Here is a 54,900-nt window from a genome sequence, read left to right as displayed (position 1 = left end):
CGCATGGCCGACTATCAGGCGATGGTGGCCGAACTGCGCAATGCCGGCATCCGCGCCGAGGTTTACTTGGGCAACCCCAAGAATTTCGGCAATCAGTTGAAATACGCGGACAAGCGGAACTCGCCCGTCGCGGTGATCGAGGGCGGGGACGAGAAGGACCGTGGCGTGGTTCAGATCAAGGACCTGATCCTGGGCGCCAAGATCGCCGAGAGCGCCACGCTCGAGGAATGGAAGGAACGCCCCAGCCAGTTCGAGGTGCCGCGCGGTGATCTGGTCGCCAAGGTGCGCGAGATTCTGGACAGTCAGGACTGAGCCATGCCCAATCGATCCCAGATCCAGGCCCGGGCCGCGATGATGCGCGTGCGCTTCGAAGCCGCCGGGGCACAGGTCGTCGACACGCCGCTGCTGCAATCGGCCGAAACGCTGCTGGACCTTTATGGCGAGGACATCCGCGCGCGCGCCTATGTCACCTCGGACGCGCTGCGCGGCGAACAGATGCTGCGCCCGGATTTCACCCTGCCGGTGGTGCAGATGCACATGCGCGACGGGGCCGAACCGGCGCGCTATACCTATTCGGGCGAGGTGTTCCGCCGTCAGGAACATGACCCCGACCGCGCCAATGAATACATCCAGGTGGGCTACGAGGTCTTTGACCGCGACGACCCGGCAGGGGCCGATGCCGAGGTGTTCTCGCTGTTTGCCCTGCAATTGCGGGGCCTGCCGCTGCGCGCGGCGACCGGCGACATCGGCATTCTGACCGCGGCCGTACAAGGCCTGCGCACCTCCGACCAACGCAAGGCCGCGCTGATGCGCCATCTGTGGCGTCCGCGCCGGTTCCGGTCTCTGCTGGACCGGTTCGCGGGCCGCAAGCCCGAGCCGGACCACCGCGCCGCTTTGCCCGGGGCGGCAGACCCGATGGCCTGCGACGCGCCGATGATCGGCAAGCGCCGACCGGCCGAGATCGTCGCTCGCATCGACGCCCTGCGCGCCGACCGCGACACGCCGCCGATTTCCGACACGGAAATGGCCGGGCTGGATTCGTTGCTGGACGTGCGCGAGACCATGCCCTATGCGCTGGAGCATCTGCGCGACATCGCCGTCGATCTGCCCCAGATCACCCCCGCCCTGGACCGGCTCGAGGCGCGGATCGCCGCCCTGCAGGCGCGTGGCGTTGATGTCGGCAAGCTGGATTTCGAGGCCTCGTATGGGCGCACCTCGATGGAATATTACGACGGGTTCGTTTTCGGTTTCTACGCCGAGCGCCGCCCCGACCTGCCGCCCATCGCCACCGGCGGGCGCTATGACGCGCTGACGCGGCGGCTGGGCAACGGGGCCGAGATCCCGGCGGTGGGTGGCGTGCTGCGCCCCGACCTGATGCTGGAAATCGAGGAGGCGGGCCAATGACCCTGAAGCTGGGCGTGCCGTCCAAGGGGCGACTGATGGAGAAAACCTTTGCCTGGTTCGCCCGCCACGGGATCGAGCTGTCGCGCGCCGGGTCCGACCGGGAATATGCCGGCAAGGTTGATGGGATCGAGGATGTCTCGCTGATCCTGCTGTCGGCTGGAGAGATCCCGCGCGAGCTGGCTGCCGGGCGGATTCACCTGGGCGTGACCGGCACTGACTTGGTGCACGAGAAACTTCCGCGCTGGGAACAGCAGGTCGAAGAAATCGCGCCGCTGGGCTTTGGCCAGGCCGATCTGGTGATCGCGGTTCCGGCCTGCTGGGTCGAGGTCGAGACGCTGGATGATCTGGACGCCGCCGCCGCCGCCTTCCGCGCCGCGCACGGACACCGCCTGCGGATCGCCACCAAGTACCACCGTCTGGTGCGCGAGTTCCTGACCGATTCCGGGGTTGCCGACTATACGCTGGTCGACAGCCAGGGGGCGACCGAGGGCACGGTGATGAACGAAACCGCCGAGGCGATTGCCGACATCACCTCGACCGGTGAGACCCTGCGTGCCAACCACCTCAAGATCCTCTCGGATGGATTGATTCTGCAATCGCAGGCCACTTTGTGGCGCAGCCGGGTTGCGGAGTACGGGGCCACTGAAAAGGCCCCTCTGGCAGAAGTGATGCGCCGTCTGGGCTGAGGTCAGAGCACGCCGATCTCGGCCAGCGCGCGGTTCAGATCCTCGGGCAGGGCGTCGTCCTGCGCGCGGCTTTCGGGCAGGTCTGCGGGGCTGTCCTCGGGTTTCAGATAGCGCCAGCCCTGAAACGGCCGTTTCTGCGCGCCCTGGGTGCGGTGGACCTGCGGGTCCAATACGATGGCGCAGCGGCGGATGCCATCCTCACCCGTCACCTCGTCCAAACGCAAGATGCGCTGGCGGCACTGGATGACACCCTTGATGACCCAGAAGATCGATCCGCCGTTCAGAATCTCGGGCTCGCGCTTGGGCCACATGCGGGTGATGTGGCGGGGCAGGCCGTCCGCGAACCGCCGGCGATAGCTGTCCTGCCAGGCGATCAGGCTGTCAACGCTCTCGGACCCGACCGAGAGTTTCACGAGGTTGATGTACTTATCCACAGCTTTCCCACAGAGTCGTCCCACGGACCATCTTTATATTGTAGCTTACCGTTGCGCGCTATCAAGCTGTTGTGGTTCGGCGCTGGTTTGGTCTAATCTGGATGCCTCTTTCAAGACAGGGAATCACCAATGAGCCGCTTTGCCGCCCCCATCGCCGAGCAGATCTGGGACATGAAATACCGCTTCAAGAAGGCGGATGGCACGCCGATCGACAAGTCGGTCGAGGATACGTGGCGGCGGATTGCGCGCGATCTGGCACGGGTGGAAAAGGACCCCGCGCACTGGGAACAGAAGTTCTACGAGGCGCTTGAGGACTTCAAATACCTGCCCGCCGGGAGGATCACGGCCGGAGCAGGCACCGCGCGGCAAGTGACCCTGTTCAACTGTTTCGTCATGGGCACGATCCCCGACAGCATGGGCGGTATCTTCGACATGCTGAAAGAGGCCGCGCTGACCATGCAGCAGGGCGGGGGGATCGGCTATGATTTCTCGACCATCCGGCCGCGCGGCGCGGACGTACATGGGGTGGCCGCCGATGCTTCGGGGCCGCTGTCGTTCATGGATGTGTGGGACGCCATGTGCCGCACGATCATGTCGGCGGGCTCGCGCCGGGGCGCGATGATGGCGACGATGCGTTGCGACCATCCGGATATCGAACAGTTCATCACCGCCAAATCCGACCCGGCCCGCCTGCGCATGTTCAACATGTCGGTGCTGGTGACCGATGCCTTCATGGAGGCGGTCAAGGCCGATGCTTCGTGGGATCTGGTCTTTGACGGCAAGGTCTATCACACGGTGCAGGCCCGCGATCTGTGGAACAAGATCATGCAGGCCACCTATGACTATGCCGAGCCGGGCGTGATCTTCATCGACCGGATCAACCAGGCCAACAACCTGAGCTATGCCGAGACCATTGCCGCCACCAACCCGTGCGGGGAGCAGCCCCTGCCGCCCTACGGCGCCTGCCTGCTGGGCTCGATCAACCTTGCGCGATTGGTAGCTGAACCTTTTGAGGATGCGGCACACCTGGATGAGGCCGCGTTGCAGGAGCTTGTCGCCACGGCCGTGCGCATGATGGACAATGTGGTGGATGCCTCGAAATTCCCGCTGCCGCAGCAGGCCGCCGAGGCGCAGGCCAAGCGTCGTATCGGTCTGGGCGTGACCGGGCTGGCGGATGCGCTGTTGATGCTGGGCCTGCGCTATGGCTCGGACGAGGCGGCGCGTCAGACCGAGCGCTGGCTGCACGCGATCGCCTGCGCCGCGTATCTGGCGTCGGTGGACTTGGCCAAGGAAAAAGGGGCGTTTCCCCTGTTTGATGCCGAGAAATACCTGGCCAGCGGCACCATGCAGCAGATGGATGACGATGTGCGCGAGGCCATCCGCGAGCATGGGATCCGCAATGCTCTGCTGACCTCGATCGCACCCACCGGGACGATCTCGCTGTATGCGGGTAACGTGTCGTCGGGGATCGAGCCGGTCTTTGCCTATGCCTACACCCGCAAGGTGCTGCAGAAAGACGGATCGCGCACCGAGGAAGAGGTGGTGGACTATGCCGTTCAGATGTGGCGCGACAAGTTCGGCGACGTCGAACTGCCCGACTTTTTCGTGAACGCTCAGACCCTGACCCCGGCCGAGCATGTCAAGATGCAGGCGGCCGCCCAGAAATGGATCGACAGTTCGATCTCGAAGACGATCAACTGCCCCGAGGACATCTCGTTCGATGCCTTCAAGGACGTGTACATGCAGGCCTGGGATCAGGGCTGCAAGGGCTGCACCACCTATCGCCCGAACGACGTGACCGGTTCGGTCCTGACCGTTTCGGAGAGCGACGACAAAGTGCCGGGCGAGAGCGCCGATGCCCCGCACGAGGTGGATGGCGGTGACGTGATCTACATGTCCGAACCGCTGGATCGTCCGCAATCGCTTGAAGGGTCGACCTACAAGTTGAAATGGCCCGACAGCGAGCACGCGATCTATCTGACGATCAACGACATCGTCATTGGTGGTCGGCGGCGTCCGTTCGAAGTGTTCATCAACTCGAAGAACATGGAGCATTACGCCTGGACGCTGGCCCTGACCCGGATGATCTCGGCCGTGTTCCGGCGCGGTGGTGACGTGTCCTTTGTTGTCGAAGAGCTGAAGGCCGTATTCGACCCGCGCGGCGGGGCCTGGGTGCAGGGCAAGTACATCCCCTCGATCCTGGCGGCGATCGGTGGCGTGATCGAGCAGCACATGATCGCGATCGGGTTTCTCGAAGGCGAAGGCATGGGGCTGAAGTCTGACCCGCAGGCGCAGGTGGTCAACATGGACGCACCACGCGGCAAGGCCTGCCCGTCTTGCGGCCAGTATGACATGGTGATGATCGAGGGCTGCATGACCTGCCGCAGCTGCGGACACTCGAAATGCGGTTGACGAATGCCACATAACTGTCGTTAAAGTTGTATTGTGTTTCGCCGGAGTCTCAATTTGATTTGACTCTCCGGCAACATTCTCGTGAAAGCTGCAATTCCGTCTCTTTTCCGCCGGATTCATCGTTGATACACCGCTAGTGTACGGGGTGATGAGTTTGAAAGGTCGGGCGGGCAGATGACAGCCGGGTATAACGGTCGCGTAGCAGTATTTTGGTCCCAGACGGAAATTGACGGGCTTGAAGCAGCGCCTGTGGCAGATTTGGCCATTGGAGCGTCTTGGTCGTGGCATGGGTGCATGACACGCTTGCCGGATTGTGACGCGGAATATTCCGTACAGACTGGACATGATCAGGCGTTGATGGCGTTGGCCGGGCATGGCCCCGAAGCCGCAACGCTGAAGCCGATCGCCACGCTTGCAGTTATCTCATTGACGAATGGGGCGCAGACCTACGAGGCCGAGTTGACGTTGGTCGAAGGTCAGAAGGACGCGGTTCTTCTGTTCGAAAATGGCTGCCCCGCGCGGGGTCAGGACTTCTGGGTGTGCGCCGTCGAAGAATATGCCGACGCAAGCCAATCGGGTGCGGGCAACGTTGTTTCCTTCCCCAAGCATCGCAGGTCAACGGAGCAAACGCTGGTTCTTGCGCCGCACATGACTGCCACCGCCGCTGAATAAACGGCCCATTCCTTAGGAACTATTTCTTCGTCCACGCATCGCAGCGTGTTGACTCTGGTCTGTCCGCAGATATAAGCGCGGCTTCATTGGTGTTGGTGGCCCTCGCAAGGGGATGCCTGTCATGGGGGAAACCTCAAGAGGACAACGCCCTTCATAGTGGCCTGTCAGGGCCTCGACCTTAAGAAGGAGATCAGCCGTGACCAAACGCACGTCTGCCAAGCACAAAATCGACCGCCGGATGGGCGAAAACATCTGGGGTCGCCCGAAATCCCCGGTCAACCGTCGTGAATACGGCCCCGGCCAGCATGGTCAGCGCCGCAAAGGCAAACTTTCGGACTTCGGTCTGCAGCTTCGCGCCAAGCAGAAGCTGAAAGGCTACTACGGCGACCTGACCGAGAAGCAGTTCCGCCGCATCTATGCCGAAGCCGTACGTGTGAACGGCGATACTGGTGAAAACCTGATCGGTCTGCTGGAGCGCCGTCTGGACGCTGTTGTTTACCGCGCCAAATTCGTGCCGACAGTGTTCGCCGCACGTCAGTTCGTGAACCACGGCCACGTCAAAGTGAACGGCAAGCGGGTGAACATCCCCAGCTACCGCGTCAAGGAAGGCGACGTGATCGAGGTCCGCGACAAGTCTAAGCAACTGGCCGTCGTTCTGGAAGCCGTTGGTCTGGCCGAGCGTGATGTTCCGGATTACCTGGAAGTTGACCACTCGAAGATGACCGCGACCTTCGTGCGCACCCCGTCGCTGGGCGACGTGCCGTACCCGGTCATGATGGAACCGAACCTGGTCGTCGAATTCTACGCGAAGAACTGATCTCCGCGGACAGTTTCAGAAAACGGGCCGTACCTGCGAAGGTGCGGCCCTTTTTCATGGCACACACTTAGATCGGCAAAGGGCGGTCTTCTGCGATCGCCTCCATCGCGAAATACGATGTCACGCTGTCCAGTTCGACCTTCTCGATCAGGCGCTGATAGACTTTGTCATAGGTCGCCATATCCTGCGTCACGACCCGTAGCTGATAGTCGTAGTCGCCGCCGATCCGGTGGAAATCCACGACTTCCGGAATGGTCAGGACATGGCTGCGAAAGGCCTGCAGCCACTCGGCCGAGTGGTGCCGGGTCCGCAGCATCACGAAAACCACCAGGTTCAGCCCCAGTTTTTCGCGTGCGATCCGGGCTGTCGACCCTGTCAGGACGCCTGCGTCGTTCAGCGCCTTCAACCGCCGCCAGCAGGCGTTTTGCGACAGGCCGACTCGCTCGGCAAGTTCGCGCTGGGAAAGGGTTGCGTCCTTTTGCAGTTCGCGCAGGAGGCGCTTGTAAATTTGATCTATCTTTTCATTCATTCTAGATCATATGATCCAAAATATTAACAAATCAAGCAAAGATAGGTGAATATTACTCGGCTCAAGTAGATCATATTGGAAATGCAATATGGAGCCAATGACATGACCCTGTCCCATTTTCGTGCAGAAATCCAAGCCGCCACTCACAATTCGACCCTGCGCGACGGGCTGATCGGAGAGAACGTTCTGATCCCGGGTCTTCATGGGGACGTGCCGCTTGTGTACGCGGACTACGTTGCGTCGGGCCGCGCATTGCGGCAGGTCGAGGATTTTGTGGCCCAGCATGTTTTGCCTTTCTATGCGAACAGCCACACCGAGGCCTCCTATTGCGGTTCCTACATGACGCGACTGCGCCGCGAGGCGCGCGCGGAAATAGCCCGCATCGTTGGCGCGAGGGGAGATGACGCGGTGATTTTCACCGGGTCTGGTGCCACTGCGGGACTCAACCGGCTGGTCAGTTTGATGGGAGTGCAAGAGGCTGACCGGCCGGTTGTCTTGATTGGCCCGTACGAGCACCATTCGAACATCCTGCCCTGGCGCGAGAGCAAGGCGCAGGTCATCGAGATCCCCGAAGGCCCCGAGGGCGGGCCGGACATGGCGGTGCTGGAGAAGGCGCTGATCGACCATTCGGCCTCGGATCTGGTGATTGGGTCATTTTCGGCGGCGTCGAACGTTACGGGCGTGGTCACCGACCCCGATCCGGTGACGCGGCTGCTGAAACGGCACGGGGCGCGCGCGGTCTGGGATTACGCCGGGGGTGGGCCCTACCTGCCGATGGATATGGGGCCGGACGATGCGCGCAAGGATGCCATCGTCGTGTCTCCGCACAAGTTTCCGGGAGGGCCGGGGGCTTCGGGTGTTCTGATCGTGACCCAGAGCGCCGTGCGCCGCACCTGTCCCAGCTGGCCGGGCGGGGGCACGGTCAGCTTCGTTTCGCCCTGGCGCCACGACTACAGCTCCGATCTGGCCACCCGCGAGGAGGCGGGAACCCCGAACGTGATCGGCGATATCCGCGCGGCCCTGGCCTTCATCGTCAAGGATGCCGTGGGCACCGACGAGATCGCCCGGCGCGAGGCGCTGTACAACCGCATGGCGCTGGACGGGTGGCGTGACAACCCGAACCTGACCCTGCTTGGTGTGGATCACCCGCACCGCCTGCCGATCTTTTCTTTCCTGGTGCGTGACAATACCGGGCAGCCGGTGCACCAACAGCTGTTCACCCGGATGCTCAGCGACATCTACGGCATTCAGGCGCGCGGCGGGTGTGCCTGCGCCGGCCCCTATGCGCATCGGCTGCTGGGCATCGACAAGGCGGCCTCGGAGGCGCTGCACGCGGCGCTGTCGGCCGGGGAAGAGATGAAGAAACCGGGTTGGGTACGGCTGAACTTCTCGTACATGATGACCGAGGACACGGTTCAGTTCATCATCGACAGCGTCAATGACCTGTCGCGCCGTACGCAGGAATACGCCCCGTTCTACGCCGCCGATCCGGCAACCGCCCGCTTCAAGGCGGCGTGACGGAATTGCCGCTTTTCCCAAGGCCTTGAGACCTGTATGAGGGGCGCAACCAACGGAGCCCCTCATGAACAAGATCACCCCGCAACCCGGCATCATGGATATCGCGCTGTATCAGGGCGGTCAGTCGCATGTCGAGGGCGTGGAAAACGTCATCAAGCTGAGTTCCAACGAAAACCCCTTTGGCCCCAGCCCCAAGGCGATCGAAGCCGTGCGCGACAGCGCCACGATGCTGCATCGCTATCCGGTGACCGATCACAACAACCTGCGCGCCGCGATTGGCGAGCGGCACGGGCTGGACCCCGACCGGATCATCTGTGGGGTGGGCAGCGACGAAGTGCTGCAATTCGTGGCCCAGGCCTATGCCGGGCCGAGGGACGAGGTGATCCATACCGAGCATGGATTCTCGATGTATCCGATCATCGCCCGCATGGCCGGCGCGACCCCGGTCGAGGTGCCCGAGCGTGACCGCAAGGTCGATGTCGATGCGATCCTGGCCGCGGTGACCGACCGCACCCGGATCGTGTTCGTGACCAACCCGGGCAATCCGACCTCGACCATGATCTCGGACGCCGAACTGACGCGCCTGGCTGAGGGCCTGCCGCAGACCTGCCTGATGGTTCTGGACGGCGCCTATGCGGAATTCGTGCCGGGATTTGACGGCGGCGCCGGTCTGGTGGACCGGTTCGACAACGTGATCATGACCCGGACCTTCTCGAAGATTTACGGGCTGGGCGGGATGCGGGTCGGCTGGGGCTATGCGCATCGCAAAATCATCGACGTGCTGAACCGCGTGCGCCAGCCCTTCAACCTGTCGCTGACGGCCATCGCAGCGGCCGAGGCCGCCGTGGCCGATGTGGAATATGTCGAGTTCTGCCGGGCCGAAAACGCCCGCCTGCGCGAAAGGCTGTCGGCCGAGCTGGCCAAGATCGGCGTTCCGTCCGATCCGTCCTGCACCAATTTCATCCTTGCGCGTTTCGCGGATCAGGCCGAGGCCGAGGCCTGCGACGCCTATCTGCAATCGAAAGGTTTGATCGTGCGCCGGGTTGCGGGCTACAAGCTGCCCAACGCTCTGCGGATCACCGTGGGCGACGAAAAGGCCTGTCGCCGCGTGGTTGCGGCCATCACCGCGTTCAAAGGGGGCGCCGCATGAGCCAGATCTATGACCGCGTGGCGCTGATCGGGTTGGGTCTGATCGCCTCGTCGATGTACTGGGCGATCAAGCGCGCCGGGTTGGCGGGCGAGGTGACTGGCTATGCCAGGTCCGAGGCCACCCGCGACACTGCGCGGCGCATCGGGCTGTGCGACCGGGTCTGCGACACCGCGCAAGAGGCGGTCGAGGGTGCCGATCTGGTCGTGCTCTGCGTGCCGGTGGGCGCAATGGGCTCCGTCGCCAAGGACATCGCGCCGGTGCTCAAGCCCGGCGCGACCGTTTCGGATGTAGGCTCGGTCAAACGTCACGTCATTGAAGAGGTTGGCCCGCATATTCCTGAAGGCGTGCATTTCGTGCCCGCCCACCCGCTGGCCGGGACCGAGCATTCCGGCCCCGAATCCGGCTTTGCTGAGCTGTTCGACAACCGCTGGTGCCTGCTGGTTCCGGTCGAAGGGTCTGACCCCGAGGCCATCGCCCGCCTGCGCGCCCTGTGGGAAGGGATGGGGTCGAATGTCGACGAGATGGATGCCGATCACCACGATCTGGTTCTGGCCGTCACCAGCCACGCGCCGCACCTGATCGCCTATACGATGGTGGGCGTCGCCGACGACCTGCGGCGCGTCACCGACTCCGAGGTCATCAAGTACTCGGCCGCCGGTTTCCGTGATTTCACCCGGATCGCGGCCTCGGACCCGACCATGTGGCGCGACGTGTTCCTGACCAACAAGGACGCGACGCTGGAAATCCTCGGCCGTTTCACCGAAGAGCTGTTTGCCCTGCAGCGCGCGATCCGCACGGGCGACGGTCAGCACTTGTTCGACTATTTTACCCACACCCGCGCAATCCGGCGCGGCATCATCGACGCGGGTCAGGACACCGACGCTCCTGATTTCGGGCGCGTAAAGGCCAAGTCATGAAACTGATCAAAGGCAAAGCTCTGACGGTTATAGCGATGGTATGGGCCGGCGCAGCCACTGCATCGGCCCCCGACACATCACCGGTTCCGGTTGCGCGGCCATCCCCGGTGTCAGAGCTGGTGCAGGCCGCTTATGTCCCGGCAAGTCCGGCGACGCCGATCGCTGTACCAGCGAAGATGCGACCCGTGGTGCGGCCCGTATCCCCTCAGGTGCTGGCCGTGGCAGCGCGCCCGGCCGACCTTCCGCTGCTTGGACCGGATACCTCGCTCAAACCCTATCTGCGGCCCGAGGCGTTGGAACAGCAAGTCCTGTTCAAAAAGCGAAAACTGCGCAAAGGATCGGTGTGCGGTGACATCGCCATTCAGGGCAAGGCCGTGGGCTCGGTTCCCGGCAAGATCAAAGCCTGCGGGATCAAGGATGCCGTCCAGATCACATCGGTGTCAGGCGTGGTTCTCAGCCGCCCATCGACGATGGATTGCGGCACGGCGATCGCATTGAACAAATGGGTCGACAAGACCGTCAAACCGACGTTCAAACGGCGCGGTCCAGTTGTCGAATTGCAGGTTGCTGCGCACTACGCTTGCCGTACCCGGAACAACCGGAAAGGTGCCAGGATCTCGGAGCATGGCAAGGGTCGGGCCATTGATATCTCGGGGTTCAAAATGGCCGATGGCGAGGTGGTGACGGTTCTGGACGGTTGGCGCAAGAACCCCTCGAAGAAACAACTGACCAAGATCTGGCGCGGAGCGTGCGGGCCCTTCGGCACGGTTCTTGGCCCGAATTCAGACCGCTATCATCAGAACCATTTTCACCTTGATACCGCCCGTTACCGCAGCGGACCCTACTGCCGCTAACGCAGGATCAGACGCGGGGCCGGGCCCAACGGCAACGGTCCCAAAGCCACGAACCCGTCGCGGAAATTCAGCTGCAGGTCCAGCGCGTTGGGGTTGCCCCCCAGACCGGCCAGCAGATTCAACGCCCGCGTGACCGGATCAACGGCCTGATCGGGCAGGGCACCCGCAGCATTGGCCATGGCAATCATGTCGCGCCAGTTCTCGGCTTTTACCGCAATCTCGCCAACCGGAATGCCCTGTTCATCGACCTCCAGTTCGCCGGTTGCAAACAGACGCAATTCGCCCCATTGCACCTCGGCCAGATGCAGGTCGATCAACCGAGGTTGAGGGCGACGTTCTTCCAGCGCGGATCGGTCCCAGGTTTTGTCGAAGGTGACATTCATATCCAGTTCGAGTGTCTCGAAGGCTTGGGGCAGCGAAGCAGCCGTTCGCATCAGCGCGCGCAGGTCTTCACCGGGCGTGAAGGCATCCGAACTGACCCCGATCGCATAGCTCTCGGGCTGGGTGCCTTGTTCCATGACCAGGGCAAGTGACTGACCGGCAGCCATGTCGGTTCCGTCCTGAGTCACCGACCAGTTGCCCGATGTCAGGGCCATCTTCTCCAACTCCAGCGCGACGCCCGGACGCAGATTCAGTTCCGCCTGAAGGCTGTCGGCCAGGATGATTGCGGTCTGGTCGAAATAGGACAGCCGCTGCGGCGTATCCGCAAAGCGCAAGATCTGTCGTCCGGGCCAGATGGCGGGGCTTTCGAATTCGATCCAATCCGCGCTCCAGGCTGTGCCATTCACCGGATCGGCCAGCGCGACACTGTTCAAGCGGGTCACGTGGTGCAGCGGAAATCCGGCGATTTCCACGTCGGAATAGTCGGCCTGCCATCCAAGATCCTGCTGATGCGCGAACCAACCGGTGATGGCGCTGCGCAGCCCATACCCGGCTATGGCCCAATACCCGCCCCAGAGGATGGCCAGAAATATGAACACTCGTACCAATCGGCGCATCGCAAATGGCCCTTTTTCCTGCCTTGGAATTGATGTTTATAGGCCTAAACGGGCAAGGACCAGAACTATGACGATGTGGGTATTCGGATACGGGTCGCTGTTGTGGAATCCGGGCTTTCCGGTGGCCGGGCGAGAGCAGGCTACCCTTCACGGCTATGCGCGGTCATTTTGCATGCGGTCGATCCATCACCGCGGAACCGAAGAGAACCCCGGCCTTGTCCTGGCCTTGGACGAACACCCGGATGCCCATTGCAAGGGCTTGGCGCTGGCTGTCGAACCGGGCCATGAGGAACGCACCCTTGAGGAACTGCGCGAGCGCGAATTGATCTCGTCAGCCTATGTGGAGAAGATGCTGGATGTGCATCTGGACAGCGGCCAGACGGTGACGGCAGTGACATATGTGATCGATCCCGACCACGTGCAGTATTGCGGGGGCCTGCCGCTGGAGGAGCAGGCGCAAATCATCGCGCGGGCCGTGGGCGGCCGCGGCCCCAACCCCGAGTATCTTTACAATACCGCTGAACACCTGTTCGAGATCGGGTTGCGCGACCCGGATCTTGAGTGGTTGGCGCAACGGGTGCGCAGCCTGACCGCATAAACCCTTGGCCTTGCCACCAGATTTTCGATAGATTCGCCTCAGAGCAGGCAAAACCGGGAAAGACGCGCATGGCGCATGTACAGCAGGGCGCGAGACCGCATTTCTCGCAACCGATCCGTCAAATCGTGATGATGCTGATCGCCATCGGGCTGTCGGGTCTGGGCGTGTTCATGGCTCTGCCCTACGTCCTGCCGGTTTTTTATGCCAACCCCTATCTGAACGGATTCATCCTACTGGTCTTCGTTATCGGCGTGGTGGCCTGTTTCTATCAGGTGACCCAGTTGATCGGTTCGGTTCGCTGGATCGAAGCGTTCGTGGGCGGCGTCGTGCGCGAAGACGCTCGAACACCGCAGCTGTTGGCCCCTTTGGCGTCGCTGCTTCGCGCACGCGGCGCGAAATCGCAGATCAGCTCGACATCGACCCGGTCGATCCTGGATTCTGTCGCGGAACGGGTCGAGGAAGAGCGGGAATTCACCCGCTACATCACCAACGTACTGATCTATCTGGGTCTTCTGGGTACGTTCTTCGGCTTGGCAACAACGGTTCCTGCAATTGTCGACACTATTCGCAGCCTGAACCCACAAGAGGGCGAAGAAGGTCTGGCCGTATTCAATCGCCTGATGAGTGGCCTCGAATCCCAACTACAAGGCATGGGCGTGGCGTTCGGGTCCTCTCTGTTGGGGCTTGCCGGATCGCTGATCGTGGGTTTGCTCGAATTGTTCGCCGGCCACGGGCAGAACCGGTTCTACCGTGAGCTTGAGGAATGGCTGTCGTCGATCACGCGCGTCGGATTTGCCGCCGGAGATGAAGGCGGTGCGGAACTTGCGGTGCTGACCCCGGTCCTTGATTCCATGTCCGAGCAGATGGACGCGCTGCAGGACCTTTTCGCGGCCCAGGAGGCGGATCGCGCCGAGGTATCGGCCAAGCTGGGTGCATTGGTCGATGTCATCGCGGACATGAACCAACGACAGGCGGAAACCGAAGGGGTCACCGCCGCGCTCGAGCGGATCGCGTTGGGGCAGGACGCGCTGCTGGATCACATGCGTGAACATGGTGCGGGCGAGGGGATCGACGCCGAAAGCCGAATGCGGCTGCGGTCGATGGACGTGCAGCTTCTGCGCATTCTCGAAGAAATCTCGGCCGGTCGCCAGGACAGCATGAACGAACTGCGCAAGGATTTCGAGCTGCTGGTCAAGGCGCTGACGCTTCCGCGCGGGGCGGCGCGCCACACACCGGGCGGAGAATAACACATGGCCCTGTCTCGTCGAACCGGTCAGCGTTTCCAAGGCTCGGTTTGGCCCGGCTTCGTTGATGCAATCACGGGGCTGCTGATGGTCATGACCTTTGTGCTGACCATTTTCATGGTCGTGCAGTTCGTGCTGCGCGAAACCATCTCCGGACAGGAAGACGAGCTGACGGCCCTGTCGGACGAAGTGGCCGCCCTTGCGGATGCCTTGGGCCTGGAAGAGCGCGAGAACAGCCGTCTGCAGGCCCGGTTGGGGGCGCTGAACACGACGCTGTCGCAGGCCGAAGAGGATCTGAGCCAGGCGCAGGCCTTGATCTCGTCACTCACCTCGGAGCGAGACCAGCGCGCTACCGAGTTGGAAGAGGCGCAGACTCGTATCACGGGGTTCGAAGCGCAAGTTGCCGCGCTTTTGGCTGATCAGGCGCGCGCGCAGGGCGATATTGCCGAATTGGAATCCCAGCGCGAGCAACTGCTTTCCGAGCAGGAGGCATTGAACCTTGCCTTGGCACAAAGCCGTGCGGAGGTGGATGCCCAGGCCGAGGCCGCACGGCTGGCGGCTGCACGCCGCGAAGCGCTGGAGGCCTTGGTAGCCGACCTTGAGCAAGCGGACAGTGCGCGCGCGGCCCAGATCGCGGAATTGCAAAGCCAACTGACTGAAGAGGAAGCCGCCCGCGTCGCCGAGGCTGCTGCCGCTGAGGCACTGCGCAACAGATTGCAGAATGCGGATGCCGAATTGACGGCCATGACCCTGGCACTGGAAGAGCAGCGTAAACAGGCCGAGGAAACACTGACACTGTTGGCCGCCGCTCAGACGGCCAAAGCCGAGCTTGAGCGGCAATTCGGTGAGTTGAATGACGAAGAGCTCAAGGCTCAGCTTGAAGCAGCCCTTGCGGCGCGAACCGAAGCTGAGGCCGAGGCCGAAAGTCAGCGGACGCTGGCCGAGCAGCGTGACGCCTTGCTTGCCGTTGCCCGGGAAACGATCGCCACCGAAAAGGCTCTTTCCGCCAAGGCGCAACGCCAGACGGCCTTGTTGAACCAGCAGATCGCCGCATTGCGCGGCCAATTGGGGTCGTTGCAGGCGCTGCTGGATGACTACAAGGACAGGAATGCCGAGGCCGAGGTGCAAATTCAGACCCTTGGTCAGGACCTGAACGCGGCCCTTGCCCGGGCCGCTTCCGAAGAACGGCGCCGCCGCTTGTTGGAAGAGGCCGAACGCGTCCGCCTGGAGGCCGAGGCCGAGAAACTGGCCGGCCAGAATCAGGAACTTACGGCACAGGCCGAAGACCTGCAGCGGTACCGCTCCGAGTTCTTTGGTCGCCTGCGCGACGTACTGGGCAACCAGGAAGGCGTTCGGATCGAGGGCGACCGCTTCGTATTCTCGTCCGAGGTGCTGTTCCCACCCGGTTCGGCGGTTCTGTCCGAGGAAGGCCGGCGCGAGGTCGCGAAAGTGGCGGGCATTCTGAGTGGGATTGCGGCGGACATTCCGCCCGAATTGAACTGGGTCATCCGGGTCGACGGTCACACGGACAATATCCCGCTGAACGGAACAGGACGGTATCGAGACAATTGGGAGCTCAGCCAAGGGCGGGCGCTGTCGGTCGTGCGCTACATGGTCGAACAGTTGGGTATACCGCCGGAGCGCCTGTCAGCAAACGGATTTGGCGAGTTTCAACCTGTCGATACGGCGGACACTCCGGAAGCGCGGGCAAAGAACCGTCGCATCGAATTGAAGCTGACCGAACGCTAAGCCAGTGTCAGCGCGGCCCGAAGCGGAAGCTGGGATCGGGTGTGCCCGCAAAACAGCGTGGAACAACCGGGTAGTCATCGGTCAGAAAATACGCGTAGGTGCCCGAAGGAAACTCGGTCGAAACGGTCATGGCGCCATTGCATTCATCGAGCGTTCCAAGCCCCGCCACGAACTCGTAGTCTTCGTTGAACGTTCCATCATGTCGTCCGTCAGGAGCGGCGCCGCCCGGGCGCTGTCCGGCCTTCAGCCGGTAGGAAGAGGTCATTTGCGTGACCTTGCCGCCCACCAAACCGGTTCGGGCGTAAATCGGAAACCCGTCCGCTGCATATCCGATCAACGGAGAGTGTTTTTTCGGTGACCAGCCCTGCATTTCGATCAGGCCGGTCGGAACCCCGTGGTAGTGATATTTTCCGTTTGGTTGGACATGCGCGAAATTGGCATCGAGTCCAAGGGCGATCGCGCCGCCCAAGGCATTGTAGGACCAGCCCGACCGGGGATCGCCGTGCCAGAATTCAGCGGCCAGTGGGTCAAAGACGACCCCAGTCAGGGACACGCCAAAATTCCACCCCATGCGCAGAGGCGTCGGGGTTGCATTCGCCCTCGGAACGGCCGGCAGGTTCAACTTGACCGACTGCTCGGCGATTTGATGCGGGTTGCCTTTGTTCGGAAAGCGACCGACCAGATGATTGGGGATGCCATTGCCGGTAATCGACAAGGCGCGGCCTTGTTCGGTGACCTCTGACCTGTTGACGCCTGGGTTGACGGTCGCCGGTTCCAGGTTCAACGGTTCCGCACGGGTTTCGTCATGAAAGCGATACCGATGCTGTGCAGAGGCGATTACGCCGACGACCGAGGCCGCGAAGGCGATGCTCCAAATGACGGCGATTTTTCTGGACACTGCGCTGCTCCACTCCAAAGGCTTTGGTCTGAAACGTGGCGCGCAGCGGTTTCCGTCGCTGGGAACCGTCTTTTTGGCGAATACTGGCGGGAGAGGGGGCGGCCTCTAAAGAAATCGCCCGGCAGAACTGACTGCCGGGCGACGAGACTTGTTTGAATGGACCGAGGTCTAGTCCGCGGTCAGCAGCGGCGGCTTGTCGCCAGAGATCCGCGGATTGTCGGGCCCGATAATCTCGAGATCCAGATCGCCTTTCTTGACCGAGACCCGCACGACACCGCCCTTGGCCAGCTTTCCGAACAGCAGTTCTTCGGCCAACGGTTTCTTGATGTGCTCCTGGATGACCCGGCCCAGAGGCCGCGCGCCCATCTTGTCGTCATACCCCTTGTCGGCCAGCCACTCGGCGGCTTTCGGGGTCAGGTCGATGGTGACGCCACGATCCAGAAGTTGCGCCTCAAGCTGCAGGACGAATTTTTCGACCACCTGCAGGATGACCTCTTTGGGCAGCGGCGCGAACGAGATTACCGCGTCCAGACGGTTGCGGAATTCAGGGGTGAACATCCGTTCGATTGCGGCGGTATCTTCACCCTCGCGCCGGTCGCGGGCAAAGCCGATTGCGGCCTTGGCCTGTTCCTGCGCGCCCGCGTTAGAGGTCATGATCAACACCACGTTGCGGAAGTTCACCGTCCGGCCGTTGTGATCGGTCAGCTCGCCGTGGTCCATCACCTGCAGCAGGATGTTGAACACGTCCGGGTGGGCCTTCTCGATCTCGTCCAGCAGCAGCACGCAATGCGGGTGCTGGTCGACGCCATCGGTCAGCAAACCGCCCTGATCGAAGCCGACATAGCCCGGAGGCGCACCGATCAGACGGCTGACCGCGTGTTTCTCCATGTATTCCGACATGTCGAAGCGCAGCAGTTCCACGCCGAGTGTATCGGCCAGTTGCTTGGCGACCTCGGTTTTGCCTACACCGGTCGGGCCGGCGAACAGGTAGTTGCCGATCGGTTTTTCCGGCTCGCGCAGACCGGCCCGTGCCAGCTTGATTGCGCTGGACAGAGCCTCGATTGCCTGGTCCTGCCCGAACACCACCCGTTTCAACGAGTTCTCAAGGTCCTTCAGAACCTCGGCATCGTCCTTGGTGACATTCTTCGGCGGAATGCGCGCGATCTTGGCCACCACGGCCTCGATCTCCTTGACGCCGATGGTCTTGCGCCGCTTGCTTTCAGCCACAAGATGCTGGGCCGCACCGGCCTCGTCGATCACGTCGATCGCCTTATCAGGCAGTTTGCGGTCGTTGATGTAACGCGCAGACAGCTCGACCGCGGTCTTGATCGCGTCGGCGGTGTATTTGATGTCGTGATGCTCTTCGAAATAGGGCTTGAGACCGCGCAGGATCTTCACGCTGTCCTCGACCGAAGGCTCGTTCACGTCGATCTTCTGGAACCGACGCGACAGCGCGCGGTCCTTCTCGAAGTGCTGGCGGAACTCCTTGTAGGTGGTCGAACCCATGGTGCGCAGCTTGCCGCCCTGCAACGCAGGCTTCAGCAGGTTCGAGGCATCCATGGCGCCGCCCGAAGTTGCACCCGCACCGATCACGGTGTGAATCTCATCAATGAACAGCACGGCGTCTGGGTGATCCTCAAGCTCGGTCACCACGGCCTTGAGCCGCTCTTCGAAGTCGCCGCGATAGCGCGTGCCGGCCAGCAATGCGCCCATGTCCAGCGAATAGATGGTGGTGTTGGCCAGAACGTCTGGCGCGTCGCCTTGGACGATCTTATAGGCCAAACCTTCGGCAATCGCCGTCTTGCCCACGCCCGGATCACCCACCAGCAGCGGGTTGTTCTTACGGCGGCGGCACAGAACCTGGATGCAGCGCTCGACCTCGTCGGCGCGACCGATCAGCGGATCGACGTCGCCGGCGCGGGATTTGGCGTTCAGGTCCACGCAATACTTGCCCAACGCGCTTTCCTTCTGGTCGGCGTCACCGGAGGCGTTCTGCGCTTCCTCTTCACCCTGATCAGCGCCGGTTACCGGACGATTTTCACCAAATGCCGGGTCTTTGGCGACGCCGTGGGCGATGAAATTCACCGCGTCATAACGCGTCATGTCCTGCTCTTGCAGGAAGTATGCCGCGTTGCTTTCCCGTTCGGCAAAGATGGCCACCAGAACATTCGCCCCGGTCACCTCGGTCCGGCCCGAGCTTTGCACATGGATCGCGGCGCGCTGGATAACACGTTGGAACGCAGCTGTCGGTACGGCTTCGGACCCGTCGATGTCTGTCACCAGATTGGACAGATCCTCGTCGATGAACTCGACCAGAGAGCTGCGCAATTCGTCCAGATCCACGCTGCACGCCTTCATGACGCGCACCGCATCGGGTTCTTCCAGCAGCGCCAGCAACAGATGCTCCAGCGTTGCGAATTCATGACGCCGTTCGTTTGCAGCCGCCAGGGCCGCGTGAATGGCTTGTTCCAGTGTGCTCGAGAATGAAGGCACGCGGGTGCTCCTCTGTATTGGGCCGGAAGGGGTTCGAGTATTGGCCGGATCCCCATCCCAACCATGACCTCATACTATTAGAGTTTGGTTGATCATGGCGCGGCTTCAAGGGTTTTCTTTCACTTGACAGTCACATTTAACGTGACCGTGGCCGTGAAGAAGACCAATTAGGCATCAGAAGCGGTCTTTTCTACCCCGGATCTCGGCAAAAACGGCGACCGGGTCAGCCCCCACCATTCCAAGCTGTGCCTGAATCTTGGGATCAGTGGCGCGCAGGAACGGATTGGTCGCCTTTTCCACGCCCAGATTTGACGGCACGGTCGCGCGGCCCTCTGCCCGAGCCTGATCGATCTCATGCACCCGTTGCTGCAACGCTGTGTTGTCAGGATCAACGGTTACCGCAAATCGTGCGTTTGACTGGGTGTATTCGTGACCCGAGCAGACCGACGTCTCGTCGGGCAAAGCCGCGAGTTTCGAAAGCGAGGTCCACATTTGCGCTGCGTCTCCTTCGAACAAGCGCCCGCATCCCAGCGCCATCAGGCTGTCGGCCGTGAACACCACCGCGCTTTTGGGCATGTAATATGCCACATGTCCCACCGTATGCCCCGAGACATCCAGAACCTCGACGGGTTCGCCCCCAATCTCGAACCGGTCACCGTCAGCCACCTGTTTGTCGAGGGGAGGAAGCCGGTGAGCGTCGGCCGCCGCACCAATCACCTGTGCTGGGTGCTGCTCGAGGATGCCCGGCAAGCCGTCGACGTGATCCCAGTGGTGATGGGTCAGAAGGACATGGCTCAGGCGCCAGCCGCGTGCGGTCAATTCGGCCAGAATGGGTCCGGCCTCCGGGGCGTCGACCAGGGCTGTCTGTCCGCTTGCATGGTCATGTGCCAGAAAAGCATAGTTGTCGCTGAGACAGGGGATGGTGACGATCTCAAGAGGCATGGCCTTTTGCCCTTTCGTTGCTAGACTGCGCTCAGCTAAGCCGATCGACCGGGTATCTGCAATGCATCTTGATGTGCAGGATCTTAGGAACTTCTATTACCGCAGCACGCTGGGGCGTGCGGCGCAGGCTGCCATTCGTGGCCGGCTGATCGAGCTGTGGCCCGAGGCCAAGGGCCAGACGGTGGCCGGATTCGGATTTGCGGTGCCTCTGTTACGCCCTTATCTTGCGGACGCGCGGCGTGTCATCGGCCTGATGCCCGGACCGCAAGGGGTGATGCCCTGGCCCGCTGGTATGCAGAACGTATCGGTGCTGACCGAGGAAACCCGGTGGCCGATCGAAACCGGTCATGTAGACAAGCTGGTGGTCATGCACGGGCTCGAGACCTCGGAACGACCCAGTCAACTGCTTGAAGAGTGCTGGCGTGTTCTGGGGCCGGGTGGCCGGGCGGTGTTTGTCGTTCCCAATCGGGCCGGGCTTTGGTCCCGAACCGACCGTACGCCCTTCGGCTACGGACATCCGTATTCGGCAACCCAGTTGGAGAACCAGCTGCGCGCACATCATTTCGTGCCCGAGATGCACTGCTCCGCCCTTTACCTGCCGCCCTCGTTCCGGCGGTTCTGGCTGCGCTCGGGTGGGCTGATCGAAAAGACAGGGCAACGGATCCCGACCATCATGGCCGGTGGTGTTCTGATGGTCGAAGCCAGCAAGCTTGTGCGGCCACCAAGCGGCAGCGTGACCAAGGATGCCGAAAAACGCCCCATCAAAGCGCTGGACGGATTGCTGAAGCCGGCGTGAACCGGCGCGCATCCACAAGCGCGGGATTCCCGGAAACATGAGGGAAAAAGGCCACAGGAATCGCAAAAACAGGCAACTTGGTAACATTTTTCACGCCGGCGAATGGGTTCAAACCGTCGCAGTTTCCGTAACCGATTGAAAAGAAAGATTTTGTGGATAAAGCTGAGCCCGGCATAACATATTGCTAGGTGGCTTAGGCTCTGCTACATCCCCGGTGATTTTGATCCCCGCCCTTTCAGGACGGGGTTTCCTCACGCCCCCGGTTCAGCTGCCGCACGCGAAATCGGGGCCCAAAATATCGGAAGGGTGGACGTGTCCGAACCAGCTTCGATTTCGACGGGCATAGCCAAACGCTATGCAACGGCGATCTTCGAGATCGCAAAAGAGAACAAGGACCTTGCAGGTCTGGAAACCGGCATCAATGACCTTTCGGCTGCATTGAGTGAAAGCGCGGACCTGCGCGAGGTGATCTCTTCGCCGCTGATCTCCCGGGCCGACCAGCAGGCGGCCATCACCGCCGTGGCCGACAAGATGGGCCTGCACCCGATCATGCGCAACACGCTGGCTCTGATGGCGCAGAAGCGCCGTCTGTTCGTGCTGCCGCAGCTGATCAAGGTTCTGCGCGAAATGCTGGCCGACGAGCGCGGCGAAGTGACTGCCGAAGTTGCCTCGGCCAAGGCGCTGACCAAGACCCAGCTGGAAAAACTGTCCAAGACACTGTCCGAGCGCGTGGGCAAGGACGTGACCATCAATGCGACCGTCGATGAAAGCCTCATCGGTGGTCTTGTCGTCAAAGTGGGCTCGCAGATGATCGACAGTTCGATCCGCTCCAAGCTCAACTCCCTACAGAATGCAATGAAAGAGGTCGGATAAATGGGTATCCAAGCCGCAGAGATTTCTGCAATCCTGAAAGACCAGATCAAGAATTTTGGTCAAGAAGCAGAGGTGGCCGAAATCGGCCGCGTGCTGAGCGTCGGTGACGGTATTGCCCGTGTTTACGGCCTGGACAATGTGCAGGCGGGTGAGATGGTCGAGTTCCCCGGCGGCATCATGGGCATGGCGCTGAACCTCGAAGCCGACAACGTCGGTGTCGTGATCTTCGGCTCGGACCGTGACATCAAGGAAGGTGACACCGTCAAGCGCACCAACTCGATCGTGGACGTTCCGGTTGGTGACGAACTGTTGGGCCGCGTTGTTGACGGTCTGGGCAACCCGCTGGACGGCAAAGGCCCGATCAATGCCAAGCAGCGCGGCGTCGCAGACGTCAAGGCGCCGGGCATCATCCCGCGTAAGTCGGTGCATGAGCCGATGGCGACCGGCCTGAAGTCGGTTGACGCGATGATCCCGATCGGCCGTGGCCAGCGTGAGCTGATCATCGGCGACCGTCAGACCGGCAAGACCGCCGTGGCTCTGGACACCATCCTGAACCAGAAGGTCTACAACGAAGCCGCTGGCGACGATGAATCGAAGAAGCTGTACTGCGTCTACGTGGCCATCGGCCAGAAGCGTTCGACCGTTGCTCAGCTGGTGAAGAAACTGGAAGAATCCGGCGCCATCGAATACTCGATCGTCGTGGCCGCAACCGCGTCCGACCCGGCGCCGATGCAGTTCCTGGCGCCCTATGCCGCAACCGCGATGGCCGAGTACTTCCGCGACAACGGCCGCCACGCTTTGATCATCTATGATGACCTGTCCAAGCAGGCCGTCGCCTATCGTCAGATGTCGCTGCTGCTGCGCCGTCCGCCGGGCCGCGAAGCCTATCCGGGTGACGTTTTCTACCTGCACTCGCGCCTGCTGGAGCGTTCGGCCAAGCTGAACGAAGACTTCGGTGCCGGTTCGCTGACCGCTCTGCCGGTCATCGAAACCCAGGGTGGCGACGTGTCGGCCTTTATTCCGACCAACGTGATCTCGATCACCGACGGCCAGATCTTCCTGGAAACCGAGCTGTTCTACCAGGGCATCCGCCCCGCCGTGAACACCGGTCTGTCGGTTTCGCGCGTGGGTTCGTCGGCTCAGACCAACGCGATGAAGTCGGTCGCCGGTCCGGTGAAACTGGAACTGGCCCAGTACCGCGAAATGGCTGCATTTGCGCAATTCGGTTCCGACCTGGACGCCGCAACCCAGCAGCTGCTGAACCGCGGTGCGCGTCTGACCGAGCTGATGAAGCAGCCGCAGTACTCGCCGCTGACCAACGCGGAAATCGTCTGCGTGATCTTCGCCGGCACCAACGGCTATCTCGACAAGATCGACGTTTCGGACGTTGGCCGCTACGAAGCGGGTCTGCTGGCGCATCTGCGCGGCAAGCATGCCGATCTGCTGCAGTGGATCACCGACGAAGATCCCAAGATCAAGGGCGAGGCTGCCGACAAGATCAAGGCTGCGCTGGACGAATACGCCGCAACCTTCGCTTAAGGAGACGCGGCGATGCCAAGTCTAAAGGACCTTAAAAACAGGATCGAGTCGGTCAAATCGACCCGCAAGATCACCAAGGCCATGCAGATGGTTGCGGCAGCAAAACTGCGCCGCGCCCAGGAATCTGCCGAAGCCTCGCGCCCCTATGCCGAACGGTTCAATGCCGTGATGGCGGGGCTGGCGGCGTCGGTCGGGGGCAGCGACAGCGCCCCCAAGCTGCTCCGTGGTACGGGCAGTGATGATGTCCATCTGCTGGTCGTGATGACAGCTGAACGCGGCCTGTGTGGCGGCTTCAACTCGAACATTGCCAAGCTAGCCCGCCAAAAGGCGGAAGAGCTGCGCCTCAAAGGCAAGACGGTCAAGGTTCTGACCGTCGGCAAGAAAGGCCGCGACGCGCTCAAGCGTGATCTGGGCGATCTGTTCGTCGGTCATGTCGACCTGAGCGAAGTAAAACGCATTGGTTACACCAACGCGCAGGACATCGCGAAGGACATCCTGTCCCGCTTTGACGGGGGTGAGTTCGATGTTGCCACGATCTTCTACTCGAAGTTCGTCAACGTTGTGACCCAGATTCCGACGGCACAGCAGGTCATCCCCGCCTCGTTCGAAGACGAAGCGACGGGTGACGACAGCGGTGCCATCTTCGACTACGAGCCCAGCGAAGAGGCCATCCTGGCCGACCTGCTGCCCAAGGGGGTCGCGACAGCGATCTTCTCGGCTCTGCTCGAAAACGGTGCGTCTGAACAGGGTGCGCGGATGTCCGCGATGGACAACGCGACACGCAATGCGGGCGAGATGATCGACAAGCTGACGATCCAGTTCAACCGCTCGCGTCAGGCCGTGATCACCAACGAGCTGATTGAAATTATTTCCGGCGCCGAAGCGCTGTAAGAAAACCGGAGACGAAACATGGCGAATGCAAAAGGCAAAGTCACACAGATCATCGGGGCCGTCGTCGACGTGCACTTCGAAGATCAGCTGCCTGAAATTCTGAACGCGCTGGAAACTACCAACAATGGCAAGCGCCTGGTGTTGGAAGTTGCTCAGCACCTGGGTGAAAACACCGTCCGTACCATCGCGATGGACGCGACCGAAGGTCTGGTCCGCGGCGAAGCCGTGACTGACACCGGCGCACCGATCTCAGTTCCGGTTGGCAACGCCACCCTGGGCCGCATCCTGAACGTGGTCGGTGAACCGATCGACGAAAAAGGTCCGGTTGAAGCGTCTGAGGCCCGCGCGATCCACCAGCCCGCGCCGACCTTCGACGAACAATCGACCGAGTCGGAAGTTCTGGTCACCGGCATCAAGGTTGTCGACCTGCTGGCCCCCTACGCCAAAGGCGGTAAGATCGGCCTGTTCGGCGGCGCCGGCGTTGGTAAAACCGTTCTGATCATGGAACTGATCAACAACATCGCAAAAGTGCACTCGGGCTTCTCGGTGTTCGCGGGTGTTGGTGAACGGACCCGTGAAGGGAACGACCTGTACCACGAGATGATCGAATCGAACGTCATCAAGCCCGACAACCTGTCGGAAAGCCAGGTGGCCCTGGTCTACGGTCAGATGAACGAACCTCCGGGGGCGCGTGCCCGTGTTGCTCTGACCGGCCTGACCCTGGCCGAGCAGTTCCGCGACCAGTCCGGTACCGACGTTCTGTTCTTCGTCGACAACATCTTCCGCTTCACGCAGGCGGGCTCCGAGGTGTCGGCTCTGCTGGGTCGTATTCCTTCGGCGGTGGGCTACCAGCCGACGCTGGCCACCGACATGGGCGCCCTGCAGGAACGCATCACTTCGACCAAGAAGGGCTCGATCACCTCGGTGCAGGCGATCTACGTGCCTGCGGACGACCTGACCGACCCCGCGCCGGCAACCTCGTTCGCACACCTGGACGCAACAACCGTTCTGAACCGTGCGATCTCGGAAAAGGGTATCTACCCGGCCGTGGACCCGCTCGACTCAACCTCGCGCCTGCTTGACCCGGCCATCGTCGGCGAGCGTCACTACAAGGTTGCGACCGACGTTCAGCAGATTCTCCAGCGCTACAAGTCGCTGCAGGACATCATCGCCATCCTCGGCATGGACGAACTGTCGGAAGAGGACAAGTTGACCGTGGCCCGCGCCCGCAAGATCGAGCGCTTCCTGTCGCAGCCGTTCGACGTGGCCGAAGTCTTCACCGGTTCGCCGGGTGTGCAGGTTCCGCTGGAAGTCACCATCGACTCGTTCGAGCGTGTCGTGGCCGGCGAATTCGACCACCTGCCCGAAGCGGCCTTCCTGATGGTTGGTGGCATCGACGAAGTGATCGCCAAAGCCGAGAAGATGGCCGCAGCTGCTGCCTAAGGAGTATCCCCGATGGCAAACACGATGCAATTCGACCTCGTCAGCCCGGAGCGGAGCCTTGCTTCGCTTCAGGCCAGCGCGGTCCAGATTCCCGGTGCGGACGGGGACATGACGGCGATGCCCGATCATGCCCCCACCATTACCACGCTGCGTCCGGGCATCCTGAAGGTCGAAGCGCCCGAAGGGACCAGCGAATACCTGGTCACCGGCGGGTTTGCCCAGATCAACGGCGATGCTCTGTCGGTGCTGGCCGAAAAGGCCATCCCGGTTGACGAAGTGACCCGCACGCATCTGGACGAGCTGATTGCCGAGGCTCGCGCCTTGCACGAGGCGGCGAAGGAAAACGGCGAACAGACCATTGTCGACGAGGCAGCCAAGCTGCTGGCCGACATGGAAGCGCTGGGAACGCACATGAGCCTGTAACGGCTGATGCACCGTCAGAATTGGAAACGGCCCTGCTGCTGCGGGGCCGTTTTTTTGTCGTGATTTCGCCGAAAGGTCAGGATAAGTTGCGGAAATTCATAGGAATTGATGCGCAATGAAGAAATTCTTGACCCACCCCATCGGAATTGACCGAGGTGAAGAGGTTCTGTTCTCGGAATTCGCAGATGGCGGAGACATGTGGACGGGCGAGGGGCCGCGGGAACGACGCCGGCCCGTCACCTTCAGCCAACCCTTCCGCACCCCGCCCGTCGTGCAGATTGGAGTGTCCTTGTGGGATGTCGATACCTCATCGGCCTTGCGCGCCGAGCTGCTGTCCGAAAATGTTACAACCACGGGCTTTGATGCGGTGTTCCGGACGTGGTCGGACACCCGTATCGCCCGGATCCGCGTGGCATGGACCGCGATCGGGGAAGTTGCCCACGAGGACGACTGGGACATCTCCTGACCCGCCGTTCCCAGCGGGCCATCCGTAATGACTTAGGATTCGATCATTGCCACGCGTTTCGCGTGCCGGCCGCCTTCGAATTCGGTGCTCAGAAAGGCATCGACAATATCCAGCGCCAATCCAGTGCCAACAACACGCGCGCCGATCGACAGCATGTTGGCGTCATTGTGCTGGCGGATCATGCGAGCAGAGAACGTATCCGAACAGACGCCGCAGCGGATGCCGGGAACCTTGTTTGCAGCCATCATGATACCTTGCCCCGTGCCGCACAGGACAATGCCCAATTGGCACTCGCCCGAGACGACGGCCTCGGCGGCGGCTTTGCCGTGCTTGGGGTAATCCGTGCTTTCGGGGCTGTCAGGGCCGAGATCCAGAACGTCCCAGCCTTGTGCCGCTGCAAAAGCGGCAACTTCCTTGCGCAGGTCGATGGCAGCGTGATCGCTGGAAAGAACCAGACGTTTGTTGGCGGTCATGGGAATGGCTTTCCGGTTTCTTCAGTCTGTGTGGTACAGGGATTCGTAGATCGGGATCAGGGTCTTGTCTTCGAACAGCGACGATACTGATGTGCCCTGCCAGATGTTCAGAATGGCCTGTGTGAAGATCGGGGCCGTCGGCACCGTGCGGATATTCTTGGCCTTCTTGATGTCTTCGGTCGGCATGATCGTGTCGGTCAAAACAAGCGATTTCATCACCGAGTTCGAGACGCGTTCAACGGCCGGACCGCTCATGACGCCATGGGTGATGTACGAGTGAACCTCGCGTGCGCCGTTGTCTATCAGCACCTGCGCCGCCTTGCACAGCGTACCGGCCGTGTCGCATATGTCGTCGACGATCAGGCAGATCTTGTCCTTCACGTCGCCGATCACGGTCATCTCGGCCACTTCCCCGGCTTTTTCACGCCGTTTGTCGACGATCGACAGAGGAGCGCTGATCCGCTTGGCCAGCTCGCGGGCACGAGCCACACCGCCGACGTCCGGCGAAACCACCATCAGATCGTCCATCTGGTCGCGGAACTGGTCCTTCACGTCCAGCGCAAAGATCGGAGAGGCATACAGGTTGTCGACCGGCATGTCGAAAAACCCTTGGATCTGTGCCGCATGCAGGTCCATCGTCAGGATGCGTTCGATCCCGGCACCGGTCAGCATGTTGGCCACAAGCTTGGCGCTGATCGGGGTGCGCGCCTTGGTGCGGCGATCCTGGCGGGCATATCCGAAATAGGGGATAACCGCGGTGATCCGCGCCGCCGACGATCGGCGCAGCGCATCGGCGATGATCAGAAGCTCCATAAGGTTGTCATTGGCCGGGTTCGAGGTGGGCTGGATGATGAACATGTCCTCGCCCCGGACGTTCTCGAAAACCTCGACAAAGATCTCGCCATCGTTGAACCGTTCGACCCGCGCATCTACCAGACGCTGGTTCACGCCGCGGTGCAGGCTCATGCGGCGCGCGATGGTTTCGGCAAGCGGAAGGTTTGCGTTCCCAGCAATAAGCTTGGGTTCGTGATGTGTCGGCATCGGCTGAGGTCCCCGGGCAGCAGTGGCAATGTGACAGATTCGTGATGTTGACACCGCTTAGCATGGCCTTACGGTTCCGCAAAGGTAACTGGGTGGAGAAAGTGCACATGGCCGACATTGACTACTTTTTTGCGACACTGTCGCCCTATTCCTACCTCGCCGGACTGCGGCTGGAGGAGATCGCGGCCAAGCACGGCGCCACCATCGCCTACAAGCCGGTCGACATCATCGCGCTGTTCGGGCGCACCGGCGGCGTGCCCCCAAAAGACCGCCACCCGTCGCGCATCGAATACCGGGCGCAGGAACTGGTGCGTCAGGCCAAGAAGACGGGCCTGCCGTTCAACCTGCAACCTGCACATTGGCCGACCAACGCGGCGCCGTCCTCATACGCCATCATCGCGGCCATTCAGGATGGGTCCGGCGACGTGGGCAAACTGTGCCATTCCTTCCTGCGCGCCTGCTGGGCCGAGGACAAGGACATCGCGCAGGACGACGTGATCCGCGACTGTTTGGCCGGGGCGGGCTTTGATCCGGCGCTGGCCGACAGCGGACTGCTGGTCGGGGCCGAGACCTATGCGGCCAACCTCGAAGAGGCGGTGGACCGCGGCGTGTTCGGCGCGCCTTTCTACATCACGCAGGACGACCAAAGGTTCTGGGGGCAGGACCGGCTTGACGATCTGGACGAGCATCTGGCGACGCTTAAAGCATGACCGTGGCCAAGGCCGTGCTGCCGCCCGTCCACGTTCGCACTCATGGGGCAGGTGCCCGCAAGGTGCTGGCGCTGCATTGCACGATTGCACATTCTGGTGCGTGGTCCGGTCTGGCGGCCGCCTTGGGCGACCAGGCGACACTGACTGCACCCGACATGCTGTCGCACGGACGCAGCCCGGATTGGGACGGGCAGGGAGATTTTTTTGACCTCACCACCGCCCTGTCTCGGGCGCAGTTGAGCGAACCGATGGACGTGATCGGGCATAGTTTCGGTGCGATGGTCGCCCTGCGGCTGGCCATCGAATACCCGGACCTTGTGCGCAGCGCCGTTCTGATCGAACCGGTGTTCTTTGCGGTCGCCCACCAGGACGCACCAGCGCTTGCGACGCGGCACGCGGCCGAATCCCAGCCATACAAGGCTGCCCTTGCCGAAGGCGACGCGCCCCGGGCCGCCCGCCTGTTCAACCGCATGTGGGGCACGACCGACCGCAGCCCGCGCTGGCCGGATCTGCCCGAGCGAACCCGAAATGCGATGATCCGGGGCGTCGGAGTGGTCGGCGCGGTCGAGGGGCCGCTGTTCCGCGACACCACCGGCCTGCTGGCCCCGCAGGCCATTGCGCGGGCCGAAATGCCGATCCTGCTGCTGCATGGATCGGCCTCGCACCCGATCATGGCCGTGGTCAATGCCGGGCTGTGCGCCCGCTTGCCCGATGCGCGGCAGGGCGTTGTCGAGGGGGCAGGGCACATGCTGCCCGTCTCGCACCCCGGCGAAACCGCCACGCAGATCGACGCGTTCTGGCGCGCCTAGAGCAGCGCCAGAAACCGGTCGATTTCCTCGGTCGGTGTCGACCAGTCGCAGACGAACCGGCAGGCCAGCATCTCGTCCTCGTCCGGGCCGTCCAGCGGGTCGCCCCACAGGTGATAGACCGCACCGGCCGCGTGCAGCCGCTTGTGCAGGCTGCGGGGAAAGCTGGCAAAGATGATGTTGGCTTGGGGTTCATGCAGGAACTGCGCACCCGCAGCCCGCAGCCCATCGGCCAGACGCGCGCAATTGGCGTTGGCCCTACGGGCCGAGCGCAGCCACAGATCATCGCGCAGATAGGCCGCCATCTGGGCCGACAGATACCGGTGCTTGGAAAACAGATGCGCCCCGCGCTTGCGGCGCAACTCGAACTCCCAGGCCTTGCTTTCGTCGAAAAAGATCACCGCTTCGACCCCCATCAGCCCGTTCTTGGTGCCGCCAAAGCTGACCGCATCCACGCCCGCCTTCCACGTCATCTCGGCCGGAGAGCAGTTCAGCGCGACCAGCGCATTGGTGAACCGCGCACCATCCATGTGGACGGGCAGGCCGAACTCCTCGGCGACCCCACACAGGGCCTGCAGCTCGGCCAGCGAATAGACCGAGCCGCGCTCGGTCACCTGTGTGATCGACACTGGCCCGCGTTGCGGCCCGTGCACGCCGCGGGTCTCTTCAGCGGCGATGGTGCGGCGCAGTGCGTCCGGCTGCATCTTGTCGCCGCCCGGAACCAGCGTCAGCTTGGCGCCGGTGTAGAATTCGGGCGCGTTGCACTCGTCCTCATGAATATGCGCGACGGGCGAGCAGAATACGGTCTCCCACGGCTGCGACAGGGTTGCCAGAGCCAGCGAGTTGGCCGCCGTTCCGGTCGCCACCAGATAGACCGCCGCCCCGGGCGCCTCGAATATGCCCCGGATCCGGTCGCGCACTTCGTTCATCAGGTCATCGGCGCCATAGGCCATCTGATAGCCCTGATTGGCCTCGGCCAGAGCGGTCAGAACCTCGGGGTGGACGGGCCCGGAATTGTCAGAGGCGAAATGCATCAGGTTGGCTCCTCGATAATATAGTCTTCCCACTCTTCCTCGGGCGTCTCGAATTCGGACACGGTAAGCCCTTGAACCGAAACGCCGGCGGCGTGGACGCTGTCGGGCGACCCTGACAGCAACGGGTGCCAATCGTAAAGGGGCTTGCCCTCCCACAACAGGCGGTAGGCGCAGGTTTGCGGCAACCAGTAGGCGTGTTCGTGAATGTTGTCGGGGCGCATGACGATGCATTCCGGCACGAACTGGTGGCGGATGTCATACTGGGTGCAGCGGCAGGTCGCGTCATCCAGCAGCCGGCAGGCGACACGGGTCAGGGCAACTTCGCCGCTGTCCTCGTCCTCAAGCTTGTTCAGACAGCATTTACCGCAGCCGTCGCACAGGGCTTCCCATTCGCGCGGGTTCATCTTCTGCAGGGGTTTGCGCTCCCAGAAACGCGGGGCCAACCCGGCGCGGTCGATCGGATCCTTGGTCATGTCGTGGCTAGGATCTTGCGCGCGCGATCGCAGTCTTCGGTCATCTGGGCGATCAGGGCATCGAGGCCGCCAAAGGTCATCTCGGGGCGCAGGAATTCGACTAGGCCAACCGAAAGGGTCGCCCCATAGAGATCGCCGGAGAAGTCGAACAGGAAGGTTTCGATATTTGGCACCTCGCCATGGAACATCGGCCGCACCCCGACCGAGGCCGCACCGTGATAGCTGCCGGCATGCGGGCCATCCAGCACGTCGACCAGAACCGCGTAGACGCCGAATTTCGGGGGGTGGATTCCTTCGATCGACATGTTTGCCGTGGGAAAGCCCAATTCGCGGCCGCGCTGTTCGCCGCCGATAACCTCGCCTTCGATCCGGTGCCAGTGGCCCAGCATGGCCGCCGCGTCCCGCGGGCGGCCGTCGCTCAGGGCTTGCCGGATCGCGGTGGACGAGACCACGTGATCGGACTGCTGCATCAATGGGGCGATGGTGACACCGAACCCCATCTGCTGGCCGAACTGCACCATGTCCTGCGCCGTGCCGCTGCGGCCTTTGCCGAAACAGAAATCTGCCCCGATCACCACATGGGCCAGACCCAAGCCTTGGCAGATCACGTTGCGGGCGAATTCTTCGGGCGTCAGCCCGGCAAGCGCGGCGTTGAACGGCAGTTCGTAGAGTTTCTGTACACCCAGCTTCTCCAGCCGGTGCGCACGCGCATTGCCCCGCATCAGACGAAAGGGAGGGGCATCCGGGGCGAAATATTCGCGCGGGTGCGGCTCGAAGGTCAGAACGCCCAAGGGTGCTTCGGGGCATGCCTTCCGGGCCAGATCGATCACCGACTGGTGGCCAATATGAACGCCGTCGAAATTCCCGATCGCGGCGCTGGCGCCGCGGTCCTCTGGGTCTACAAACTGGAAATCCCGGATGATCTGCATGGGGCTTGCCTAGCGGGACTGTCCGCCGGGTTCAAGCGGCAGTTCCAGACCAGCGCCCAGCAGGGCGTCAAAACCTGCCGTCAGTCGAATTTCCGTGATGGAGCCAAAACCATCGCCTCGCCAACCAGAACCTTCTTGCCGTCTACTGCGCAATGGCAATCCAGCTTGACCCGGCGCTTGGCGAAGTCGATGTCGATCACCTTGACTTCGGCATAGACCATGTCGCCGGGGCGGACCGGTGCAAGGAATTTGAGCGACTGGCCCATGTAGACGGTACCATGGCCCGGAAGCTGTTCACCGATCACGGCCGAGATCAGACCAGCTGTCAGCATCCCGTGGGCGATGCGCCCCTCGAAAATCGTATCGCGGGCATAGTCGTCATCCAGATGCACCGGGTTCCGGTCGGTCGAGACCTGGGCGAACATCTCGATGTCTTCGTCCGTGACCACTTTGCGCAGGTAGCGGGTCATGCCCATTTCGATGTCTTCGATACAGATCGTTCCGCGTGGAAGATTGTCCAACATGTTGCCCTCACTATGCATCGGCCCGGCAACAAAAAATCACCAAAGACCCAAGATTGGCAACTTTATTACTTCGCAACTGCAGAAAATCAAGCGTTTTCTGCCTAGCGCAGACGACCGATCGTGTAGGTTGGGTTGATATTTTCCTTGGAAATATAATCGCTTAAAGCATTCGGATCCGGCTGGTGCGACGTTTTTGTTTCCGATGCGGCCAGACCGCCGCTGATGAACAGGGAATCAATTCCCTCTCCCATGCCGCCGGCTATGTCGGTATGCGGACCGTCGCCGATGGCCAGAATCTCGTCATCCGGCACGTCCGTTCCCAGCGCATGCAGGCGACGCCGGGCCAGATCATAAATGGGCGGGTGTGGTTTGCCGAAATACAGGCTCTCGCCGCCCATTTCGGAATAAAGCTTGGCCAGCGCACCGGCGCACCATTCCCGAACTTCGCCCCGATCGACCACGATATCGGGATTGGCGCACAACAGCTTCAGGCCTTTCTGCTTGGCATACAGGAAGTCCGGGCGGTTCACGGCCGGGTCGGCCATCGGGTCGAACGGGCCACAGCAGACGATCCCCTCGGCCTGGTCCAGCGGCACGCGTTCGATGTGGATCGGATGTTCCAGGATTTTCAGCGGCTCGAAGAACCCAGCGTCGCGCTCCCACTCACCCATGAAATAGACTTTCTCGCCCACGGCCCCGCGGAACATGGCGGACCGGGCCGAGTCACCACTGGTCGCGATGGTGTCGTAGCAGTCCGCGGGGACGTTGAACTGTTTTAACTGCTCTGCAACCCCGGCACGCGGCTTCGGAGAGTTCGTCACCAACACCACTTTGCCGCCCCGGTCGCGATAGGCCTTCAACGCGGCAACAGCTTCGGGGTAGGCTGTGATGCCGTTGTGGACGCAGCCCCACAGATCCACGAACAGCGCCTTATAACGGTCGGAAATCTGGTCAAGCGCGGAGATGATCTGGGTCATGCGGGCCTCGGGCTGTTGAAACGGCGTTGCGCCACCTATGGCAAAGCTGGCCCCGCTTGACCAGAGGCAGCCGGGCGCAGACCGTCATTCCTCGTCGCTCAGCTTTTCGACATCCGGGGCCTGTTGCACGGTTTCGGTGCCAAGAATGACCTGCGCGCCGATGCGGGTCTGGTACCGGATGACGGCGAGATAGCCGGGGCCAAGTTCATCCTGCAGAACGTCCACCAGCGACGTTTCCCGCAGGCTCTCGGGCAACAGCCCGGCAACGGACGAGACCTTGAATTGCGCCTCGGGCGGCAGATCGACGATCACCCAGACCTCGGCCCGTTTGCGCTTGGCATTCACGTCGATGCGGATGATCTCGACCGATACCGGGTCCGCCCAGTCGCGGATCGCTTGCGCAACCTCGGCCTCGGTACGGGTTTCCAGGTAACGGTTGTAAGTCGATTTGCCTAACTGGACCACGACGAGGGCCAGGAACGCCATGGTTATCACGACACCGGCAGTAAAGTTGAGCTTGCGCCGGCCCTTGCCGAATGCAACCGACCTTGCGGCATAGACGATATAGACCGCGCAGGCCGACAAAACGATCGCACCAAGGTTGGTCGCGAACAAAAGACCCGCCTCGTAGGCGTCGGCGGATTCCCCGAAATACAGCAGGATCCCGGACGCGGACAATGGCGGAACCAGAGACACGCCGATGGCGGCGCCGGGCAGCAGGCTCAGTTCGGCCTTGTTGATCTGGACGTATGCGCCGGCCACGCCGGCCGCGAGCGCCACGATCAGGTCTTCGGTGCCCGGGTCGGTGCGGGCCAAGACCTGATCGGGGATCAGGATGCCGCGCGGGACATCGGCCAGATAGACCAGGATCCAGGCCATCAGAACGCACAGAACCGCCGCAATGCAGACCGTCAGGGTCAGAACGAAAGCGCGTTTCAGCCAGCCCATGACCATCGCAGCCGCAATGCCCAGAATTGGTGTCATCAGCGGCGCGACCAACATCGCGGCAATGACCACGGCGCCAGAGTTCCGCAGCAGCCCCATGGTAGCGATGATCACTGAAAGGGTCAGCAGCATGGCAAAGCGCCGCCAATAGGCAAGCCTGTCGCCGCCTTCGAACAGCAGAATGCTGCGTGTCGTGCTGTACTTCCGTGTGACCACCGTGTCCCGATCCACCCTGTCCCTGCGTCCAGCCTAGCAACGATTTGCCATCCGGCAAACCTTTCGACGCGCAAACAAAAAAAGGCGCCCGGTGGGGGCGCCTTTCGCTGAACTGTGAACGGGATCAGACCTTGAGGTTCGGAATGATCTGCTTCTTGCGGCTCATGATGCCCGGCAGAACAACCGTGTCGCCGGACACCGAAGCGTCAAAGCTTTTCTCGGCAACCGATTTGACCAGGTCGTTCGGCACCAACAGGGTGGCCTCTTCGTTCAGGATGTCGACGACGAACAGCAGCACCTGGTCCACACCGTCTTCCTTCGCCACCTCGACCATCGACTGGGCCAGGCTGTCCTTGCGGTCAAGCACCACGCCCGGCGCGGTGGTTTCCAGAACGGACACGCGGAACTTGGTGCCGTCGACCTCGTATTCCTTGCTGTCCATGCGGATCAGTTCGGCGTCCGAGAAAGACGATACGTCCGATTTCGCGGCGAACATGTCGGAAGCATAGGCCGAAACATCCAGACCCAGCTCGGCGGCCAGCTTCTCGGCCACTTCGCGGTCATGCGCAGTGGTGGTAGGCGAGCGGAACTCCAGCGTGTCCGACAGGATGCAGGTCAGGGCCGCGCCTTTGACGGCCTCGGGCATCTTGGCGGCGTCGTCGCCCATCAGGTCGATCATGATGGTTGCCGTGCAGGCCAGCGGGCGGACGGTAATGTCGATCGGGCCTTTGGTCTCCAGCCCACCGACCAGCTTGTGGTGGTCGATGATGGCGCGAATATCCGCATTGTTGACATTGGCAGGCAGCTCGGCCGGGTTGTTTGTGTCAACGATGACGACGGGCGCATCGGTCTCGACATCCTCGATGATGCGCGGCTTGGGCAGGTCCCAGCGCTGCAGCATGAAGGCAGCTTCGGTGTTGGGTTCGCCCAGCAGGACGGCCTCGGCCTTTTCGCCTTTGACTTCGTTCAGATACCAGGCCCACAGGATCGGCGATCCGGTCGAGTCGGTGTCGGGAGATTTGTGGCCAAATACTTGGGTGGTCATGTCTGTTTCCTGCACATAAGGAGTTTGCGCGCCTTATAGGGTGGTCCATTGGCGTTGTCACCCGGCAGAAACAAGGCTGCGACGGTTGGTCTGACAGAAGCGCTGACCGCTCAGAACTGTGCGCGGCTCAGTTGATATCCGGCGCGTTCCAGCTGTTGCAGAAGTCCATGGTCTCCACCCAGATGACCGGCACCAACCGCGATCACCGCCGCCTGGTTTTCGATGGTCAGGATCGTTTCCATCCAGTTGTCGTTGCGTTGAACCAGAAGCTGGTCCTCGAATGCGGCCCATTCCTGTGCAAACACGTCAGGCGCCAGACCCGAAGCCTCGCGCCCATATATCTTTGCGAATTGCAGGATTTCTGCGTGCTTCTCCTCGAAATATGCGGTGGCCATCGTCACCATGTGGTCATCGCCGGCGTCAAAGGCATCGACCATGCGCACCAAAGACTGCACCTGCTCTTCAAGCGTGTGGCTGTCGAAGATCTCGATCAGGTCGTCGATCTGTTCCAGAGAGTATTGCGGTTTGCCTTCAGCTTCGGCCAGTTCGGTCAGGCGCGCATCCATTCCCCGGTCTGCATCTGGCACCTGGAGCATGCAGGGTGGCATACCCAGCATCATCGACAGGAACCAGGGGCGCAGTTTCGCGGCCATCCAACCGGGAATGCCGCGTGCGGAAAGCGCCTTGGAAATCACGGCCCAGTCCTCTTCGCTCATCAGATCGATCAGAGTTGGTCCCGAGTTGATCAGGACCGGGCTGAAATCCTTGGCCAGGTCTTGTTCGAAAGCGGACATGTCGGATTGGGTGATCTCGAAGTAAAACGCGTCGGCCTCGCTCAACATTGGCGCCAACCGCTCCACCACCGGGCCCATTCGCGGATCGTTGACGTGCAATGTGCCAATCAGATGCAAAACAGTGTTGTCCTTCTGTGCAATCCAGTGATTGCCTTCGGGATATGCCATCTGACTGGTGGCCGCGTTCAACTCGGCCCGGGCCTCAGGCGTCATGTCTTGCCGCAAATCGCGCCCGTCACAGGCGGCATTGGCCACAATTGGATGCAGAGCAGCAAGCAGGGCAAAAAGAAACACGCGCATCGAGACCATTCCGATTGTGGCTGAAAGAACTTGGGAACAGATAGCCACGCCCGCCTACCGCGCGCAAGCCGTGTATCCGTATGGCGTTTTTCGGAAAAAACCATAGCATGGCGTCATGAACCGCGAACAGGATCTCTATCCTCCGATCAAGGCGCTATTGCAGCGGCAAGGGTACTCCGTGAAAGGAGAGGTGGGCGCCGCCGACATCGTGGCCGTCAAGCCCGGTTGTGATCCAGTGATCGTTGAATTGAAGCTGAGATTTTCGCTGGCCTTGTTCCATCAGGCCGTGACCCGGTTGAAGGTATCGGATCAGGTCTATGTGGCCGTCTGCAAGCCCACCGGCCGGTCGGCGCGCCGGGCGTTGCGGGACAACCTGTCCCTGTGTCGTCGGTTGGGGCTGGGTTTGATCACCGTTCGTGCGGATGGGCGGGTCGAAGTCCATTGTGACCCTGGACACTATGCGCCGCGAAAGAACAAGGCCAAAGCTGCGCGACTGTTGCGCGAGTTCGAGCGGCTGGAAGGGGATCCGAACTCGGGTGGGGCAACCCGGCACGGAATCGTAACTGCCTATCGGCAGGATGCCCTGAAATGTGCCGCGCATCTGGCCGAACACGGGGCGACCAAAGGTGCTGAGGTCGCCAGTGCCACCGGCGTTGCGGCCGCGACGCGCCTCATGCGCGAAAACCATTATGGCTGGTTTGAAAAGGTGGCAAAGGGCGTCTATGAACTGTCGCCTTCCGGGTCCGAAGGTCTGAAGCACTGGGCTTACAGCTGGGAAGACCCGACCTGACTTGGCCGGCCTCAGGCTGCGCGCGAAAAAAATTCATCACCGATTGTTGACTCGCCGGAAATCACCCCCTAGCTATGCGTCGTTAGCACTCGACCAAGCTGAGTGCTAACACCCCGCAAGACCGCGGGGGGAGGAAATCAACCTTTGAGCCCAAGGAGCTGCAAAGATGGCATTGAAACCGCTTCATGACCGCGTGCTGGTTCGCCGTACCGAAAGCGAAGAGAAAACCGCAGGCGGCCTGATCATTCCCGACAGCGCAAAAGAAAAGCCCAGCGAAGGCGAAGTCGTTGCAACCGGCGAAGGCGCGCGGAAAGACAGCGGCGAACTGATCGCGATGGCTGTGAAGCCCGGCGACAAGATCCTGTTCGGCAAATGGTCCGGCACCGAGGTCCACGTCGACGGCGAAGAGCTGCTGATGATGAAAGAAAGCGACATCATGGGGATCATCGAGTAACGCGCCCGCGCTTGCTCTGATCTTCATTTCAAACACATTTCTCGAGGAGAAAAAGACATGTCTGCAAAGGACGTCAAGTTCGACACCGATGCCCGCAACCGCATGCTGAAGGGTGTGAACATCCTGGCGGATGCTGTGAAGGTGACCCTCGGCCCCAAAGGCCGCAACGTGGTTCTGGACAAATCCTTCGGCGCGCCGCGCATCACCAAAGACGGTGTTTCGGTCGCCAAGGAAATCGAACTGGAAGACAAGTTCGAGAACATGGGCGCGCAGATGGTGAAAGAAGTCGCCAGCCGCACCAATGACGAAGCCGGTGACGGCACCACCACCGCAACCGTTCTGGCCCAGGCCATCGTCAAGGAAGGCCTCAAGCAGGTTGCTGCCGGCCTGAACCCGATGGACCTGAAGCGCGGCATCGACATGGCGACCGCCAAAGTCGTCGAGGAAATCAAGAACGCTGCCCGCGAAGTCAAAGACAGCGACGAAGTTGCGCAGGTTGGCACCATCTCGGCCAACGGCGAAGCTGAAATCGGCCGCCAGATCGCAGACGCGATGCAGAAGGTCGGCAACGAAGGCGTCATCACCGTCGAAGAGAACAAAGGTCTGGAAACCGAGACCGACGTCGTCGAAGGTATGCAGTTCGACCGTGGCTACCTGTCGCCCTACTTCGTCACCAACGCAGACAAGATGGTTGCCGAGCTGGAAGACTGCATGATCCTGCTGCACGAGAAGAAACTCTCGTCGCTGCAGCCGATGGTTCCGCTGCTCGAGCAGGTGATCCAGTCGCAGAAGCCGCTGCTGATTATCGCCGAGGACGTTGAAGGCGAAGCGCTGGCAACTCTGGTTGTCAACAAGCTGCGCGGTGGTCTGAAGATCGCTGCCGTCAAGGCTCCGGGCTTCGGCGATCGCCGCAAGGCAATGCTGCAGGACATCGCAATCCTGACCGGCGGTCAGGTCATCAGCGAAGACCTGGGCATGAAGCTGGAAAACGTCACCATGGACATGCTTGGCACCGCCAAGAAAGTGTCGATCACCAAGGACGAAACCACCATCGTCGACGGTGCTGGCGAGAAGGCCGAGATCGAAGCACGCGTTGCCCAGATCCGTACCCAGATCGAAGAAACCACCAGCGACTACGACCGTGAGAAGCTGCAAGAGCGCGTTGCCAAACTGGCAGGCGGTGTTGCCGTTATCCGCGTCGGTGGTATGACCGAAGTTGAAGTGAAAGAGCGCAAGGACCGTGTGGACGACGCTCTGAACGCAACGCGCGCCGCCGTTCAGGAAGGTGTCGTCGTGGGTGGCGGTGTTGCCCTGGTTCAGGCCGGCAAGGCTCTGGCCGATCTGAAAGGTGTCAACGCCGATCAGGACGCCGGTATCAACATCGTTCGCAAGGCCATCGAAGCGCCGCTGCGTCAGATTGCTGAAAACGCAGGTGTCGACGGTGCCGTCGTTGCCGGCAAGGTGCGCGAGTCCTCGGACACAGCCTTCGGCTTCAACGCTCAGACCGAAGAATATGGCGACATGTTCAAGTTCGGCGTGATTGACCCGGCCAAAGTGGTGCGTACCGCTCTGGAAGACGCTGCCTCGGTTGCCGGTCTGCTGATCACCACCGAAGCCATGGTTGCCGACAAGCCCGCCAAAGAAGGTGCAGGCGCCGGTGCTGGCATGCCCGACATGGGCGGCATGGGCGGCATGATGTAAGACTGTCCGGGTTCGCGTCAGCGAATTCAGACAACCCGCAAGGGAAAGTCTTACCGAAAATTTCAGCGGGGTCGCCTTCGGGCGGCCCCGCTTTGATTTTTTCAGTGATCCGCCGTGTTTCGGCCGGCGCTGCTTGCAATTCTGGGGATCGCCGCAGCCGGTCACGCGGAAGCGCAGGAAAGCGGGTGTCCATTGTGTGCAGACACGATATTGGTGGGGTATGCAGCTGTTTCTTCTGACCGCCCTGACAATGTGTGCCTTTGCGGCCAATTCCATCCTGAACCGGTTGGCCGTTGAGAGCGGAGCCAGCGACCCGGCGAGTTTTGCCGTTGTTCGTGTGCTCTGTGGTGCGCTCGTTCTTTGCGCCTTGGTCGTGTCGCGGGGTGGCACCCTGCGGGTGTTCGACAGGCGCCGAGTGATCGGAGCAGGCTCCTTGTCGCTTTACATGGTCGGGTTCTCGGTGGCCTATCTGTCACTTGATGCGGGATTGGGCGCCTTGATCCTGTTTGCGGTGGTCCAGATCTCGATGTTTCTGGCCGGCACCCTGACGGGGGCGATCCCGACTTTTCGACAGGTGGCGGGGGCAGCAATTGCAATGGCCGGATTGGCTTGGGTTCTGTGGCCAGGCGCTGAGGCACGTGTTGACCCGACAGGGGCAGCCTTGATGGCCGCCGCAGGGGTCGGGTGGGCTGCGTATTCGATTGCTGGTCGGTCCGAGCCCGATGCGCTGGCGGGAACGGCCTCGAACTTTGTGGTGGCCCTGCCGGTGACCGCTGGCATTTTGATCGCCGGCGCTCCGGCGTGGAACTTGACCTGGGCGGGTTTGGGGTTGGCGGCCGTATCTGGCGGCGTAACCTCGGGGTTGGGGTACGCCCTGTGGTATCGCCTGCTGCCCCAGTTGGCGCCTGCGGTTGCAGCCGTAGTTCAGCTGAGCGTCCCGGTGATTGCGATCATTGTAGGTGTGGCGCTGCTCGGCGAGCAACTGAGCCTGCGGCTGATGGCAGGGGCAGGGTTGGTTTTGGGCGGTATTGCATTGGCAGTTATGCGCGTGAGGCGGCGCTAGGTCTTTCCACTCCGAAGAATAGCCATTATCTGGCAGCCATGCGGATCCTGTTTTTCATATTGCTTTTCCTGATGCCGATCGCCGCGCAGGCAAAATGCGTTGTCCTGCTGCATGGGCTTGCCCGAACCGAAGCATCGTTTTCGGTCATGGAGCAGTTGTTCAAGGTGCACGGGTACACCGTTGTGCGGCCGGGTTATCGCTCGACGGATCTTCCGATTCCGGAACTGGCCGACCGGACCATACCCGAGGCGTTTGCGGCATGCGGAGGTGACACCGTCAACGTTGTCGCGCACTCGATGGGGGGTATCCTGTTGCGCTACTGGCTGCAGGATCACCATCCGCAAAATCTGGGCCGCGTCGTCATGCTTGGTCCGCCCAACCAAGGCAGCCAATTGGTCGATGAACTGGGCGATTGGGAAGTGTTCGGTCTGTTGAACGGCCCCGCCGGCCTGCAGCTGGGTACGGGTCCCGAAGGTATTCCGCGTCGCCTGCCACCGGTCGACTTCGAGCTGGGGGTGATTGCAGGCGAGAACTCCTTGAATCCGGTCTTTTCGTCGCTGGTTGATGGACCGGATGACGGCAAGGTCGCTGTCGAAGAAACCAAAGTCCAGGGCATGACCGACCACATCGTGCTGCCGGTGACGCATACGTTCATGATGAACAACCCGCAGGTCATGGCGCAGGCTTTGCACTTCATCGAGTTCGGTGAGTTCGATCCCAACATAACCTGGCTGGACGGTGTGATGGACATCATTGATGAGATCTGCATCGGAGAGGACTGCGCCGAACCCGCCTCGGAACCCACGCGATGACCGCATTGGAGCTGACCTTTTCCGGGGCGCAGGTTCTGCACCCTGATCGCGGACTTGTCGGTAACGATCTCTCAATCGCGGACGGCTTGATCCAGGAGGGCAGCGGTGCGCCGGTCGTTGATCTGAGCGGCTATCTGATCCTGCCGGGCATCATCGACCTGCACGGGGACGGGTTCGAGCGTCACATCGCCCCGCGCCGGGGGGCCATGAAGCAGATGGACGAGGGCATCCGCGCCGCCGAGGCCGAACTGGCAGCCAATGGCATCACCACCGCCGTGCTGGCGCAGTTCTACAGCTGGGAGGGCGGCGTACGCGGCCCAGAGTTCGCCGCCGACGTGTTCCGCGCGATCGCGGCGGTGAAGGGCAGCGTGGTCACCGACCTGATCCCGCAGTTGCGGTTCGAAACCCACCTGCTGGATGACTATGCCGACCTGCCGGGGCGCATCGCCGACTGGCAGGTGCCCTATGTCGTGTTCAACGATCATCTGCCCCATGACCGTCTGGCGCAGGGGCGTACCCCGCCGCGTTTGACCGGGCAGGCGCTCAAGGCTGGTCGCAGCCCCGAGGCGCATCTGAAGATGCTGCAGGACATGCACGCCCGCACCTCCGAGGTTCCAACTGCGCTTGATGCGCTGTGCGCGGCGTTGGCCCAACAAGGCGTGCGTCTGGGCAGCCATGATGACGCCACGGCAGAGGCCCGTTGCCACTGCCGCGCGCGCGGCGTGCATATCGCCGAATTTCCCGAAACGCTCGAAGCGGCCGAGGCGGCCAAGGCCGCGGGCGATCACGTCATTCTGGGCTCGCCCAACGTGGTGCGGGGCGGATCGCACAAGGGCAACGTCAGCGCGCTGGACCTGATCGCCATGGGGCTGTGCGATGCGCTGGCGTCGGATTACCACTATCCCAGCCCGCGCAGGGCGGCGCTGATGTTGATGAAATCGGGGCTGATGGATCTGGCGGGCGCGTGGGCGCTGGTGTCGTCGGGGCCCGCGCGGGTGCTTGGCCTCGGGGACCGCGGGTCGCTGCAACCCGGCAAACGCGCCGATCTGGTCGTTCTGGATGCGGAAACGCAGCGCGTGGCGGCCACCATCGCCGGCGGCCGGGTCAGTTTCCTGTCGGGGGATGTCGCCGGGCGGTTCGTCGCCGCGGCGCGCTAGCGTTTGATCCGGTTGAAATGGCCCATTTTGCGGCCCGGCTTGACCTCGGCCTTGCCATACAGGTGCAGGGCCACGTCGCGCTGTTGCGCAAGCTCGGGCACGCGGTCCATGTCGTCGCCGATCAGGTTCTCCATCACAACATCCGCGTGACGCTGCCCGTCGCCCAGAGGCCAGCCGGCCACGGCGCGGATATGCTGTTCGAACTGATCGACCGCACAGCCGTTTTGCGTCCAGTGGCCCGAGTTGTGAACGCGCGGCGCGATCTCGTTCACGATCAGGCCCTGCGGCGTCACGAACAGTTCGACCCCCATGACGCCGACATAGTCCAGTGCGTTCAGGATATTCGCGGCCAGCAGCACCGCGTCGGTCCGCAGGGCAGGGGACAGGCGCGCGGGCACCGTGGTCGTGTGCAGGATGCCGTCGCGGTGCACGTTTTCGCCGAGGTCGAAGCAGGCCACCTGGCCGTCCAGCCCGCGGGCGGCAATGATCGACACCTCGTGGCTGAAATTGACGAAGCCTTCCAGGATCGCGGGCGCGCCCTGCATGTCGGCCAGTGCGGACCGGGCGTCCTCGGGCGACTTCAGCCGCGCCTGCCCCTTGCCGTCATAGCCGAAGCGGCGGGTCTTGAGGATGGCCGGCGTGCCGATCCGTTCGATGGCGGCCTGCAGGCTGTCCAGGTCGGTCACATCGGCAAAGGGTGCGGTGTTCAGGCCCAGGCCTTGCAGGAATGTCTTTTCGGTCAGCCGGTCCTGACTGACCCGCAGCGCCTCGCGTCCGGGGCGGATGGGACGGTGCGATTCCAGAATGTCCAGCGCCTCGGTCGGGATGTTCTCGAACTCGTAGGTGATGACATCGACCGATTGCGCAAACGCGGCCAGCGCCTCGGCATCCTCATAAGGTGCGGTGGTCACGCGATGCGCCACCTGGCCCGCGGGCGGGTTGGTGCCCGGCTCGAAGATATGGGTCACGAAGCCCAGCCGCGCCGCGGCCATCGACAGCATCCGCCCCAGCTGGCCGCCGCCCAGAATTCCGATCACCGCGCCGGGCTGCAAGGGGTTACTCATCGCGGGGCTCCTCGGGGATCGAGTCCGACAGCGCCGCGCGCCAGGCGTCCAGCCGGTCGGCCAGGGCTGCGTCCTGCAGGGCCAGAATACCGGCGGCCATCAGGCCGGCATTGGCGCCGCCGGCCGAACCGATGGCCATGGTCGCAACCGGGAAACCCTTGGGCATCTGCACGATGGAATAGAGCGAGTCGACACCGGACAGCGCCCGTGTCTGCACCGGAACGCCGATCACCGGTACCCGCGTCTTGGACGCCATCATGCCTGGCAGATGTGCGGCACCGCCAGCGCCGGCGATGATTACCTGAAGTCCGCGCTGCACGGCGGTCTTGCCGTACTCCCACAGACGGTCCGGTGTGCGGTGGGCCGAGACGATCTTGGCCTCGTAGGCCACGCCCAGTTCGTCCAGTATCTCTGCAGCGCCTTTCATGGTGGGCCAGTCCGACTGGCTGCCCATGATGATTCCGACCTTGATCTCGCTCATCCGCCCTGTTCCCCGCCTGCGTTAGGAAGCGCGCACTATAGTGAAATCCGCTTGCGTGGCAATGCGGTTGACCGCGCCCGGTCAGGCGATGATGTCAGGGGTCAGACGATCCTCGATCAGCCGGATGATGTCCTTCAGGCGCAGCTTCTGTTTCTTCAGCCGCTTCACCGTCAACTGATCGGCGGTGCCGGTCGCTTCGAGCGCCTTGATTGCCTCGTCTAGGTCGCGGTGCTGCTGGCGAAACACCTCCAGTTCGACGCGCAGAACCTCGTCGGTTTTCATCGAAATGTCGGTGGGCGCATTCATGGGCGACTCATGTTTGGCTGGTGGTGCGTGTTACACAAGATAGTGCGTTCAAGTGAATCCGCCTAGACCTTGTGGAGACACACGTTTCATCCCATATTGTCTTGTGCGCAGCTGCCGTTACGGGGCCGCGCATCACGTCGCTTTGACAAAGAAGGACGAGAAAACGTGTCAAAACTTACTCTTGGCTCATACCCGCATCTTCTGGGGTTCGAGCAGCTGGAACGCCTTCTGGAACGGTCTGCAAAGGCCGGAAACGAAGGGTATCCGCCCTACAACATCGAACAGACGTCGGATCATTCCTACCGCATTACCTTGGCCGTAGCCGGGTTTGCCGAGGACGACCTGTCGATCACCATCGAAGATAGGCAACTGGTGATCCGCGGCCGTCAGCGCGACGACAGCGAGGGGCGCGTGTTCCTGCACCGCGGCATCGCGGCCCGTCAGTTCCAGCGCATGTTCGTGCTGGCCGACGGTGTCGAGGTCGGCGAAGCCATCATGGAAAATGGCCTTCTGCATATCGACCTGACCCGCGCCGTGCCCGAAACCGTTGTGCAGACGATCAACATTAGGAAGGGGTAAGCCATGAATACACCGTATGAAATCAACACCGAAGGCAATCGGATCGTCTACGTGAAGGCCGTGAACGTGGCCAACCTGCCGCACGAGGTGCGCACGCAGGTGGGTGATCTGGATCATCTTTATGCCGTTCACGATTCAGATGGGCAGCAACTGGCGCTTGTCGCCGATCGAAAGCTGGCCTTCGTACTGGCGCGGCAGCATGACCTGTCTCCGGTGGCCGTGCACTGACACGGCCACAGACCGATTCAACGTGACAAGCGGCGCGTGAGGCGTCAAACATGCCACCCGCGGGTTTGCATTCCCGGCACTTTCTGACTGCAGGCACGAGAGGGCGCATGAGCTGGTTCGATTTCGATTGGGTGGATGCTTTCAGCGACACGGCATTCGGCGGAAATGGCTGTGCAGTCGTGCATGGTGGCGCGCATTTGCCGGAAACGGTCTGCACGGCGTTTGTCCGCGAGACGTCTTTGGTAGAATGCACGTTTACCGGCCCATCGGATGTGGCGGATATCCGAGTGCGGTATTTCCTGGCCAGCCGTGAAATTCCCTTTGCCGGACACCCGACCATTGCGACCGTGGCTGCCATGCGCTCCCGAGGAATGATATCTGCTGACGCACTGACGCTGGAAACCGGAGCAGGGATCGTGTCGATCGAGCTGCATGGCGACCAGATCGAGATGACCCAGATCGCGCCCGAATTCGGCACGCGGGTGCCGGAAGACCTTGTTGCAGCTGCGATCGGCCTACCTGCAAGTGCGATCATTTCGCCGCCGCAGATGGTTTCGACCGGGCTGCCGTTCTGCATTACAGTTCTGCGGGATCACGCAGCCTTGCGCGCGGCACAACTGAATGTGGATGCACTGCAACGGGTGGCGGAAACTGCCGGATATGCCGGGTCCGACATGGCCGAACCCTTTCTGGTGACCCTGCAGGGGGCCACGGCTCAAGGGGATACGTTCTCGCGTCTGTTGCTGGCGCCGCCCAGCCCGCCCGAAGATCCGTTCACCGGCTCCGCCACCGGTGCAATGGCGGCTTACCTGTGGAAATACGGGCTGATGCCGAAAGACAGCTTTGTCGCCGAACAGGGCCACGACATGGGCCGTCCCGGCCAGGCGACCGTAACGCGGGTCGGGCCAACGGATGCGATGACGGGCATCAAGGTTGCCGGGCGCGGGTTTGTGCTGATGCGCGGACAGACCGACCTGCCGGACAGCCTGCAATGACCGAACCTGCGATCGCGATTCTGCCCTATGGCCACCGTCTGGGGCCGAAACTGGCCTCGGTTCCGCTGGCAGATCTGAATTGGCCGCTGGGCTGCCCCGAGCGCCTGTCAGGAAAGACCGTTGGTGACCTCGCGCCCTCCGACCACCTGATCATGTATCCCAATTCCACTGTACACCTGCGCCTGCGACGCGGCACGCGGGCTCGGATATCGCTGATGATGGGCGAGCCATCGGCCATACATGGCAAGCACGATCGGATGCTGCGCTGGACCTGGCGGCGTTTTTTCCGGGTGTTCACCTTTCACGATGTATTGCTGAACAGCCTGCCCAACGCGGTTTTCCTGCCCTACGGCGTGACCCAAGTTCCCGAGTGGCAGGATCTGAGCGTCGTCAAGACGCGGTCATGTTCGCTGATCGCGTCGGCAAAGCGCGATCTGGAGGGGCACCAGCTGAGGCACAGGCTGATCGATTGGGCCCGTGACACAGGCGCTGACATCGACATCATGGGCCGCGGCTATCAGCCGTTCGAGAACAAGTCAGACGGGTTGGCACCTTATCGTTATTCGGTCGTCATCGAAAACGTGCGCGAGAGGAACTACTTCTCGGAGAAGCTGATCGACGCCGTTCTGTGTTCGACAGTCCCGATCTATTGGGGGTGCCCCAATATCGGCGACTTCCTCGATACCGAGGGGATGATCCTGTGCGAAAGCGAGGCGGACATCCAGCAGGCCGTGCGGATGCTGTCGGTGGAAGACTATGAAAAACGCCTGCCGTATCTGCGGGCGATACAACCGCAGGCCGCCATCTATGGAGAGTTCGAACTGAGGGCTGCCGAGGCCCTGCGGGATCAGCTTTCAGCAGGCTGACTGTGCCGCACGCGCGCTTTGGCTGTGCCGGCGTGGGTCAGTGCCGCGAGACACGTTCCAGGTAATCGATCGCGTCCTGCAATTCCTCAAGAATGTCGTACCAGCCATCCACGTCATTCAGCCGGCGGAACTCGGCTTTGACCGAGTCGTGGTGCATCATGTCCTTGGCCTCTTTGAGGCTGTCGCGCGCCGAGTCTGGCTCCATGTTGCCGGCTGCGGTCTTGGCCGCATCGATGACCTCAAGGATCTGACGAAGACGGGTCGTGCCGGGCGTCGGCGGAACCGGTGGTACTACAAGCCCCAAAGGGTGATCCTGGGGCGGCGGCTGCAGTGTATCCAGCGCCTTTTGAATCTTGGCTTTGATCTTGTCGCATTCCTTCACCCAATCCGCGTAGGTGCGGATCGATTTCAGAAGGTCCAGCAGCCAGTCTATGGGGATAAATGGTGTCAGGCCCCCTGCCATAGCCGGCGAAGCCATCAACGCCGGAAGTTGCAACCGGGAAAACTGGGCGATCTTGTAGTCGGCAATTACCGCTGCGCGGTTGTCTCCCGCAAACATGGCTCCGCCATCGTCGGTATTTTTCTGAGTTGCCATATGTTCACCCTCCCAAAGGATGCAGACAAAATATGTCTGCTCAAAAGATGCGAAATAGTAGCATTTTTTGGATGAAACGTCGAACGACCGCCAATCTTCGCGGATGGAAGGGGGGTGTTCAAAGCAGTGTTCTGGAAATGAAAGACCCCCGGAGATGTCTCCGGGGGTCAGTGTTGACAGCAACTAGCTGTGGCTCAGGATCCGGCAATCAATCCCATGCTTTCCAGCTTCAGCAGAACCTGATGGGCACAGTTGTCCACGTCCACATTCTCGGTCTCGACGCGCAGTTCCGGGTTTTCCGGCACGTCGTAAGGGTCCGAAATACCAGTGAACTCTTTGATCTTGCCTTCACGCGCCAGCTTGTACAGGCCCTTGCGGTCGCGGCGCTCGCATTCCTCGATGCTGGTGGCCACGTGAACTTCGCAGAACGCGCCGAACTGCTCGATCTCCTCGCGCACGGCGCGGCGGGTGGTGGCGTAGGGCGCGATCGGGGCACAGATGGCGATGCCGCCGTTCTTGGTGATCTCGGAGGCCACATAGCCGATGCGGCGGATGTTCAGGTCCCGGTGTTCCTTCGAGAAGCCCAGTTCCGAGCTGAGGTTCTTGCGGACGATGTCACCGTCCAGCAACGTGACGGGACGGCCGCCCATCTCCATCAGCTTGACCATCAGAGCGTTGGCGATGGTCGATTTGCCCGAGCCCGAGAAACCGGTGAAGAAGACGGTAAAGCCCTGCTGGCTGCGCGGCGGATAGCGGCGGCGGAGCTGCTCGACCACCTCGGGGAACGAGAACCACTCGGGGATCTCAAGCCCCTCGCGCAGACGGCGGCGCAGTTCGGTGCCCGAGATGTTCAGGATCGTGACGTTGTCGCGGTCCTCGATCTCGTCCGCGGGTTCGTATTGGGCGCGTTCCTGCACATAGACCATGTGTTTGAAATCGACCATCTCGATGCCGATCTCGTCCTGGAATTTGCGGAACAGGTCCTGGGCGTCATAGGGGCCGTAGAAATCCTCACCCTGGCTGTTCTTGCCGGGGCCGGCATGGTCGCGGCCGACGATGAAGTGGGTGCAGCCGTGGTTTTTGCGGATCAGGCCGTGCCAGACCGCTTCGCGCGGGCCGGCCATGCGCATCGCCAGGTTCAGCAGGCTCATGGTGGTGGTCGAGGCCGGGTATTTGTCCAGCACCGCCTCATAGCAGCGCACGCGGGTGAAGTGATCGACATCACCGGGCTTGGTCATGCCCACAACCGGGTGGATCAGCAGGTTGGCCTGCGCCTCACGCGCGGCGCGGAAAGTCAGTTCCTGGTGTGCGCGGTGCAGCGGGTTGCGGGTCTGGAAAGCCACGATGCGGCGCCAACCGACCTTGCGGAAATAAGCGCGCAACTCGTTCGGGGTGTCGCGGCGCGCCTTGAAATCATAATGCACCGGCGGCTGGATGCCGGTCACGGGGCCGCCCAAATAAACCTTGCCTGCCACGTTGTGCAGGTAGTTCACGGCCGGATGCGCATCATCATCGGCACCGAACACCTGCTCGGCCTCACGCGATTTGTCCGGGGTCCAGCGGTCGGTAACGGTCATGGTCGCCAAGATCACGCCTTCCTGGTCGCGCAGCGCAATGTCCTGACCCAGTTCGATCTGATCGGCGAAATCTTCGTTCACATCCAGTGTGATCGGCATCGGCCAAAGGCTTCCGTCGGCCAAGCGCATGTTTTCGACGACGCTGTCATAGTCTTCCTGACTCAAAAAGCCCTTGAGCGGGTTGAACCCGCCATTCATCAGCAATTCCAGATCACAGATCTGGCGCGGGGTGAGGTCCCAGCTGGTCAGGTCGGCGGCTTCGACTTTCAGCTTTTGGGCGGATTCATAGGAAACATACAGTTCTGGGATCGGAGCCAGGTTACTCAACATCGTCATCGCAATACTCTTGAGGCAGTGTGGTCAGTCAGTGATTCAGGTGCATTTCCGGGCCATGTGCCCCGGTCGTCAGTCGAAGTCCATATACATTCATGAAACAAAGGAGGATATGCGCGGTTTTTCCCCGGAATGGAAGGTTTTTCCGGGCCAGAACCGAAAAAGCGACGAAAATCCCACCGGATGGGGACAATATCGTCAACCGGCGGCGATCTGTTCTGATGAGGTCAGAAGTTGGTCCAGATCCAGAGCGCGCTCGACGGGCAGGGCAGGGACGGGCTCGGTTACGCCCCGCAGATGGAACAGACGCAGGTCAAGGCCATCGGTCTCACACCCGGCCGCGCGCAGCACGGCTTCCGAGACCAACAGCTCGGCCCCGAGCGCCTTGGTTTCTCCTTCCAGCCGACTGGCGACGTTCACGGCGTCACCGATGATGGTCCGCGCGGCGTGGCCGGCAGCGCCGATCTCTCCCAACACAAGGTCGCCCAGGTGCAGGCCCATGCCGATGCGGATCGCGGGGCTGTTTTCCTGGGACAGCTGCTGGTTGAACTGCGCAAGCGCATGACTGATGTCGATCGCAGCTTTCAGGGCAGAACGGGCCGAGCTGGACGTGTCGGGTGTTTCGAACACGGCCAAAAGACCATCGCCCATGTATTTGTCGACCACCCCGCCGTCTGCGGTAATGGCTGGAACAATGGCGTCAAAGAACCGGTTCAGCAGGAACACGATGTCATAGGGCAGTTGTCCCGTTGTGCGCGCGGTAAACCCGCGCATGTCCAGAAACAGCACGGCCAGTTTACGCTCTTGCCCCTGGCTGGCATGCGCCCGCTGGCGTCCACCATCCGGCCGGAAAACACGGAAAACCGTCAAAGGGCTAGAGGGGCGGACCTGGCAGGCAAGGCGCGTGCGCTGTATGGCCCCCACGGCTTTCAGGCTGCGGGCTTCGACCTCGCTGGGCGGTGGTAGTGACTCGGCGCCATCCTCGACGATGACGCGGCAGGTGGTGCAGCGCCCCCTGCCGCCGCACAGTGCAGTATGCGGAATACCGTTGGCTTGTGACATCTCAAGCAGGGTCATGCCTTTCTCTGAGGTCACTTCCGGCCCATCGACATATCTGACGCGCACCGAATGCCGTCTGCGCCAAAGCTTGCCTCCGAAATGGAACGCAAGAGCTGCACCAAGCGCGATCCAGAAGGCCATCAAGGCGTTGTCCTTGACGCTGAACAAAACCTGGAACTCTTCGGGGCCGGGCCAGTTGTAATGCTCGATATACTGTTCGCGTAGATCCGGATCCGCAAAATCCATCCAGATGCGCCGCCCTTCGGTCAGCAAACCGGCCAGGGCAAAGCTTGGGATGAAGACGGCAACTCCGATCAGGTAGGGTACGGTTTGGCGCCACCACGAGGTCAGTCGCAGCCAGATATGCAGTCCGATGCACCCGTGTATCCAGACGATCAGCATCAGCAGACTTTGCATCCAGATGGCCGAGTTTGGCCACATCAGAATGATGATGTACCCCATCTCGTCATTCACGTCGAAAACCTGATGCGCATAGCGTGTCTGGACGATGTGCGAAATCAGTTGCAGCGGAATGAGAAGGCCAAGAATGATTTGCAGGCCCGTATGAAAGGGCATTCGCAGAGTTCGGCGCTGGGCGATCGACACCAATGCCAGACCTGCATGTACGATCAGGGCAAGATACAGGACAGCGCTGCCAATCGAATGGCGTGTGACCATTTTCCGAGAGTCCTGCATGTCATGCAGGTAGTCGGTGTGAAACAGCCCCAGCCCGATATTGATGAAGTGGAAGAAAGCAAAGGCAAACAGCACAAGACCACTGATGATCCTGAGACGGGTCGCCCAACTGCCCTGCCAAAGGGGGGTGTTCAAAAGATCACCTGAAATCTGCCGCGCTCGGGGGCAAGTCTGCGTTGCCGCGCAGTGCGGGTCAAGGTGCCAGAGGAGGGCGGTACGCAGCGCCGAAGGCGCTGCGCGTCGCGGTCATTCCTGTTCGGCAAGGAACCGTTCGGCATCCAGCGCCGCCATGCAGCCCATTCCGGCCGAGGTCACGGCCTGCCGGTACACATGGTCGGTCAGGTCACCGGCGGCGAACACGCCGGGGATCGAGGTCTGCGTGGTGCCGGGTTTGGTTTTGACATAGCCGCCCATATGGGTTTCCAGCACGTCCTTGACCAGTTCGTTGGCAGGTGCGTGGCCGATGGCGACGAACACGCCCTTGCAGGGGATCTCGGTGATTTCGCCCGTCTTGACGTTCTTCACCAGCACGCCTTCGACGCCCAGCGGGTTATCTGTGCCAATCACTTCCTCCAGCTGGTGGAACCACAGCGGCTCGATCTTGTCGTTCTTGAACAGGCGCTCCTGCAGGATCTTCTCGGCCCGCAGCTCGTCCCGGCGGTGGATCAACGTGACCTTGCTGGCGAAATTGGTCAGGAACAGCGCTTCTTCCACGGCGGTGTTGCCGCCGCCGATCACCACGATCTCCTGTCCGCGATAGAAGAACCCGTCACAGGTGGCGCAGGCCGAAACACCGAAGCCCTTGAATTTTTCTTCCGACGGCAGCCCCAGCCATTTGGCGCGTGCGCCGGTCGCCAAGATGACCGCGTCCGCAGTGTAGACGGTGCCGCTGTCGCCCTTGGCGGTGAAAGGACGTTTGGACAGGTCCAGGTCGTTAATGATGTCACCGATCACCTCGCAGCCCATGGCCTTGGCGTGATCCTGCATGCGCACCATCAGGTCGGGGCCTTGAACTTCGGTGTCGCCCGGCCAGTTCTCGACCTCGGTGGTGGTGGTCAGCTGGCCGCCCGGTTCGATGCCTTGCACCAGAATCGGGTTCAACATCGCGCGGCTGGCATAGACGCCCGCAGTGTATCCGGCAGGCCCCGATCCGATGATCAGAACCTTGGTGTGTCGTGTCTCGGCCATGGAACCCCCACTCGATTATTGCCTGAGCGCCGTCGTGGGCGCCGGGCTTCGATATAGCGACAGCATCGGTCGGCTTAAAGCCCCTTCGTCTCACGCGTCCGTCATGTGGTTCCAAGGTGCCGGCTTGCCTGATCGACAGACAAAGATTATTGCGCTGGTGCGAAAGAATATTGCGCATGGCACCTGCGCTGATATAAGAACCGAAAATTTCAGGAGCACCGCATGGTCACGACACGGCTGGACGAGATCGACCGAAAGATCCTTGCAGAACTGCAGGCAGACGGACGAATGACCAATGTCGAGCTCGCAAAACGTGTCGGAATCTCGGCCCCACCCTGCCTGCGGCGCGTGCGCACGTTGGAGGAGGCTGGCTTTATCCGAGGATACCACGCCGAGGTCAACGCCCGGGAACTGGGGTTCGAAGTTCAGGTCTTTGCGATGGTAGGCCTTGAAAGCCAGGCCGAAGCGGAACTGCGGGCGTTCGAAGACCGCTGCCGAGACTGGCCCTTGGTCCGGGAATGCCACATGCTGAACGGCGAGGTCGACTTCATCCTGAAATGCGTCGCCCCCGACCTCAGCAGTTTTCAACAGTTCCTGACGGGTGAGTTGCTGACCACGCCGAACGTGGCCAGCGTCAAGACTTCGCTTGTCATCCGCGGTGCAAAAGACGAACCCGGCGTGCCGTTCGACGTATTGGAAGAACGGATGAACCGGACGGCGTAAAGCCGGCGCGTCTGGTTTGCGATGCGCATGGCGGGAGCACCGCCACGATGGCCAGAGAAATGGCCCAACTCAGTAAAATCTGCATGTTGCCCCCCAAAATGCAGTGGTGATGGTCAAAGCTGTCACGCCGTGATGGCGTCGATCTCGCCCTCCCCGGCACGCGCCATGAGCAGCGGACCGAAATCGTGCAAGGAATGGATATGCGCGAACAGGTTCAGGTAGATCGAGCGCAGCGAGTGGCTCATCATCCGGACCGCGTTCACGCCGGGATGATAGGTTTCGAACTGCAGCCCATCGACATTGATGACCGCGTGGCGCTCCAGGCAGATATGGAACAGCTCGACCGGAGTGGGCGGCTGCGTTTCGATCACGGACATGCCGTCCTGAAATTCGGCAACGGGTGTCAACATCGGCTGGCCACCTCCGAGATGCCTTAGATGCGCCGGCGTCGCCAGCAAGCGGGCTGCGGGGCCGGCAATGACGCCGGACAATGGTTTTTGCATGCCGAACGTGTCTGCCATGATGCGGGTCAAAGGGCGTGTCCGCCCGCGCGAGTCTTCGCGGCCAGGTACCAAAGTGACCGAGCCTTTCCACAACACCTTTTCGGATGCGCCGGTCTGGGTCAGGACCGTGTCGCCCGGCATCAAGTCCTCGATGGCGACCGGGCCGTGTTCCGTCTCGACCAGAGACCCACGTGTAAAGGCGCAGAACGCGTCTTCGAAAACGGGCAGCGCCGGTGCGATGTGGCGTGTCTGCGAAACTTCCCCGTTTTTCAGCAGCGCACTCACCTCGTATCGACGCAGTTGCGCCTTCTGTTTGGTGCCTGGACGCGGTGCTTCGCGCAGCAATGCCGAAGTGTCGAGGGCATTCTGCGCGGCACGTGCCAGTGAATTTGGAATAGTCATATTATTCCGTTCCTTCCAATACGCCGAACAGGCGGGAAACATCCCCGTGCAGGCCCGCCTGACAGCTTGATTCTTTGTCTTGAAAAAAAGTGCGCCACCTCCATGCGGGTACCGACATGGCCGCGCATGGCGAATGGATTTCGCATTCGTTTGGTCAACACAATGACCCCCCAGACAAACTCGTACACTGCGAACGTAATTGTCCGCACACAAACGCCCTGAAAAACGTCGGCTGCGAATACCAGCCTCGGTTCACGCACCGGCCCAGAGCAGCTTCCGGTGCGCGTCTTGCCCTGTTGAGGCCGGCAGCTGGCC

Annotated in this window: 57 protein-coding genes (1 of these 57 cut by a window edge); 33 read left to right on the top strand and 24 right to left on the bottom strand. The window is 61.7% G+C overall.

Annotation, left to right across the window (positions count from 1 at the left end):
* The 3 genes in view from hisS to hisG are tightly spaced (at most 3 nt apart) and all read left to right on the top strand, a layout consistent with a single transcriptional unit that may run on beyond the window.
* On the top strand, positions 1-312 hold the 3' portion of the coding sequence (gene hisS / locus ACR0NB_RS09450) for a histidine--tRNA ligase (RefSeq protein WP_480775487.1). The gene continues 1,176 nt to the left of window position 1, outside the view; only the last 312 of its 1,488 coding nucleotides appear in the window; its start codon lies beyond the left edge, outside the window; its stop codon occupies positions 310-312.
* A gap of 3 nt (positions 313-315) precedes the next feature.
* A complete protein-coding gene (locus tag ACR0NB_RS09445) occupies positions 316-1,404 on the top strand; it encodes an ATP phosphoribosyltransferase regulatory subunit (RefSeq protein ID WP_480775486.1) in 1,089 nt (362 codons plus the stop codon).
* On the top strand, positions 1,401-2,090 hold the full coding sequence (gene hisG / locus ACR0NB_RS09440) for an ATP phosphoribosyltransferase (RefSeq protein WP_480775485.1): 690 nt from the start codon (positions 1,401-1,403) through the stop codon (positions 2,088-2,090). Before ACR0NB_RS09445 ends, hisG begins: the two co-directional genes overlap by 4 nt.
* A 2-nt stretch (positions 2,091-2,092) precedes the next feature.
* On the opposite strand, the gene ACR0NB_RS09435 is transcribed toward hisG, so the two are convergent.
* Positions 2,093-2,524, bottom strand: a complete 432-nt coding sequence (locus ACR0NB_RS09435; protein ID WP_170340498.1) for a DUF1489 family protein — start codon at positions 2,522-2,524, stop codon at positions 2,093-2,095.
* Positions 2,525-2,653: 129 nt separating this feature from the next.
* Between ACR0NB_RS09435 and ACR0NB_RS09430 the strand changes: the two genes are divergently transcribed.
* The 3 genes from ACR0NB_RS09430 (at position 2,654) to rpsD (ending at position 6,425) form a co-directional block, all read left to right on the top strand.
* Positions 2,654-4,936 (top strand): adenosylcobalamin-dependent ribonucleoside-diphosphate reductase, encoded by a 2,283-nt coding sequence (locus ACR0NB_RS09430; RefSeq protein WP_480775484.1) that lies wholly within the window; start codon positions 2,654-2,656, stop codon positions 4,934-4,936.
* A 294-nt stretch (positions 4,937-5,230) separates the two neighbouring features.
* Positions 5,231-5,608 carry a hypothetical protein gene (locus ACR0NB_RS09425; RefSeq protein WP_170340503.1) on the top strand — a complete coding sequence of 126 codons (378 nt, stop codon included), beginning with the start codon at positions 5,231-5,233 and terminating at the stop codon, positions 5,606-5,608.
* A gap of 196 nt (positions 5,609-5,804) precedes the next feature.
* Complete coding sequence (gene rpsD, locus ACR0NB_RS09420; RefSeq protein WP_093964621.1) at positions 5,805-6,425, top strand: 30S ribosomal protein S4; 621 nt, start codon at positions 5,805-5,807, stop codon at positions 6,423-6,425.
* Between the two features lie 67 nt (positions 6,426-6,492).
* On the opposite strand, the gene ACR0NB_RS09415 is transcribed toward rpsD, so the two are convergent.
* The gene (locus tag ACR0NB_RS09415; protein ID WP_480775483.1) at positions 6,493-6,954 is read right to left on the bottom strand and encodes an Lrp/AsnC family transcriptional regulator; all 462 of its coding nucleotides are present in this window, start codon (positions 6,952-6,954) and stop codon (positions 6,493-6,495) included.
* A gap of 102 nt (positions 6,955-7,056) precedes the next feature.
* Between ACR0NB_RS09415 and ACR0NB_RS09410 the strand changes: the two genes are divergently transcribed.
* The 4 genes from ACR0NB_RS09410 (at position 7,057) to ACR0NB_RS09395 (ending at position 11,393) form a co-directional block, all read left to right on the top strand.
* On the top strand, positions 7,057-8,472 hold the full coding sequence (locus ACR0NB_RS09410) for an aminotransferase class V-fold PLP-dependent enzyme (protein WP_480775482.1): 1,416 nt from the start codon (positions 7,057-7,059) through the stop codon (positions 8,470-8,472).
* A 64-nt stretch (positions 8,473-8,536) separates the two neighbouring features.
* Positions 8,537-9,622 (top strand): histidinol-phosphate transaminase, encoded by a 1,086-nt coding sequence (gene hisC / locus ACR0NB_RS09405; RefSeq protein ID WP_480775481.1) that lies wholly within the window; start codon positions 8,537-8,539, stop codon positions 9,620-9,622.
* Positions 9,619-10,539 (top strand): prephenate/arogenate dehydrogenase family protein, encoded by a 921-nt coding sequence (locus ACR0NB_RS09400; protein WP_093964624.1) that lies wholly within the window; start codon positions 9,619-9,621, stop codon positions 10,537-10,539. Before hisC ends, ACR0NB_RS09400 begins: the two co-directional genes overlap by 4 nt.
* Positions 10,536-11,393 (top strand): extensin-like domain-containing protein, encoded by an 858-nt coding sequence (locus ACR0NB_RS09395; protein ID WP_170371726.1) that lies wholly within the window; start codon positions 10,536-10,538, stop codon positions 11,391-11,393. The genes ACR0NB_RS09400 and ACR0NB_RS09395 overlap by 4 nt, the downstream gene beginning before the upstream one ends.
* On the opposite strand, the gene ACR0NB_RS09390 is transcribed toward ACR0NB_RS09395, so the two are convergent.
* Positions 11,390-12,391: a DUF2125 domain-containing protein gene (locus tag ACR0NB_RS09390; RefSeq protein WP_170339936.1), complete on the bottom strand. Its 1,002-nt coding sequence runs from the start codon at positions 12,389-12,391 to the stop codon at positions 11,390-11,392. The two genes, ACR0NB_RS09395 and ACR0NB_RS09390, sit on opposite strands and share 4 nt — an antisense overlap.
* Before the next feature lie 67 nt (positions 12,392-12,458).
* On the opposite strand from ACR0NB_RS09390, the gene ACR0NB_RS09385 reads away from it, so the two are divergent.
* The 3 genes from ACR0NB_RS09385 to ACR0NB_RS09375 all read left to right on the top strand — a co-directional run bounded on the left by ACR0NB_RS09385 (position 12,459) and on the right by ACR0NB_RS09375 (position 15,982).
* A complete protein-coding gene (locus ACR0NB_RS09385) occupies positions 12,459-12,989 on the top strand; it encodes a gamma-glutamylcyclotransferase (RefSeq protein WP_170364856.1) in 531 nt (176 codons plus the stop codon).
* Between the two features lie 68 nt (positions 12,990-13,057).
* A complete protein-coding gene (locus ACR0NB_RS09380) occupies positions 13,058-14,236 on the top strand; it encodes a biopolymer transporter ExbB (RefSeq protein ID WP_170340518.1) in 1,179 nt (392 codons plus the stop codon).
* 3 nt (positions 14,237-14,239) lie between these two features.
* On the top strand, positions 14,240-15,982 hold the full coding sequence (locus tag ACR0NB_RS09375) for a peptidoglycan -binding protein (protein ID WP_480775480.1): 1,743 nt from the start codon (positions 14,240-14,242) through the stop codon (positions 15,980-15,982).
* 7 nt (positions 15,983-15,989) lie between these two features.
* Here ACR0NB_RS09375 and ACR0NB_RS09370 read toward each other — a convergent pair whose 3' ends face one another.
* The 3 genes from ACR0NB_RS09370 to gloB form a co-directional block, all read right to left on the bottom strand.
* The gene (locus ACR0NB_RS09370; protein ID WP_480775479.1) at positions 15,990-16,880 is read right to left on the bottom strand and encodes a YHYH protein; all 891 of its coding nucleotides are present in this window, start codon (positions 16,878-16,880) and stop codon (positions 15,990-15,992) included.
* A 168-nt stretch (positions 16,881-17,048) separates the two neighbouring features.
* Positions 17,049-19,373 (bottom strand): ATP-dependent Clp protease ATP-binding subunit ClpA, encoded by a 2,325-nt coding sequence (gene clpA / locus ACR0NB_RS09365; protein ID WP_170364848.1) that lies wholly within the window; start codon positions 19,371-19,373, stop codon positions 17,049-17,051.
* A 174-nt stretch (positions 19,374-19,547) separates the two neighbouring features.
* Positions 19,548-20,315 carry a hydroxyacylglutathione hydrolase gene (gene gloB / locus ACR0NB_RS09360; protein WP_480775478.1) on the bottom strand — a complete coding sequence of 256 codons (768 nt, stop codon included), beginning with the start codon at positions 20,313-20,315 and terminating at the stop codon, positions 19,548-19,550.
* Positions 20,316-20,376: 61 nt separating this feature from the next.
* Between gloB and ACR0NB_RS09355 the strand changes: the two genes are divergently transcribed.
* The 7 genes from ACR0NB_RS09355 (at position 20,377) to ACR0NB_RS09325 (ending at position 26,746) form a co-directional block, all read left to right on the top strand.
* The gene (locus tag ACR0NB_RS09355; RefSeq protein ID WP_170339950.1) at positions 20,377-21,111 is read left to right on the top strand and encodes a class I SAM-dependent methyltransferase; all 735 of its coding nucleotides are present in this window, start codon (positions 20,377-20,379) and stop codon (positions 21,109-21,111) included.
* 312 nt (positions 21,112-21,423) lie between these two features.
* Positions 21,424-21,984, top strand: a complete 561-nt coding sequence (locus ACR0NB_RS09350) for a F0F1 ATP synthase subunit delta (RefSeq protein WP_093965027.1) — start codon at positions 21,424-21,426, stop codon at positions 21,982-21,984.
* A complete protein-coding gene (gene atpA / locus ACR0NB_RS09345; RefSeq protein ID WP_170339951.1) occupies positions 21,985-23,523 on the top strand; it encodes a F0F1 ATP synthase subunit alpha in 1,539 nt (512 codons plus the stop codon).
* A gap of 12 nt (positions 23,524-23,535) precedes the next feature.
* Complete coding sequence (locus ACR0NB_RS09340) at positions 23,536-24,414, top strand: F0F1 ATP synthase subunit gamma (protein ID WP_170357122.1); 879 nt, start codon at positions 23,536-23,538, stop codon at positions 24,412-24,414.
* Positions 24,415-24,432: 18 nt separating this feature from the next.
* Positions 24,433-25,857: a F0F1 ATP synthase subunit beta gene (gene atpD / locus ACR0NB_RS09335; protein WP_170357123.1), complete on the top strand. Its 1,425-nt coding sequence runs from the start codon at positions 24,433-24,435 to the stop codon at positions 25,855-25,857.
* Positions 25,858-25,869: 12 nt separating this feature from the next.
* Positions 25,870-26,280, top strand: coding sequence for a F0F1 ATP synthase subunit epsilon (locus ACR0NB_RS09330; protein ID WP_170390887.1), 411 nt, complete (start codon positions 25,870-25,872; stop codon positions 26,278-26,280).
* 115 nt (positions 26,281-26,395) lie between these two features.
* Positions 26,396-26,746, top strand: coding sequence for an H-type lectin domain-containing protein (locus tag ACR0NB_RS09325; RefSeq protein ID WP_093964638.1), 351 nt, complete (start codon positions 26,396-26,398; stop codon positions 26,744-26,746).
* Positions 26,747-26,778: 32 nt separating this feature from the next.
* Here the strand turns inward: ACR0NB_RS09325 and rpiB are convergent, their stop codons facing one another.
* Both rpiB and ACR0NB_RS09315 read right to left on the bottom strand, forming a co-directional pair.
* The gene (gene rpiB / locus ACR0NB_RS09320; RefSeq protein ID WP_170357125.1) at positions 26,779-27,219 is read right to left on the bottom strand and encodes a ribose 5-phosphate isomerase B; all 441 of its coding nucleotides are present in this window, start codon (positions 27,217-27,219) and stop codon (positions 26,779-26,781) included.
* Between the two features lie 21 nt (positions 27,220-27,240).
* A complete protein-coding gene (locus ACR0NB_RS09315) occupies positions 27,241-28,260 on the bottom strand; it encodes a ribose-phosphate pyrophosphokinase (RefSeq protein ID WP_093964640.1) in 1,020 nt (339 codons plus the stop codon).
* Positions 28,261-28,367: 107 nt separating this feature from the next.
* On the opposite strand from ACR0NB_RS09315, the gene ACR0NB_RS09310 reads away from it, so the two are divergent.
* Entirely contained in the window at positions 28,368-28,970 is a 603-nt protein-coding gene (locus tag ACR0NB_RS09310; RefSeq protein ID WP_093965029.1) for a 2-hydroxychromene-2-carboxylate isomerase, read from the top strand.
* Positions 28,967-29,779: an alpha/beta fold hydrolase gene (locus ACR0NB_RS09305; RefSeq protein WP_480775477.1), complete on the top strand. Its 813-nt coding sequence runs from the start codon at positions 28,967-28,969 to the stop codon at positions 29,777-29,779. The genes ACR0NB_RS09310 and ACR0NB_RS09305 overlap by 4 nt, the downstream gene beginning before the upstream one ends.
* Here the strand turns inward: ACR0NB_RS09305 and ACR0NB_RS09300 are convergent.
* The 8 genes from ACR0NB_RS09300 to ACR0NB_RS09265 all read right to left on the bottom strand — a co-directional run bounded on the left by ACR0NB_RS09300 (position 29,776) and on the right by ACR0NB_RS09265 (position 37,013).
* Positions 29,776-30,810 (bottom strand): threonine aldolase family protein, encoded by a 1,035-nt coding sequence (locus ACR0NB_RS09300; RefSeq protein ID WP_480775476.1) that lies wholly within the window; start codon positions 30,808-30,810, stop codon positions 29,776-29,778. The two genes, ACR0NB_RS09305 and ACR0NB_RS09300, sit on opposite strands and share 4 nt — an antisense overlap.
* The gene (locus ACR0NB_RS09295; RefSeq protein ID WP_480775475.1) at positions 30,810-31,283 is read right to left on the bottom strand and encodes a YcgN family cysteine cluster protein; all 474 of its coding nucleotides are present in this window, start codon (positions 31,281-31,283) and stop codon (positions 30,810-30,812) included. The genes ACR0NB_RS09300 and ACR0NB_RS09295 overlap by 1 nt, the downstream gene beginning before the upstream one ends.
* The gene (locus ACR0NB_RS09290) at positions 31,280-32,212 is read right to left on the bottom strand and encodes a bifunctional riboflavin kinase/FAD synthetase (protein WP_480775474.1); all 933 of its coding nucleotides are present in this window, start codon (positions 32,210-32,212) and stop codon (positions 31,280-31,282) included. The genes ACR0NB_RS09295 and ACR0NB_RS09290 overlap by 4 nt, the downstream gene beginning before the upstream one ends.
* 80 nt (positions 32,213-32,292) lie before the next feature.
* A complete protein-coding gene (locus tag ACR0NB_RS09285) occupies positions 32,293-32,736 on the bottom strand; it encodes a MaoC family dehydratase (RefSeq protein ID WP_093964645.1) in 444 nt (147 codons plus the stop codon).
* Positions 32,737-32,837: 101 nt separating this feature from the next.
* The gene (locus ACR0NB_RS09280; protein WP_170357129.1) at positions 32,838-33,713 is read right to left on the bottom strand and encodes a TIGR01459 family HAD-type hydrolase; all 876 of its coding nucleotides are present in this window, start codon (positions 33,711-33,713) and stop codon (positions 32,838-32,840) included.
* Positions 33,714-33,797: 84 nt separating this feature from the next.
* Positions 33,798-34,874, bottom strand: a complete 1,077-nt coding sequence (locus ACR0NB_RS09275) for a DUF389 domain-containing protein (protein ID WP_217357129.1) — start codon at positions 34,872-34,874, stop codon at positions 33,798-33,800.
* A 124-nt stretch (positions 34,875-34,998) separates the two neighbouring features.
* Positions 34,999-35,919: a manganese-dependent inorganic pyrophosphatase gene (locus tag ACR0NB_RS09270; protein WP_480775473.1), complete on the bottom strand. Its 921-nt coding sequence runs from the start codon at positions 35,917-35,919 to the stop codon at positions 34,999-35,001.
* Positions 35,920-36,029: 110 nt separating this feature from the next.
* The gene (locus ACR0NB_RS09265; RefSeq protein WP_480775472.1) at positions 36,030-37,013 is read right to left on the bottom strand and encodes a TraB/GumN family protein; all 984 of its coding nucleotides are present in this window, start codon (positions 37,011-37,013) and stop codon (positions 36,030-36,032) included.
* A 115-nt stretch (positions 37,014-37,128) separates the two neighbouring features.
* On the opposite strand from ACR0NB_RS09265, the gene ACR0NB_RS09260 reads away from it, so the two are divergent.
* From ACR0NB_RS09260 to ACR0NB_RS09235, 6 genes are all read left to right on the top strand, one after another.
* Positions 37,129-37,803, top strand: a complete 675-nt coding sequence (locus ACR0NB_RS09260) for a DUF2161 domain-containing phosphodiesterase (protein WP_170441639.1) — start codon at positions 37,129-37,131, stop codon at positions 37,801-37,803.
* A 166-nt stretch (positions 37,804-37,969) separates the two neighbouring features.
* Positions 37,970-38,257 (top strand): co-chaperone GroES, encoded by a 288-nt coding sequence (groES, locus tag ACR0NB_RS09255; RefSeq protein WP_093964650.1) that lies wholly within the window; start codon positions 37,970-37,972, stop codon positions 38,255-38,257.
* Positions 38,258-38,314: 57 nt separating this feature from the next.
* Positions 38,315-39,958, top strand: a complete 1,644-nt coding sequence (groL, locus tag ACR0NB_RS09250) for a chaperonin GroEL (protein ID WP_170339978.1) — start codon at positions 38,315-38,317, stop codon at positions 39,956-39,958.
* A 220-nt stretch (positions 39,959-40,178) separates the two neighbouring features.
* Positions 40,179-41,021: a DMT family transporter gene (locus tag ACR0NB_RS09245; protein WP_480775471.1), complete on the top strand. Its 843-nt coding sequence runs from the start codon at positions 40,179-40,181 to the stop codon at positions 41,019-41,021.
* Between the two features lie 38 nt (positions 41,022-41,059).
* Positions 41,060-41,833, top strand: coding sequence for an alpha/beta fold hydrolase (locus tag ACR0NB_RS09240; protein ID WP_170454384.1), 774 nt, complete (start codon positions 41,060-41,062; stop codon positions 41,831-41,833).
* On the top strand, positions 41,830-42,990 hold the full coding sequence (locus ACR0NB_RS09235) for an alpha-D-ribose 1-methylphosphonate 5-triphosphate diphosphatase (RefSeq protein WP_170390895.1): 1,161 nt from the start codon (positions 41,830-41,832) through the stop codon (positions 42,988-42,990). The genes ACR0NB_RS09240 and ACR0NB_RS09235 overlap by 4 nt, the downstream gene beginning before the upstream one ends.
* On the opposite strand, the gene ACR0NB_RS09230 is transcribed toward ACR0NB_RS09235, so the two are convergent.
* The 3 genes from ACR0NB_RS09230 to ACR0NB_RS09220 all read right to left on the bottom strand — a co-directional run bounded on the left by ACR0NB_RS09230 (position 42,987) and on the right by ACR0NB_RS09220 (position 44,841).
* On the bottom strand, positions 42,987-44,054 hold the full coding sequence (locus ACR0NB_RS09230) for a 5-(carboxyamino)imidazole ribonucleotide synthase (protein WP_480775470.1): 1,068 nt from the start codon (positions 44,052-44,054) through the stop codon (positions 42,987-42,989). The genes ACR0NB_RS09235 and ACR0NB_RS09230 overlap by 4 nt on opposite strands.
* Positions 44,047-44,535, bottom strand: coding sequence for a 5-(carboxyamino)imidazole ribonucleotide mutase (gene purE, locus ACR0NB_RS09225; RefSeq protein WP_480775469.1), 489 nt, complete (start codon positions 44,533-44,535; stop codon positions 44,047-44,049). The genes ACR0NB_RS09230 and purE overlap by 8 nt, the downstream gene beginning before the upstream one ends.
* Positions 44,536-44,616: 81 nt before the next feature.
* On the bottom strand, positions 44,617-44,841 hold the full coding sequence (locus ACR0NB_RS09220) for a YdcH family protein (RefSeq protein ID WP_005981552.1): 225 nt from the start codon (positions 44,839-44,841) through the stop codon (positions 44,617-44,619).
* 165 nt (positions 44,842-45,006) lie between these two features.
* On the opposite strand from ACR0NB_RS09220, the gene ACR0NB_RS09215 reads away from it, so the two are divergent.
* The 4 genes from ACR0NB_RS09215 (at position 45,007) to ACR0NB_RS09200 (ending at position 47,509) form a co-directional block, all read left to right on the top strand.
* On the top strand, positions 45,007-45,420 hold the full coding sequence (locus ACR0NB_RS09215) for an Hsp20 family protein (RefSeq protein WP_093964658.1): 414 nt from the start codon (positions 45,007-45,009) through the stop codon (positions 45,418-45,420).
* 3 nt (positions 45,421-45,423) lie between these two features.
* Positions 45,424-45,648, top strand: coding sequence for a DUF1150 family protein (locus ACR0NB_RS09210; protein ID WP_093964659.1), 225 nt, complete (start codon positions 45,424-45,426; stop codon positions 45,646-45,648).
* A 107-nt stretch (positions 45,649-45,755) separates the two neighbouring features.
* Positions 45,756-46,643 (top strand): PhzF family phenazine biosynthesis protein, encoded by an 888-nt coding sequence (locus tag ACR0NB_RS09205; RefSeq protein ID WP_170357138.1) that lies wholly within the window; start codon positions 45,756-45,758, stop codon positions 46,641-46,643.
* The gene (locus ACR0NB_RS09200) at positions 46,640-47,509 is read left to right on the top strand and encodes a hypothetical protein (RefSeq protein ID WP_480775468.1); all 870 of its coding nucleotides are present in this window, start codon (positions 46,640-46,642) and stop codon (positions 47,507-47,509) included. Before ACR0NB_RS09205 ends, ACR0NB_RS09200 begins: the two co-directional genes overlap by 4 nt.
* A 37-nt stretch (positions 47,510-47,546) precedes the next feature.
* Here ACR0NB_RS09200 and ACR0NB_RS09195 read toward each other — a convergent pair whose 3' ends face one another.
* The 4 genes from ACR0NB_RS09195 to trxB all read right to left on the bottom strand — a co-directional run bounded on the left by ACR0NB_RS09195 (position 47,547) and on the right by trxB (position 52,957).
* The gene (locus ACR0NB_RS09195) at positions 47,547-48,104 is read right to left on the bottom strand and encodes a hypothetical protein (RefSeq protein ID WP_170340578.1); all 558 of its coding nucleotides are present in this window, start codon (positions 48,102-48,104) and stop codon (positions 47,547-47,549) included.
* 194 nt (positions 48,105-48,298) lie between these two features.
* Complete coding sequence (locus ACR0NB_RS09190) at positions 48,299-50,017, bottom strand: bifunctional sulfate adenylyltransferase/adenylylsulfate kinase (protein WP_480636582.1); 1,719 nt, start codon at positions 50,015-50,017, stop codon at positions 48,299-48,301.
* Between the two features lie 195 nt (positions 50,018-50,212).
* Positions 50,213-51,904: an adenylate/guanylate cyclase domain-containing protein gene (locus ACR0NB_RS09185; protein ID WP_480775467.1), complete on the bottom strand. Its 1,692-nt coding sequence runs from the start codon at positions 51,902-51,904 to the stop codon at positions 50,213-50,215.
* Between the two features lie 111 nt (positions 51,905-52,015).
* The gene (trxB, locus tag ACR0NB_RS09180) at positions 52,016-52,957 is read right to left on the bottom strand and encodes a thioredoxin-disulfide reductase (protein WP_480775466.1); all 942 of its coding nucleotides are present in this window, start codon (positions 52,955-52,957) and stop codon (positions 52,016-52,018) included.
* Between the two features lie 222 nt (positions 52,958-53,179).
* Between trxB and ACR0NB_RS09175 the strand changes: the two genes are divergently transcribed.
* Positions 53,180-53,680 carry an Lrp/AsnC family transcriptional regulator gene (locus ACR0NB_RS09175; protein WP_093964666.1) on the top strand — a complete coding sequence of 167 codons (501 nt, stop codon included), beginning with the start codon at positions 53,180-53,182 and terminating at the stop codon, positions 53,678-53,680.
* Positions 53,681-53,802: 122 nt separating this feature from the next.
* Here the strand turns inward: ACR0NB_RS09175 and ACR0NB_RS09170 are convergent, their stop codons facing one another.
* Positions 53,803-54,585 (bottom strand): Hint domain-containing protein, encoded by a 783-nt coding sequence (locus tag ACR0NB_RS09170; RefSeq protein WP_170357143.1) that lies wholly within the window; start codon positions 54,583-54,585, stop codon positions 53,803-53,805.
* Positions 54,586-54,900 lie beyond the last annotated feature (315 nt).

Source organism: Ruegeria sp. CG3 (assembly GCF_056537205.1).
Note: the sequence above shows the minus strand (reverse complement) of the source record. Positions and strands in the feature narration are given on the sequence as shown.

What these genes read in the sequence shown, in the direction of transcription:
- ACR0NB_RS09445 (WP_480775486.1), top strand. Translation starts at nt 316, where the DNA reads ATGCCCAATCGATCCCAGATCCAGGCCCGGGCCGCGATGATGCGCGTG.
- hisG (WP_480775485.1), top strand. Translation starts at nt 1,401, where the DNA reads ATGACCCTGAAGCTGGGCGTGCCGTCCAAGGGGCGACTGATGGAGAAA.
- ACR0NB_RS09430 (WP_480775484.1), top strand. Translation starts at nt 2,654, where the DNA reads ATGAGCCGCTTTGCCGCCCCCATCGCCGAGCAGATCTGGGACATGAAA.
- ACR0NB_RS09425 (WP_170340503.1), top strand. Translation starts at nt 5,231, where the DNA reads ATGACACGCTTGCCGGATTGTGACGCGGAATATTCCGTACAGACTGGA.
- ACR0NB_RS09415 (WP_480775483.1), bottom strand. Translation starts at nt 6,954, where the DNA reads ATGAATGAAAAGATAGATCAAATTTACAAGCGCCTCCTGCGCGAACTG.
- ACR0NB_RS09410 (WP_480775482.1), top strand. Translation starts at nt 7,057, where the DNA reads ATGACCCTGTCCCATTTTCGTGCAGAAATCCAAGCCGCCACTCACAAT.
- hisC (WP_480775481.1), top strand. Translation starts at nt 8,537, where the DNA reads ATGAACAAGATCACCCCGCAACCCGGCATCATGGATATCGCGCTGTAT.
- ACR0NB_RS09400 (WP_093964624.1), top strand. Translation starts at nt 9,619, where the DNA reads ATGAGCCAGATCTATGACCGCGTGGCGCTGATCGGGTTGGGTCTGATC.
- ACR0NB_RS09395 (WP_170371726.1), top strand. Translation starts at nt 10,536, where the DNA reads ATGAAACTGATCAAAGGCAAAGCTCTGACGGTTATAGCGATGGTATGG.
- ACR0NB_RS09390 (WP_170339936.1), bottom strand. Translation starts at nt 12,391, where the DNA reads ATGCGCCGATTGGTACGAGTGTTCATATTTCTGGCCATCCTCTGGGGC.
- ACR0NB_RS09385 (WP_170364856.1), top strand. Translation starts at nt 12,459, where the DNA reads ATGACGATGTGGGTATTCGGATACGGGTCGCTGTTGTGGAATCCGGGC.
- ACR0NB_RS09380 (WP_170340518.1), top strand. Translation starts at nt 13,058, where the DNA reads ATGGCGCATGTACAGCAGGGCGCGAGACCGCATTTCTCGCAACCGATC.
- ACR0NB_RS09375 (WP_480775480.1), top strand. Translation starts at nt 14,240, where the DNA reads ATGGCCCTGTCTCGTCGAACCGGTCAGCGTTTCCAAGGCTCGGTTTGG.
- gloB (WP_480775478.1), bottom strand. Translation starts at nt 20,315, where the DNA reads ATGCCTCTTGAGATCGTCACCATCCCCTGTCTCAGCGACAACTATGCT.
- ACR0NB_RS09355 (WP_170339950.1), top strand. Translation starts at nt 20,377, where the DNA reads ATGCATCTTGATGTGCAGGATCTTAGGAACTTCTATTACCGCAGCACG.
- atpA (WP_170339951.1), top strand. Translation starts at nt 21,985, where the DNA reads ATGGGTATCCAAGCCGCAGAGATTTCTGCAATCCTGAAAGACCAGATC.
- ACR0NB_RS09340 (WP_170357122.1), top strand. Translation starts at nt 23,536, where the DNA reads ATGCCAAGTCTAAAGGACCTTAAAAACAGGATCGAGTCGGTCAAATCG.
- atpD (WP_170357123.1), top strand. Translation starts at nt 24,433, where the DNA reads ATGGCGAATGCAAAAGGCAAAGTCACACAGATCATCGGGGCCGTCGTC.
- ACR0NB_RS09330 (WP_170390887.1), top strand. Translation starts at nt 25,870, where the DNA reads ATGGCAAACACGATGCAATTCGACCTCGTCAGCCCGGAGCGGAGCCTT.
- ACR0NB_RS09325 (WP_093964638.1), top strand. Translation starts at nt 26,396, where the DNA reads ATGAAGAAATTCTTGACCCACCCCATCGGAATTGACCGAGGTGAAGAG.
- rpiB (WP_170357125.1), bottom strand. Translation starts at nt 27,219, where the DNA reads ATGACCGCCAACAAACGTCTGGTTCTTTCCAGCGATCACGCTGCCATC.
- ACR0NB_RS09315 (WP_093964640.1), bottom strand. Translation starts at nt 28,260, where the DNA reads ATGCCGACACATCACGAACCCAAGCTTATTGCTGGGAACGCAAACCTT.
- ACR0NB_RS09310 (WP_093965029.1), top strand. Translation starts at nt 28,368, where the DNA reads ATGGCCGACATTGACTACTTTTTTGCGACACTGTCGCCCTATTCCTAC.
- ACR0NB_RS09305 (WP_480775477.1), top strand. Translation starts at nt 28,967, where the DNA reads ATGACCGTGGCCAAGGCCGTGCTGCCGCCCGTCCACGTTCGCACTCAT.
- ACR0NB_RS09300 (WP_480775476.1), bottom strand. Translation starts at nt 30,810, where the DNA reads ATGCATTTCGCCTCTGACAATTCCGGGCCCGTCCACCCCGAGGTTCTG.
- ACR0NB_RS09295 (WP_480775475.1), bottom strand. Translation starts at nt 31,283, where the DNA reads ATGACCAAGGATCCGATCGACCGCGCCGGGTTGGCCCCGCGTTTCTGG.
- ACR0NB_RS09290 (WP_480775474.1), bottom strand. Translation starts at nt 32,212, where the DNA reads ATGCAGATCATCCGGGATTTCCAGTTTGTAGACCCAGAGGACCGCGGC.
- ACR0NB_RS09285 (WP_093964645.1), bottom strand. Translation starts at nt 32,736, where the DNA reads ATGTTGGACAATCTTCCACGCGGAACGATCTGTATCGAAGACATCGAA.
- ACR0NB_RS09280 (WP_170357129.1), bottom strand. Translation starts at nt 33,713, where the DNA reads ATGACCCAGATCATCTCCGCGCTTGACCAGATTTCCGACCGTTATAAG.
- ACR0NB_RS09270 (WP_480775473.1), bottom strand. Translation starts at nt 35,919, where the DNA reads ATGACCACCCAAGTATTTGGCCACAAATCTCCCGACACCGACTCGACC.
- ACR0NB_RS09265 (WP_480775472.1), bottom strand. Translation starts at nt 37,013, where the DNA reads ATGCGCGTGTTTCTTTTTGCCCTGCTTGCTGCTCTGCATCCAATTGTG.
- ACR0NB_RS09260 (WP_170441639.1), top strand. Translation starts at nt 37,129, where the DNA reads ATGAACCGCGAACAGGATCTCTATCCTCCGATCAAGGCGCTATTGCAG.
- groES (WP_093964650.1), top strand. Translation starts at nt 37,970, where the DNA reads ATGGCATTGAAACCGCTTCATGACCGCGTGCTGGTTCGCCGTACCGAA.
- groL (WP_170339978.1), top strand. Translation starts at nt 38,315, where the DNA reads ATGTCTGCAAAGGACGTCAAGTTCGACACCGATGCCCGCAACCGCATG.
- ACR0NB_RS09245 (WP_480775471.1), top strand. Translation starts at nt 40,179, where the DNA reads ATGCAGCTGTTTCTTCTGACCGCCCTGACAATGTGTGCCTTTGCGGCC.
- ACR0NB_RS09240 (WP_170454384.1), top strand. Translation starts at nt 41,060, where the DNA reads ATGCGGATCCTGTTTTTCATATTGCTTTTCCTGATGCCGATCGCCGCG.
- ACR0NB_RS09235 (WP_170390895.1), top strand. Translation starts at nt 41,830, where the DNA reads ATGACCGCATTGGAGCTGACCTTTTCCGGGGCGCAGGTTCTGCACCCT.
- ACR0NB_RS09230 (WP_480775470.1), bottom strand. Translation starts at nt 44,054, where the DNA reads ATGAGTAACCCCTTGCAGCCCGGCGCGGTGATCGGAATTCTGGGCGGC.
- purE (WP_480775469.1), bottom strand. Translation starts at nt 44,535, where the DNA reads ATGAGCGAGATCAAGGTCGGAATCATCATGGGCAGCCAGTCGGACTGG.
- ACR0NB_RS09220 (WP_005981552.1), bottom strand. Translation starts at nt 44,841, where the DNA reads ATGAATGCGCCCACCGACATTTCGATGAAAACCGACGAGGTTCTGCGC.
- ACR0NB_RS09210 (WP_093964659.1), top strand. Translation starts at nt 45,424, where the DNA reads ATGAATACACCGTATGAAATCAACACCGAAGGCAATCGGATCGTCTAC.
- ACR0NB_RS09205 (WP_170357138.1), top strand. Translation starts at nt 45,756, where the DNA reads ATGAGCTGGTTCGATTTCGATTGGGTGGATGCTTTCAGCGACACGGCA.
- ACR0NB_RS09200 (WP_480775468.1), top strand. Translation starts at nt 46,640, where the DNA reads ATGACCGAACCTGCGATCGCGATTCTGCCCTATGGCCACCGTCTGGGG.
- ACR0NB_RS09195 (WP_170340578.1), bottom strand. Translation starts at nt 48,104, where the DNA reads ATGGCAACTCAGAAAAATACCGACGATGGCGGAGCCATGTTTGCGGGA.
- ACR0NB_RS09190 (WP_480636582.1), bottom strand. Translation starts at nt 50,017, where the DNA reads ATGACGATGTTGAGTAACCTGGCTCCGATCCCAGAACTGTATGTTTCC.
- trxB (WP_480775466.1), bottom strand. Translation starts at nt 52,957, where the DNA reads ATGGCCGAGACACGACACACCAAGGTTCTGATCATCGGATCGGGGCCT.
- ACR0NB_RS09175 (WP_093964666.1), top strand. Translation starts at nt 53,180, where the DNA reads ATGGTCACGACACGGCTGGACGAGATCGACCGAAAGATCCTTGCAGAA.
- ACR0NB_RS09170 (WP_170357143.1), bottom strand. Translation starts at nt 54,585, where the DNA reads ATGACTATTCCAAATTCACTGGCACGTGCCGCGCAGAATGCCCTCGAC.